Annotated in this window: 44 protein-coding genes and 1 pseudogene (1 of these 45 only partly in view); 16 read left to right on the top strand and 29 right to left on the bottom strand. The window is 53.3% G+C overall.

Translation table 11 applies throughout. The features are described 5' to 3' along the window. The first annotated feature begins 309 nt into the window (after positions 1-309). Together H627_RS0102640 and H627_RS16705 are read left to right on the top strand one after the other, a co-directional pair. The gene (locus tag H627_RS0102640) at positions 310-1,272 is read left to right on the top strand and encodes a metal ABC transporter substrate-binding protein (RefSeq protein WP_035439835.1); all 963 of its coding nucleotides are present in this window, start codon (positions 310-312) and stop codon (positions 1,270-1,272) included. Between the two features lie 124 nt (positions 1,273-1,396). Continuing rightward, on the top strand, positions 1,397-3,034 hold the full coding sequence (locus H627_RS16705) for an ABC transporter ATP-binding protein (protein WP_051225117.1): 1,638 nt from the start codon (positions 1,397-1,399) through the stop codon (positions 3,032-3,034). On the opposite strand, the gene H627_RS19020 is transcribed toward H627_RS16705, so the two are convergent. From H627_RS19020 to H627_RS19935, 11 genes are all read right to left on the bottom strand, one after another. Then, on the bottom strand, positions 3,031-3,891 hold the full coding sequence (locus H627_RS19020) for a glycosyl hydrolase family 28 protein (protein WP_081674570.1): 861 nt from the start codon (positions 3,889-3,891) through the stop codon (positions 3,031-3,033). The two genes, H627_RS16705 and H627_RS19020, sit on opposite strands and share 4 nt — an antisense overlap. Then, positions 3,842-4,246, bottom strand: a complete 405-nt coding sequence (locus H627_RS19015) for a hypothetical protein (protein ID WP_162143217.1) — start codon at positions 4,244-4,246, stop codon at positions 3,842-3,844. The genes H627_RS19020 and H627_RS19015 overlap by 50 nt, the downstream gene beginning before the upstream one ends. An 85-nt stretch (positions 4,247-4,331) precedes the next feature. Next, the gene (locus tag H627_RS0102625; protein WP_027827674.1) at positions 4,332-5,006 is read right to left on the bottom strand and encodes a YesL family protein; all 675 of its coding nucleotides are present in this window, start codon (positions 5,004-5,006) and stop codon (positions 4,332-4,334) included. Positions 5,007-5,044: 38 nt separating this feature from the next. Further along, positions 5,045-5,914, bottom strand: coding sequence for a carbohydrate ABC transporter permease (locus H627_RS0102620; protein ID WP_051225114.1), 870 nt, complete (start codon positions 5,912-5,914; stop codon positions 5,045-5,047). A gap of 2 nt (positions 5,915-5,916) precedes the next feature. Further along, positions 5,917-6,849 carry a carbohydrate ABC transporter permease gene (locus tag H627_RS0102615; protein WP_223849915.1) on the bottom strand — a complete coding sequence of 311 codons (933 nt, stop codon included), beginning with the start codon at positions 6,847-6,849 and terminating at the stop codon, positions 5,917-5,919. A gap of 87 nt (positions 6,850-6,936) precedes the next feature. Beyond that, positions 6,937-8,220 (bottom strand): ABC transporter substrate-binding protein, encoded by a 1,284-nt coding sequence (locus tag H627_RS0102610; RefSeq protein WP_035439833.1) that lies wholly within the window; start codon positions 8,218-8,220, stop codon positions 6,937-6,939. Positions 8,221-8,658: 438 nt separating this feature from the next. Further along, positions 8,659-9,204 carry a hypothetical protein gene (locus H627_RS0102605; protein ID WP_152319359.1) on the bottom strand — a complete coding sequence of 182 codons (546 nt, stop codon included), beginning with the start codon at positions 9,202-9,204 and terminating at the stop codon, positions 8,659-8,661. Further along, positions 9,161-9,499 (bottom strand): hypothetical protein, encoded by a 339-nt coding sequence (locus H627_RS0102600; RefSeq protein ID WP_056990055.1) that lies wholly within the window; start codon positions 9,497-9,499, stop codon positions 9,161-9,163. The genes H627_RS0102605 and H627_RS0102600 overlap by 44 nt, the downstream gene beginning before the upstream one ends. A 15-nt stretch (positions 9,500-9,514) precedes the next feature. Beyond that, a complete protein-coding gene (locus H627_RS0102595; protein WP_027827668.1) occupies positions 9,515-9,934 on the bottom strand; it encodes a hypothetical protein in 420 nt (139 codons plus the stop codon). A 104-nt stretch (positions 9,935-10,038) separates the two neighbouring features. Then, positions 10,039-10,455 (bottom strand): ABC transporter permease subunit, encoded by a 417-nt coding sequence (locus H627_RS19940; RefSeq protein ID WP_027827667.1) that lies wholly within the window; start codon positions 10,453-10,455, stop codon positions 10,039-10,041. A gap of 59 nt (positions 10,456-10,514) precedes the next feature. After that, positions 10,515-10,778, bottom strand: coding sequence for an ABC transporter permease family protein (locus tag H627_RS19935; RefSeq protein WP_152319360.1), 264 nt, complete (start codon positions 10,776-10,778; stop codon positions 10,515-10,517). A gap of 780 nt (positions 10,779-11,558) precedes the next feature. On the opposite strand from H627_RS19935, the gene H627_RS0102575 reads away from it, so the two are divergent. The 7 genes from H627_RS0102575 (at position 11,559) to H627_RS0102545 (ending at position 20,433) form a co-directional block, all read left to right on the top strand. Then, positions 11,559-13,916: a glycoside hydrolase family 2 gene (locus H627_RS0102575; RefSeq protein WP_027827665.1), complete on the top strand. Its 2,358-nt coding sequence runs from the start codon at positions 11,559-11,561 to the stop codon at positions 13,914-13,916. 29 nt (positions 13,917-13,945) lie between these two features. Next, positions 13,946-14,773 (top strand): hypothetical protein, encoded by an 828-nt coding sequence (locus H627_RS0102570; protein ID WP_027827664.1) that lies wholly within the window; start codon positions 13,946-13,948, stop codon positions 14,771-14,773. Positions 14,774-14,867: 94 nt separating this feature from the next. Further along, positions 14,868-15,713 (top strand): 5-dehydro-4-deoxy-D-glucuronate isomerase, encoded by an 846-nt coding sequence (gene kduI, locus H627_RS0102565; protein WP_027827663.1) that lies wholly within the window; start codon positions 14,868-14,870, stop codon positions 15,711-15,713. Positions 15,714-15,725: 12 nt separating this feature from the next. Then, on the top strand, positions 15,726-16,856 hold the full coding sequence (locus H627_RS0102560; RefSeq protein WP_027827662.1) for a glycoside hydrolase family 88 protein: 1,131 nt from the start codon (positions 15,726-15,728) through the stop codon (positions 16,854-16,856). Between the two features lie 13 nt (positions 16,857-16,869). After that, complete coding sequence (locus H627_RS0102555; RefSeq protein ID WP_027827661.1) at positions 16,870-18,000, top strand: DUF2264 domain-containing protein; 1,131 nt, start codon at positions 16,870-16,872, stop codon at positions 17,998-18,000. A 105-nt stretch (positions 18,001-18,105) separates the two neighbouring features. Continuing rightward, positions 18,106-19,188 carry an Mbeg1-like protein gene (locus tag H627_RS0102550; RefSeq protein ID WP_027827660.1) on the top strand — a complete coding sequence of 361 codons (1,083 nt, stop codon included), beginning with the start codon at positions 18,106-18,108 and terminating at the stop codon, positions 19,186-19,188. A gap of 165 nt (positions 19,189-19,353) precedes the next feature. Beyond that, the gene (locus tag H627_RS0102545; protein WP_027827659.1) at positions 19,354-20,433 is read left to right on the top strand and encodes a PTS sugar transporter subunit IIC; all 1,080 of its coding nucleotides are present in this window, start codon (positions 19,354-19,356) and stop codon (positions 20,431-20,433) included. A gap of 50 nt (positions 20,434-20,483) precedes the next feature. Here the strand turns inward: H627_RS0102545 and H627_RS0102540 are convergent, their stop codons facing one another. The 5 genes from H627_RS0102540 to H627_RS0102520 all read right to left on the bottom strand — a co-directional run bounded on the left by H627_RS0102540 (position 20,484) and on the right by H627_RS0102520 (position 24,993). Continuing rightward, on the bottom strand, positions 20,484-21,239 hold the full coding sequence (locus tag H627_RS0102540; RefSeq protein WP_051225113.1) for an ABC transporter ATP-binding protein: 756 nt from the start codon (positions 21,237-21,239) through the stop codon (positions 20,484-20,486). Beyond that, entirely contained in the window at positions 21,239-22,231 is a 993-nt protein-coding gene (locus tag H627_RS0102535) for a FecCD family ABC transporter permease (RefSeq protein WP_027827657.1), read from the bottom strand. The genes H627_RS0102540 and H627_RS0102535 overlap by 1 nt, the downstream gene beginning before the upstream one ends. Then, the gene (locus tag H627_RS0102530; RefSeq protein ID WP_027827656.1) at positions 22,215-23,120 is read right to left on the bottom strand and encodes an ABC transporter substrate-binding protein; all 906 of its coding nucleotides are present in this window, start codon (positions 23,118-23,120) and stop codon (positions 22,215-22,217) included. The genes H627_RS0102535 and H627_RS0102530 overlap by 17 nt, the downstream gene beginning before the upstream one ends. Next, on the bottom strand, positions 23,117-23,275 hold the full coding sequence (locus H627_RS20305) for a putative metal homeostasis protein (protein WP_162143216.1): 159 nt from the start codon (positions 23,273-23,275) through the stop codon (positions 23,117-23,119). Before H627_RS20305 ends, H627_RS0102530 begins: the two co-directional genes overlap by 4 nt. Before the next feature lie 248 nt (positions 23,276-23,523). Next, on the bottom strand, positions 23,524-24,993 hold the full coding sequence (locus tag H627_RS0102520; protein WP_027827655.1) for an alpha-L-fucosidase: 1,470 nt from the start codon (positions 24,991-24,993) through the stop codon (positions 23,524-23,526). A gap of 202 nt (positions 24,994-25,195) precedes the next feature. Between H627_RS0102520 and H627_RS16690 the strand changes: the two genes are divergently transcribed. Beyond that, positions 25,196-25,870 carry a family 43 glycosylhydrolase gene (locus H627_RS16690; RefSeq protein WP_051225112.1) on the top strand — a complete coding sequence of 225 codons (675 nt, stop codon included), beginning with the start codon at positions 25,196-25,198 and terminating at the stop codon, positions 25,868-25,870. Positions 25,871-25,909: 39 nt separating this feature from the next. Next, complete coding sequence (locus H627_RS19010; RefSeq protein ID WP_051225111.1) at positions 25,910-26,113, top strand: hypothetical protein; 204 nt, start codon at positions 25,910-25,912, stop codon at positions 26,111-26,113. A gap of 50 nt (positions 26,114-26,163) precedes the next feature. Here H627_RS19010 and H627_RS0102510 read toward each other — a convergent pair whose 3' ends face one another. The 4 genes from H627_RS0102510 to H627_RS0102495 all read right to left on the bottom strand — a co-directional run bounded on the left by H627_RS0102510 (position 26,164) and on the right by H627_RS0102495 (position 28,578). After that, positions 26,164-26,769, bottom strand: a complete 606-nt coding sequence (locus tag H627_RS0102510) for a type IV toxin-antitoxin system AbiEi family antitoxin domain-containing protein (protein WP_027827654.1) — start codon at positions 26,767-26,769, stop codon at positions 26,164-26,166. A 167-nt stretch (positions 26,770-26,936) separates the two neighbouring features. Continuing rightward, a complete protein-coding gene (locus H627_RS0102505; protein ID WP_027827653.1) occupies positions 26,937-27,788 on the bottom strand; it encodes an aldo/keto reductase in 852 nt (283 codons plus the stop codon). A 123-nt stretch (positions 27,789-27,911) separates the two neighbouring features. Next, positions 27,912-28,277, bottom strand: coding sequence for a type II toxin-antitoxin system PemK/MazF family toxin (locus H627_RS0102500; RefSeq protein ID WP_027827652.1), 366 nt, complete (start codon positions 28,275-28,277; stop codon positions 27,912-27,914). Further along, positions 28,252-28,578 carry an antitoxin of toxin-antitoxin stability system gene (locus H627_RS0102495; RefSeq protein ID WP_223849916.1) on the bottom strand — a complete coding sequence of 109 codons (327 nt, stop codon included), beginning with the start codon at positions 28,576-28,578 and terminating at the stop codon, positions 28,252-28,254. Before H627_RS0102495 ends, H627_RS0102500 begins: the two co-directional genes overlap by 26 nt. Before the next feature lie 180 nt (positions 28,579-28,758). Here H627_RS0102495 and H627_RS0102490 point away from each other — a divergent pair, with 180 nt between their 5' ends. Both H627_RS0102490 and H627_RS0102485 read left to right on the top strand, forming a co-directional pair. Further along, entirely contained in the window at positions 28,759-29,814 is a 1,056-nt protein-coding gene (locus tag H627_RS0102490) for an LLM class flavin-dependent oxidoreductase (RefSeq protein WP_027827650.1), read from the top strand. Further along, positions 29,811-30,491, top strand: a complete 681-nt coding sequence (locus tag H627_RS0102485; RefSeq protein ID WP_027827649.1) for an NADPH-dependent F420 reductase — start codon at positions 29,811-29,813, stop codon at positions 30,489-30,491. The genes H627_RS0102490 and H627_RS0102485 overlap by 4 nt, the downstream gene beginning before the upstream one ends. A 57-nt stretch (positions 30,492-30,548) precedes the next feature. On the opposite strand, the pseudogene H627_RS16685 reads toward H627_RS0102485, so the two are convergent. The 7 genes and pseudogenes from H627_RS16685 to H627_RS16675 all read right to left on the bottom strand — a co-directional run. Next, a pseudogene (locus tag H627_RS16685) lies at positions 30,549-31,229 on the bottom strand (MFS transporter); the annotation flags it as partial. Next, on the bottom strand, positions 31,220-31,384 hold the full coding sequence (locus H627_RS19930; protein WP_226999189.1) for a hypothetical protein: 165 nt from the start codon (positions 31,382-31,384) through the stop codon (positions 31,220-31,222). The pseudogene H627_RS16685 and the gene H627_RS19930, both read right to left, overlap by 10 nt. Then, positions 31,381-33,012, bottom strand: a complete 1,632-nt coding sequence (locus H627_RS0102470; protein ID WP_027827648.1) for a xylulokinase — start codon at positions 33,010-33,012, stop codon at positions 31,381-31,383. The genes H627_RS19930 and H627_RS0102470 overlap by 4 nt, the downstream gene beginning before the upstream one ends. Positions 33,013-33,131: 119 nt before the next feature. Then, positions 33,132-34,562: an L-arabinose isomerase gene (gene araA, locus H627_RS0102465; protein WP_027827647.1), complete on the bottom strand. Its 1,431-nt coding sequence runs from the start codon at positions 34,560-34,562 to the stop codon at positions 33,132-33,134. A 251-nt stretch (positions 34,563-34,813) separates the two neighbouring features. Next, positions 34,814-36,748 (bottom strand): right-handed parallel beta-helix repeat-containing protein, encoded by a 1,935-nt coding sequence (locus H627_RS0102460; RefSeq protein WP_027827646.1) that lies wholly within the window; start codon positions 36,746-36,748, stop codon positions 34,814-34,816. 264 nt (positions 36,749-37,012) lie between these two features. Beyond that, positions 37,013-37,456, bottom strand: a complete 444-nt coding sequence (locus H627_RS16680) for a hypothetical protein (RefSeq protein WP_152319361.1) — start codon at positions 37,454-37,456, stop codon at positions 37,013-37,015. Positions 37,457-37,531: 75 nt separating this feature from the next. After that, complete coding sequence (locus tag H627_RS16675; protein WP_027827645.1) at positions 37,532-38,047, bottom strand: ASCH domain-containing protein; 516 nt, start codon at positions 38,045-38,047, stop codon at positions 37,532-37,534. 133 nt (positions 38,048-38,180) lie between these two features. On the opposite strand from H627_RS16675, the gene H627_RS0102445 reads away from it, so the two are divergent. Then, positions 38,181-38,384: a hypothetical protein gene (locus tag H627_RS0102445; protein ID WP_027827644.1), complete on the top strand. Its 204-nt coding sequence runs from the start codon at positions 38,181-38,183 to the stop codon at positions 38,382-38,384. A gap of 53 nt (positions 38,385-38,437) precedes the next feature. Beyond that, positions 38,438-38,620 (top strand): hypothetical protein, encoded by a 183-nt coding sequence (locus H627_RS0102440; protein WP_027827643.1) that lies wholly within the window; start codon positions 38,438-38,440, stop codon positions 38,618-38,620. 56 nt (positions 38,621-38,676) lie between these two features. Here the strand turns inward: H627_RS0102440 and H627_RS16670 are convergent, their stop codons facing one another. Further along, positions 38,677-39,924, bottom strand: a complete 1,248-nt coding sequence (locus H627_RS16670; RefSeq protein ID WP_051225109.1) for an MFS transporter — start codon at positions 39,922-39,924, stop codon at positions 38,677-38,679. Positions 39,925-40,104: 180 nt separating this feature from the next. Between H627_RS16670 and H627_RS19925 the strand changes: the two genes are divergently transcribed. Beyond that, positions 40,105-40,272: a hypothetical protein gene (locus H627_RS19925; RefSeq protein WP_226999190.1), complete on the top strand. Its 168-nt coding sequence runs from the start codon at positions 40,105-40,107 to the stop codon at positions 40,270-40,272. Here the strand turns inward: H627_RS19925 and H627_RS0102425 are convergent. Next, positions 40,262-40,835 carry the final stretch of a YhgE/Pip domain-containing protein gene (locus H627_RS0102425; RefSeq protein ID WP_027827642.1) on the bottom strand. Its footprint extends 2,159 nt past the window's final position, so the window shows 574 of its 2,733 coding nt (coding positions 2,160-2,733); the start codon falls outside the window, past its right edge — the gene reads right to left on this strand; it ends in the stop codon at positions 40,262-40,264. The two genes, H627_RS19925 and H627_RS0102425, sit on opposite strands and share 11 nt — an antisense overlap.

The raw sequence follows: 40,835 nt of genomic DNA, 5'->3' as shown, positions 1-40,835 counted from the left end.
CAATCACTATGGGAAGTCTCTAAGGAGAAGATTCGTAAGATCCAAGATGTCTTAAACCACCGGTTAAGGAAGTGCCTTGGATACCGCAGCGCAATCGCGGCGCTCCAGGCCTCCCCCCTGGGCCTGGAGGAATCCCTGCCCACTACCTAAACCAATTCACATGGATGAGTCTTCACTGTTGCACTTAATTTGACAATTCGGGTTCCTTTAATATTCCCGTTGGTTCCTGCATCGTCATCTGCGGCACCGCCGTATTTGCCCTCAGTTTCCCGTTCTCCCCGAAACAGAATCTATTATGGAGGAAGAAAAATGTCCAAACTAAAAAAGCTGATTAGCTGGCTCGCGATCGGTCTGCTCGGCATCACGCTGGCCGCCTGTGGTCAGCAAAAGAGTACCCCGAACAAAAGCAGTGCTGTGCACGTCACCAATCGCCAAGTGCGGGTGGTGGCCACCGATACGATCATCGGCGACATCACCAAAAATATTGCGGGCAAGCATGCCCAAATTCACGTCATCGTTCCCACCGGCCAGGATCCCCACGAATACGATCCGCTCCCGGCGGACGTCCGCAGTACAAGCAAGGCAGATGTCATTTTCTACAATGGCGTCAATTTGGAAAATGCGCCCAATGCCTGGTTTACCAAACTGCAAAAGAATATCGGGCCAGCCGCCAGCAAAAAATCCCACGCCGTGAGCGACGGCATTGATGTGATTTATCTGCAAGGGAGAAATGAAACCGGTAAAGAAGATCCCCATGCCTGGCTGAATCTGGCCAACGGCATCATCTATGCCAAAAATATTGCCATTCAGTTGAGCGCGGTCGATCCTCAGCACAAAACAGATTATCAGCGCAATATGAAACGGTACACCGCCAAGCTTGCCCGGTTGGACGCTGCGGCTAAGACGAAATTCGCCAAGATTCCCGCGAATAAAAAATTGATCGTGACCAGCGAAGGCTGCTTCAAGTACTTCAGCAAAGCCTACAACATCCCGTCTGCTTATATTTGGGAAATCAACACGGAAGAAGAAGGCACCCCGGATCAGATTTCGTCTCTGGTGCGCAAGCTGCGACAAGTCAAACCCAAGTCCCTCTTCGTGGAGAGCAGCGTGAATGCCAAACCGATGCAGACCGTTTCGAAGGATACCGGCATTCCGATTCATTCCACTTTATTCACCGATTCGATTGCCGCGAAAGGCAAAACCGGGGATAGTTACTATGGGATGATGAAGTGGAACCTGGATAAAATTGCGGAAGGGTTGCGTGTGGATTAACACCAATCAAATAGTGGCCTGACACCAATCAGCAAATCAACTTGCAGATATGCAAGCTGTCAAGTCCCCCAATCACACACTCCTTATGCTAGAGGTACATCAAGCATAAGGAGTGTGTTTTATCATGACCCGCTACTTCAAACAATTCTGGCCCAGTAATCTGCTTTACTTGGGACTGACGACCATTACCTCAATCCAAACGATTCTTTCTGCTCTGCTTTCTGCTGCCCAACTGAACGCCCTCATCAAGTTCGACTTCCCGCTTTTCCTGCGTTGGGTGCTGTGGGATGTCGGCAACTTCATCATTTTGCTGGCCATGTATTACTGGCAGGCCATGCTGCGGGCGAAAACGACCCAGAAAATGGACAACGCGGTTCGGGATGATCTCACGAACCGGATCTGTGCCCTGCCCTACACGGCGTATCATGCCCGCCAAACAGATGACTACAGTTCCTGGCTGAGCAACGATATCAACCAGATCGAGACGCAAGGCTTTACCAACGTGTATTCGCTCGTCGATAGCGGCCTCATCGCGTTATTTTCGCTCATCACCTTGGTTACTATGCATTGGACTTTAGCCGCCGCGGCTTTGGGCTTTAGCGGATTGATGATCGTCGTCCCCGTCGTCATGCGCCGGCACATGGCGAAGGCCAGCCAGTTGGTCAGTCAAAAAAATGAGCACTTCATGCAAGTGGTGAATGACCATCTCAAGGGATTCGATACCCTGTTGGCCTTGAATCACCAGCCGTTGCTGCATGCCTTGATCCACGACGCGCAGCAGCCCTTAGCCGCCGCCAAAGTACATCAGACCAAGATCCAGGCCATCGCCAGTACGCTGGGCAATTTCACCAATATCACCGCCCAGATCAGCATCATCTTTATTACCGCCCTGCTGGCCTTCCAACATATCGTTTCCATTGGTTTGATTCAATCCACTGGCACCCTTTCCTTCCGCGTCTTCAGTATGCTGGCTAGCCTGTCTTCTCAGCTCACCTTGATCAGCGGCACGAATGCCCTGTTTACCAAATACGATCAGCTGCCCGCCCCGGCTGCTAAAGAAAGCCAAGTGCTGTCCACCGTGACCAGCGGTTTCGTCCTGCGGGATTTGACCATCACCTATGGTCAGACCAAAGCCGTGGCCGACTTGAATCAAGACTTTCGCCTTGGCGGCAAGTACGCCATCGTTGGCCCCAGCGGCAGCGGCAAATCGACCCTGTTCAACCTGCTGGCCGGCAAACTCACGGCTTATACCGGCTCGCTGACGCTGAATGGCCAAGAATATCGCACATTGAGCACCACAGCGATTCGCGACCAAGTACTTTATCTGGACCAAATCCCCTACATCTTTTCCGGCACGGTACGGGATAATCTCACTTTGGGTGATGACTATCCAGACGCGGCTTTGATCGCCGCCTTGCAGCGCGCGGATCTTTGGGACCAGGTCCGCCGCCTGCCCCAGGGCCTAGACAGCGGCGTGGGTGAAAATGGCCGGACGTTCTCCGGCGGCCAGCGGCAACGGCTAGCATTAGCCCGGGGCTTTCTGCGGCATAAACAAATCGTCCTGATGGATGAAGGCACGGCCAGTTTGGATAAAGACCAAGCGCTGAAAATCGAGGAAACACTGCTGGCCGATCCGAAATTGACGGTCTTGATGATCACGCACCAGTTGTATCCGGAAATCGAGCCGCAGCTGACCGGCGTCATTCGCATGATGCCCCGTCGTGAGCAACCGGAGCCTGCCCCAGTGGCGCACTTAGCCTAAACCAAAACGTCCAAATCAGACTGAGACACCAGCCTGGCTTGGACGTTTTGACATGATATTATGTTTACTTCTGATACTGGGTAAATAGCCGAGCTAAACAGCTGGATGACAGCTGCGGCAGGCCAGGTCTTTTTCTGCACAATTCGTATTTGACTCATGTAATCACCAACGTAAATATTTGCGGCGGAAAGATCAGCAACTTTTCCCCCATCTCGATAAATATCCTTGAACAGAATATCCCGTACCGGATGCGTGGAGTCATACCCAGCCACCAGGGAAACTTCTTCCCCCGGACCAGAGGTGATGTGAATATACTCAAAGGTAATATTTTCGATCAGCCGGCCTGGGGCCGGGTTGTAATCCTTGTTGTATTTCACCTCAACATCGAAAACGCGTCCGTGTTCGAGGGCATCAATGCGAATATTCTTGAACATCACATTGTGGATCGTATTCTTGTCCCCTGGATTCAACGCCATCACGCCCAGATAATTGGATTGAAATTCGTGCTGATCCAGGACGTCGATGTTTTCGAAACGGATATTTTCGATGACGTCGCCATCGTGGACCGCATCGCCGTGGGTACCCATATTCATCGGGTGCGCCACGTCTGCCCAGAGTACGCAATCCGTTACGGTCACATCATGGCTGTCGCCGTAATTGGTGAAGCGACTGCCATAGATAGCAATGCAGTCATCCGACGTCCGCAGGAAAGATCGGCGAATCGTGACATGACTGCAGCTCATCATGTCAAAGCCATCCGACCAGACTAAACAGCTGAAGGTCTTCACGTTATCAATCGTGATTCCGTCACTGCCGCCCATGGCAATCGTGTAGTGCAATGGAGACGTCGGTGGCATGGTCAATGGTCAACCCGTCGGCATAATAATACGGATCAAGATGGCCCTGATAAACGACTCCGCGGCCAAAAATATGCACATTGCGGGCTTGGCGAATCGCTAAACCGCCCATCAAGACGGCCCCAGGAGCCAGATACACCCGCGTATCACTGGGAATCTCCCAGATGTAACTACCGATGTAGTACACGCCTGGATCCACGTATACGAGTCGATTAACTGGTTGCGCCGCGATTTGATCATTAGCACTGTTGCCAATCGTATTGTGCAAAATCCCAGGCGCATCCCGCGCCGGTGCCTCTTCAATGCCCCCAGCAAATACGTACAGATTGTGGAACCGATCCTTATTGATCTCCACGCTGAAATTACCTGGTTGGTCTATTGTCAAGATTACTTTTTTGACCAGAAAAATACCCCGCCAGATTACTGCGGGGCAATACATATTACTTATTTTCCGGCCGATTATTAACGTAATCAACGACCGGTTGGAAGTTCACCTTGCACAGCAGTAAAGCTAGTGCCGGACCAAACAGTACGATATACACCGGAAACAGCTTCAGTAAAATGAAAGTCCCAACGATGATAATCAGGTTCATGTAATAACGGAACGACTTAACGACGCTCAGTTTCAACGTGAGAATTGCGGCATCCTTAACCGATAGCGGCCACGACACAAGGACAATAACTACATTGACTGTGAACGCCGCTGCCACAGCGAGCAAAACAACATTCAGCCACCACAGCAGTTCCATGCTGCCAATCTTCCCCGTCACAGAGAGGTTGAAGAGCATTAACCAGATCACACTGACTGGGATGGCTGACCATTTGAGGATGGTCAGACCTTTCTCCTTGAGGGCTCGGAAGAACGATTTCACCACACCATTATTTGTGTCGGCGTGCGCCAATGCGGACAAGCCAGCGTATAGCGCTGGCCCAGCGGGCAAGGTGCACACCACGTAGAGCAGTAGAGTCGCCACACTCAAGCGGAAACCAATCGCCGCTAAAATGAGCGGTGTATTCAGCACGAGCATCAACGCATTCACTTCAAATATCCAGATAATGTAATTGAGGTAACTTGAATAGTGGTAAAGCTTGTACATGAATTCTTGGTGATGCATGGCGATTACTCCTTACTTTTTTAACGCGCAGGACAAGATTATTTGCTCCCGCTGTTACCCAAGCCCAAGTTGAGATTGAACAGGTACTTCTGACCCCAGAAGTAGATGACGATCTGTGGGATGGACAAGCAGAAGGACAGGGCCATAACCAGCGAGGTATTGATCGTACCACTGGGGTTGGTCGCTGCGGACAAGTTGGCTGCCCCTAAGGCGAGCGTAAACTTGCTTGAATCTGACACATAAATCAACGGACCCATCAGATCGCCCCACGCCCAGTTGAACGTGAAAATTGCGATCGCCGCTAATGCCGGCATAACCAGGGGAAGCACGATTTTGCGGTAAATGCCGAAGTAATTCAGCCCATCCAATTCAGCAGCTTCGTATAGTTCGCCAGGAATAGCGGTCATGAATTGCCGCGTGAAGAAGATGTTGTACGCCGAGCCGAAGAACTGCGGAATAATCAGCGGCCACAATGTATTGTACAGGCCCAAGTTACGGAAGATGATGAATACAGGAATCAAAGTGATTTGACCAGGTAGCATCATGGTTGTCAGCAGTAACAGGAAGAAGCCATTCTTATGCTTGTACTGCATTTTAGCGAAACCGTAGGCCACGAAAGAACTGGACCACATCTGACCGATAATACTCAACACCACGACGAACAACGTGTTCAGGAACCAAGTCCCAATCGGATATTCACCGCCGAACATGTTGCCAAACAGTGTCCGGTAGTTCTGCCAATAAAATTCTTTAGGGAAGAAACTGAAGTTTTGAACAGCGTTGGTCTGTTTGCCGGCCAGAGAGATTGAAATCATATACATGAACGGGGCAAACAGGACGAAGCCAATCGCACACAGAACAACGTAAATAAACAGCTTGTGATACCACTTCATTTTTCGATCGAGCATGTTTATTTAACCTCCTGTTCATAGAATACCCACGCGCTGGATGACTTCAGTACGATAACCGACAGGATCAAGATGACGAAGAACAATACCCAAGCCATCGCTGACGCGTATCCCATCCGGTAATATGAAAAGGCGTTGGTATACAGATAAGGCACGATCATTTGACTGGCGTTATCCGGTCCACCTTTAGTCATCAAGTAAACCTGGGTGAAAGTTTGCAAGGACCCGATAATCCCGGTGATCAAGTTGAAGAAGATGACCGGCGAAATCTGGGGCAATGTAATATGCACGAACATCTGCATCCGTGTTGCTCCGTCCAGTGTCGCTGACTCGTACATGGCGTCATCGATACTATTGATGGAGGAGAGCAGCAAAACCATGGTCGCCCCAACGCCCCATACCGCCAAGAACACGAAGCTCAGCAGAACGATATTCTTATTCAGCAACCAGGACGGCCCTTGAATACCAATGAAGCTCAATGCTTTGTTCAGCAAACCGTTGGTGGCTAAAATATTGGTGAATAGGATGGTACTAGCTACCGCCGGCACAATCGCAGGCAGGTAATAAAGAGTACGGAAGAACCGCATGCCCTTCAAGTGGAAACTCAACAAGTACGCCATGCCTAAGGAAAGCAGCAGATTCAACGGTACACTGATGGCAGCGTACAAGAACGTGTTCTTCATTGAAGTTAAGAAAATCGGATCTTTGAATAAATTGACATAGTTCTGAATACCAATGAATTTCATCTGAGTCATCAAATCCCAGTTAGTAAAACTCATAAAGAACGAGAAAATCATCGGGCCTGCAGTCAGGCATAGAAAACCGATCAGCCAAGGTGATATGAAGAAGAAAAACCAGTTGCGGTTCATCCGCTCCCGCTTCTTGGCCATGGATGTGTTGCGCTCATCCATTGTCTTTCTTTCGGTTGCTTCCATGAGTAGTCACTCCTTCTACTAGATATGCGAAGAGATTGTCTCAGCTGCCGACAATCTCTCCCCATTTACTTCACGCTAGACAGACGCTTAGTACTTATTCACAATTGTCTGTAATTTAGATTGTAAAGACTTAAGCGTTGCTGCCGGAGTTTGGTGACCAAGAAGCATTTCCTTCAACTGATTGGACGTTTCCGTCATTGCTTCAGCGTACCACGGTCCTTTAAGCATGCCATCAATTTTGACCTTCCGCTGGTTTTCAGCAATGGCCTCCATATTGACCGTCTTGCCCATGATCTTTTGATTCTGGAATTCCTTAGAATCCAGCACCTGCAAGTTAGCCGGGCAGTCCATCAAGTTCTTGCCCAGAATCTGTTGGGCCTTGTAACTACCCATGTACTTAATAAACTTCCAAGCCGCATCTTGGTGAGCCTTGTCGGACTGCCGAGAAATCGTCAAGGCAGAACCAGTGGACCAAGTGTACTTGCCGGGCATCGGAGCAATGTCAAACTCCATACCCTTCAGCTTCATGCTGGGTTGAATTTGCCACATACCATCAAGAATCATGGCTACCTTACCGCCTTGGAACCGGTTAACTTTATCTTCAGAAACTTGGTAAGGAATGCTGGATTCCTTGAAGTTCTTGTTGTACTCTTCAAAAGTCTTCACGTTCTCGGGTGAATTGATCGTTGCTTTCTTTGTGGCAGCATTGATGACGGAGCCGCCATTGCTCATCATTGCGCCGCCCCAGCCAAGGACGTAGTCAGCGACCTGCGTACCGTATTGCTTCTTTTCTTTGCCAGTACCGTCAATGGTCAGCTTCTTGGCTGCTTTGTAAAAGTCTTCCATGGTCCACTTGTCGTTCGGATAGGCTAAGCCGGCCTTATCAAAAATCTTCTTGTTGTAGATAAGAATACCGGAACCGCCCCGGTCAGGCATACCGAAAAACTTGCCTTTCCACTTGTACAACGCAGACGCATTGCCATACGTCTTAACCATATCGAGATTGTCTTTCTTAATGTAAGGATCCAAATCAATAAATGCATTCTTAGAAGCAAAGCCAGTCCCGTTTTCGGCTACCTGGGCAACATCCGGTGCTTTGTTCCCGGCAATCATGGTCTGCAGCTTGGTATCGTAGTTGTCGCCAACTGTGATGGTCTTAACCTTGATCTTTGGGTTAGCCTTTTCGAAGGCCTCAATCCGCTTTTGATAGTCGCCCTTGTATGTGTCGGTACCGCCCCAGTGCATGAACTGAATGGTTACCTTGCCATTGGATTCCCCACTGGTATTGGACGAACCGCCTCCACATGCCGTTAGTGTTAATGCAGTAGCTGTGACCATTAAGGTCAGGCCAATCTTTTTCCAGCCCTTCATCACAAAACTCCTCCTCGAATTTTACTAAATTTTTGACGATTGCACGCAACTCATCGAAGTGATCTTGAGAGTTTTCCTTGTTTCCATCAATTGTCCGGACAACTAACGGTACTGTATTCTCAATACCGTACTTTCTGTTTGCGCTTACACCGTATATAATATACGAGACTATTGTAAAAGTAAACACTTCCACACACATATAATGCCAATTTGTCCGGAAAAGTTTTACTGGAAACCGTTTACTAAACGAGAAGACCGACATGACGACCTTCCCTCTATTTTTGTTCCGTACATCTTCTGGATTTAACTTTATTGGTCCTTTTTTGTTCTAGTCATCTGGCGCTGCCCCTCACTTTTCCGCGTCACTATAAAAACAGCATAGCATCGCATTGTTCTAGCGATCCTATGCTGTTTGCTACAAATACGTCATCTTTTACTTCACTTCGTCATCAGCGTGCGCTCTCCAAACACATGGATCTCCCCGTAATCAATCACCCCCGGATAAGCCGGATCCGTCGGCAAAACGGGTTCGTCAACTTGGAACTTCAAGTAGCGGTAAGCGGCCTGCTTGTCTTTACCCATTGGGAAGGTCTGCGGCATGGTCACGCAATCCGTCATGTGTTCCGTCAACTTCGTCCAGGCCTTTCCGTCCAAAAAGCCGTAAACATTGGTCCCCTGACTGCGGTGCGGGAAGCCGGTGCGGGCTTGGATCATGAACGAGGTCGGCCGCACGCGGAAGTCCGGGCCAAAGTCGAAGATCTGGGGTGCTTTGAAATCACCATTAGTTGACCCGGGATCGTCGTCCAGCAGGCGGGTGAGATTAATTGTTCGCTGCTGATCACCGACATAAGTGGTCACCATATCTGGAGAAGCGACATAATTCAGGCTGCCGTCGCTCAGGGTGGGATTGTTGAAGCGTCGTGCAATAAGCCGCCAAAGCTTACGGGAAGTCGGTTGAATAGGGCTCTTTGCCGACGGTGGCATGGACCTGATCGTAGGCTGCTTGGCGATCCTGGACAACGTTCAGCGTGAGTGTCTTGGTCACGATCGTAGTGCCGTCATCGGCTGCAATCACCGCCTCGTATACACTTACCTTAGCGGGTTGCCAATGCAGACTGCGGCCATCTGCCGCCAAAATCATTCCGGCTGGTTCCTGCCGAGTGGCATTGGTGATTGTCACCGACCAAGCGGTTTGCTCACCGACCAAAACGGTGCCGCCGGGCTGGTTAAAGTATTTCAGCGCGGCAAAGTCCACCGTGACGGCCGAATTACCAATCACGGCATAGAAATCGGTTTACGCTGAATGGACGGTTGAATCGGAATAGGCCAGGGTCACCCATTGGCCATGGGTATCGGGCAGTGCAATCGTCTGATACGCCGTGCCAGATTCATTGCTGACACTCACCAGCATCTTGGCGGTACCGTTAGATTGGATCCGCAATCCGTATTGGCCAGTTACCGATTTGACCAAACCGGCTAAGGCCAGCTGGTGGCCGCCGCGTACAATGATCTTGTCTTTGGGATAGCTTTGATCGTACGCCGTTTCATGAATCTGTTTCTGGTTAGCCGCCGCGCGCACGGCGATATAGTCGTTTTTCTTGACCGCCAGATGTTGATCGAGGACCTTCCCGAATTGGCTGCAGGCGGCGTCGCTGGTTGCGGCCTGGACTGCCGCTGGCCGGGCTTGATCATTTTGGGCCCTCTGCCACGGCATGGACAACCAATACTCCACGCTAATTTTAGTCGTTTTGTTGTCACTGTTGCTCCCCCCCAAAAAAAAATTTCGGAGGCCCGCGCCTTCGTAAAAGATGACATTGTTCAGATGCGTGGCCTACTGCACCACCGCCAAACCAGAAGTGAAGTATTTCTGGACAAATGGATGGAATACGACAACGGGGCCAATGGCGACCACAGCGGTGTCCATCTTGGCAGCGATATCCGGCAGATTGGCTGTGGAAATGGCACCCCTTGCCGAGTCGCTTCTTGAATGGTCTCGACGTTCTTCATGATCAGGAACTGCAATGGATACAGGTTCGGGTCAAAAATGTAAAGTAAAGCGCCGAACCAAGTATTCCAGTAACCCAACGCGGAGAACAGACCGATCGTGGCCAGCGCCGGTTTGGCGACGGGCAGGATGATCTTGAACAAAATGGTCATTTCTGGCGCGCCATCCATTTCCGCCGATTCGGAAAGCGACCGGGGAATGGAAGAAAAGAAGTTGCGCAGCAGGAACATGTTCCGGGGCTGATGACCCCGGGGATGATCAGTACCCAGATGGTGTTATCCATGTGCGGCTACTTGCTGATCAGCAGGCAGCTCGGCACCAAGCCGGCACCGAACAGCGTCGTGAAGTACACCAAAAAGTTGATGGTGTTCCCCAGCTTCAACCGGCCGGTGGACAGCGGATGGGCCATCATTGCACTCAGGATCAGGCTCAAGAGGGTGCCCACAACGGTGATAAAGATCGTCACCCCATAGGACATGAAGATCTGCTTGCCTTCAAACAATATTTGGTACGCCGCCAAGGATAAGCTATGGGGAATAAATGTGAATGCCATATTCCGTCAAACTGGCTTCGGACGAGAACGATGTGCCGATCATGAATAGGAACAAGATCAGACACAAGAGGGCGAAGCTGACACCAATGATCGTGGCAACGGCGATATCGCCTTTAGTTTGGTAATGGATGCGCTGAAATCAGGGGTGCTTCTTGCGCACGGCGCCGCGACCTGATTGGTCCTCCGATTCTGCGGTAATTTCTGCGGCTGTTTGTTTCATAATGAGCCACCTCCCGATGAAAAGATTGCGAGTTGCGATGCGAATTTCTTAGCAGCCACATGTATTGCAGTAATGCCCAGAAACAGCTGCAATAAGAATTAATACATTAGCTGATTCGGACAACCAACGATTCTTAGTGCGGTCCTACAATGATTCGTTCTCTCCTCCCCCTCAACCAACACTGCCAGATCAAAACCATTGTTCAACACATTAATTAGCCAGAATTTTAGCCGGACAAGTTGACACTATATTATTTTTGGGCAAAACAAATGCAGCTGGCTTAAAAGCATTTTCCAGATGGTTCCGTCTATTAACAGCTGTTGGCGCGATAATTGCTTATCATCGGTTTTAAGCTTTGGCACGATAATTGCTTAGCAGCATCTTATTATTCTCGCTTACATTTGGTACTATAATCTATAGTTTTCGTAAAGTGAGCCCTTTCAACAAAACTTCTCCGGTTAATTTACTAAAACATTTTCTGGAATTATCTGGACAACTTCCGTTAAATCTCGTACATTCTAGATAGTTGCTCTAGAAAGCGCAATCAATAGGAGGAAACCATGGAACAAATACAATTACGGACGTGGCGCTTCAGCCATACTGACGCCCAATCGACCTGGCAAAAAGACTTCGATGATACTGACTGGGAACGGGTCAGTGTGCCCCATGATTGGAGCGTTCATGAACCCTTTGATCGGCATAACGCCAGCGGCACCGGCTACTTAAACGGCGGCGTGGGCTGGTATCGGGGACATTTCTCCCTGACGGCGTTATCCCGCTCAGACCATGATACGGTGATCCTGAAATTTGCTGGGGCTTACCGCAATAGTGACGTCTGGGTCAATGGCTATCACTTGGGCGGCCGGCCTTCCGGGTATGCGGAGTTCAGCTTCGATATTACGGATCTCTTGGCGGATGCCCCGGATGATGATCTGGTCATCGCCGTCCGGCTGACGCGGCAGGAACTGGCTGATTCCCGCTGGTTCAATGGCACCGGGTTGAATCGGCCCGTTTATCTGGAAGTTCACCAAGCGCTGATGATCCCCGATTACGGGACAACTTTCACCACCCCGGCGGTCACTGCAGACCAGGCGACGGTGCAAATTCGTCATCAGGTCCGCAATCGTTTAGTAAATACGCACCTCGTGACCGTCACGGATACACTGACTCGCCTTGATACGGACCAGACAGTGTCATTGACCCATACAGAAACGATCAAAAGTAATGAAGAAAAAGTCGTCACCAGCAGTACCGTGCTGCCCCAACCGGCCCTGTGGTCGGTGGATCATCCCCATTTATATCGGTTGACGACCACGCTGACCAGTGACAGCAGTGATGTGCAAAGTACGTACACCCAAATTGTCGGGATCCGCAATGCCGCGTTTGACCCGAATACTGGCTTTCACTTGAACGGCCAGCCGCTGAAAATCAAAGGTGTGTGCCTCCATGAAGACGCTGGCGTGCTGGGCACGGCGGTACCGGCCTCCGTTTGGACACGCCGGCTGTTGGCGCTGAAGAAAATGGGGGCCAACGCGATCCGGATGAGTCACAACCCGCATACGCCAGCGCTATATGATTTGTGCGACCAGTTGGGCTTCTTGGTCTTCGACGAGGCCTTCGATGAATGGGAGAACCCGAAAAACAAGTGGTGGCAGGGGCACAACGTGTATCCGCCGAAGTTTGGCGGCTATGCCCACGACTTCCCCCACTGGCACGCGGCCGATCTGGCGAACATGGTCCAGCGGGACCGCAATCACCCGTCTATCATTGCCTGGAGCATCGGCAATGAAGTCGATTATCCCAACGATCCGTATGCCAATCCCTTGTTTAAAGAAATGACCGGCAACAATGATGCTAATAAACCGGCCGCCGAACGGGAATATAATCCGGATCGACCGGATACCCGACGGTTGAGCGTGATTGCGGCTGAATTGGCGAAGATCGTTAAAGCCAACGACGACACCCGGCCGGTAACCTTAGCCGCCGCCTTCCCGGAACTGTCCGCCCGCACTGGTCTGCTCAACGCACTGGATGTCGTCGGCTACAACTACAAGGAACACCTCTACGCTCAGGATCACGAACGCTTCCCGACGAAGCCCTTCATCGGCAGCGAGAACGGTCACGACTATGCCGCCTGGCGAGCGGTGACTGACCATGAGTATGTCGCCGGCCAGTTTCTGTGGACCGGTATCGACTATCTCGGCGAGGCCCAGGGCTGGCCGATCCACGGGTCTGGCGCGGGACTGCTCACGCTGGCCGGCTTTCCTAAGACACCTTATTATTTACGCCAAAGCTGGTGGGCAAAAACACCCGTATTAAAGATGGTCACCGTTCCCCAAGGTACGTTACACTATCCATGGGAACCGCTTTATCGGCGGTGGGACTATGTACCTGGTTCAGTCATTACCGTCCGCTTCTACACGAACTGCCAGCACTTGCAGCTGACCCTGGGGACTACCCCGCTGTCGGCGCCGGTTTACGATGCCAAACACGGCTATTACGAAACCACCATCGCCTACAAGAATGAGCCGCTGCTGGTCCGCGGGACGTATCAAGGCGCGCAAGTCACCGATACGCTGGTCCCCGTAGGTGCTCCTGCTCAGCTGCACGCGGCGGTATGGTCTGATCCCCTGGCCCCGCAAACCGCTGACGATGATGTTTACCAAATCGAAATCACGCTGCTCGACCAAGCCGGCCATCCCACTGAAGCGGAACAAATTATCCATGCTGCCGTGACCGGCGGCACACTGCTGGGGCTGGAGAACGGCAATCTCGCGGACACGACCGACTACAGCGCCGATTATCGCCGGACACTGGCGGGGCACTTGGTCATTTTTGTCCGCAGTACTGACCCCGCTCGCACCACGGTCACCTGTCAGACCAACGGCCTGGCTCCCGTCACGATGACGTTGCAATAGTATATAAGAAGAAAGGAATCTAGTTAAGTATGCTGCAATTGACGATTCTGAACGCCCAAGGCGCAATCCGCCAGGGTAAAAACGACTACGATGACGCGCCCAAGGACCTGCACAACACCGGCAGCGACAGTGTCTTTTTAGCCACCCAAGCCCTTACCTATGCAGATGGCGACATCATTCGCCTGCAAGTGGATCGCGTGCCCGGATACTACGTGGTGCAGTTTGACGAAACCTTGGCGCCCACCCTGGTTTATTTGACCACCCCGATTTGGGATTACCCAATCGATCTCAGTCAAAATGCCCAGGACGCCCGGCCCGAGGCGGCGTTTAAGACCCAGCGCCATTACCTCAGTGCCCGGCGTGCCTGGCCGGAGGAGACCGACACTTACCGGGATTGGGCTTTGAATCCCCACGACCAGCCGCAAGCCACCGGTATCTTCCCCCATGCCCACGCTAACGTGGAAACCCGCAACGACGCGACTTTCTTTGCTCAAAACGCCATTGACGGCGTCTGGGCCAGCAATCTCCACGGCGAATACCCCTACCTGTCCTGGGGTATCAACCAGGATCCCCACGCTGCTTTGACCGTGGAACTGGGCCGGCCGGTCATTCTCGATCGGGTCGGGGTCGTCTTGCGGGCCGATTTCCCCCACGACAGCTGGTGGGACACCGCCGTCCTTACTTTTTCTGATGGCCAAAACGAGGTCCTGACCCTGCGCAAGACCGGAGAACCGCAATACTTCGATTTTGCCGAACACACCGCCACCGCCGTCACGTTCCATGATCTGCATCGGGCGGACCCTGCGTCCCCATTTCCGGCGTTGACTGCCCTGCAATTCTTTGGCCGAAATGCATGAATCCGGTTGCTTTTCTGGCTAGTCATGCTATAGTCGGATTGTACGTATAAGAAATAGAGTTTCCTATTAAGAAATCTAAAGGAGCGGATTATTCATGAGTTTCAACATGGTTACCCAGTATGCCCACAGTCCAGAGGACATTCGCCACTACGACACCGATAAGCTGCGCGAGCAGTTCTTGATGCCGAAGTTATTCGAACCCGGCAACATTTTGCTCACTTACACTTACAACGACCGCATGATCTTTGGCGGCGTGACGCCGACGGATGAACCGTTGGAGATCAAGCTGGACAAAGGTCTGGGTGTCGACTTCTTCCTGCAGCGGCGGGAACTCGGCGTGATCAATATCGGCGGCGAAGGGACGATCACCATCGACGGCCAAACTGAAGAGATGGTCAAGCAGGATGGTTACTACGTCGGCATGGGCACCAAGCACGTAGTCTTTGCGTCGAAGGATGCCGCTAAGCCGGCTAAGTTCTACGTCGTATCAACGCCGGCCCATAAGACGTACCCGAACAAGAAGCTGCCGTTTGCCAACGCCCTGTCCAAGCCGATGGGCGATCAGGCCCACATGAACAAGCGGACGATCTACAAGTACATCGATGCCAGCCAAATGGATACCTGCCAACTGCAGATGGGTTACACCGTCTTGGAAGATGGGTCCGGCTGGAACACGATGCCAGCGCACACCCATGCCCGCCGGATGGAGACGTACATGTACTTCGACTTCTCTGATCCTGATGCTCGGGTCTTCCATATTCTGGGTACCCCGACTGAAACGAAGCATATTGTGTTGAGCCCGGAGCAGGCTGTGGTCAACCCCAGCTGGTCCATCCACTGCGGGATCGGCACGAGCAGCTATTCGTTCATCTGGGCGATGTGCGGCGAGAACCAGACTTATGACGACATGGATGCCATTCCCATGCAAGAACTCAAGTAGGAGATTTTTCCCATGACAGAAGAGACAAGCGCACCCGTCTGGGTCACGACCGCGATTGCTGAAATCATCGCCAAAATGCCCACCGTGGCCGCCCGTAATGCCGGGGCCATGCCCTACACCACTGACGACCAGGGCCGTTTTATCGATTTGAGTACGAAGGATCCCACGTGGTGGACTAACGGTTTCTGGGGCGGCTTAATGTGGCAGCTTTACCATGTCACCGGCACCCAGGTTTACCGGGACAACGCCGAAACTCTGGAACAGCAGCTGGACGCCAACTTGATGCAGGCAGACCGTTTGGACCACGACAATGGCTTCAAATGGCTGCCGACTGCGGTGGCAGACTATACGCTGACCGGTAACAAGGCCTCCCGCAACCGAGGTCTGCTGGCCGCCGAGAATTTGGCCGGCCGCTTCAATCCCCTTGGCAACTTCATCCGGGCCTGGAACGACAACGGTGACGGTCACATGGCCGGCCGGTTCATCATTGACTGCATGATGAATCTGCCCTTGCTGTATTGGGCCAGTCGGGAGACCCACGATCCCCGCTTCAAGTTTGTGGCGGAGAAGCACGCGCAAACAGCGGCACGGTATTTGCTTCGGGCCGACGGCAGCGTTAACCACATGGTGGATCTGGATCCAGAGACCGGCGCGTATATCGACGTCCCCGGCGGTCAAGGCTTGGGCGAAGGCTCCAGCTGGACCCGGGGCCAAGCGTGGGCGCTGTACGGTTTTGCCTTGAGTTACCGGCACACTGGCGACCCGGCGTTCTTAGCCAGCAGTCAGCAAGTGGCGAACTACGTCATCTCCCGGATCCCGGCAGATGGCCTGCTGCCGGTGGACTTTGCTCAGCCTGATGACTGGGAAGACACGTCCGCTGGCGCGATCTCGGCCTGCGGGCTGCTGGAATTGGCTCAGCATGTCGAAGATGCCGATGCGGCCGTCTATCGGGCGGCGGCGTTGCGTCTCCTCCAAGCGTTGACCGAGCAGCGGGCGCATTTTGAGACCAGCACGGACTTTCTGTTAGAGAAAGGTACGGCCGCCTATCATGATGCGACCCACGAATTCCCGATGATTTACGGCGACTATTTCTACCTGGAGGCTCTGTTGCGGGTCACTGGGCAGGCTCTGTTTATCTGGTAGGCTGGTGATTCGAATGACTGATGAACGAACATATTGGTTTGACACGATGCAGCGCATCGCATCGCCGGTGCTGCATAGTCTGGCGAACGAGACACTGCACAGCGATTTGCCAACGGAGACGCCACCATTGAAACCGTCGGCCCTGCTGGAGGCGTTCGGCCGCACCATTTGCGGCTTAGGCCCTTGGCTGGGCGCAACGGATATTCCAGAAAACGAAAAGGCCGTGCAAGCCGAGTTCCTCGATCTCTATTACCGCGGCCTAGCCAACGGCATGCGCCCTGAATCCCAAGATTACATGCCCATCGTCGGCGACCATCAACCGCTGGTGGATATGGCGTTCCTCGCGGACGGCATTCTGCGCGGCGGGGACCGGATGATCGACGATATGCCGGAGGATGTCCAGGATGATTTTCTGTACGCCCTGCAACTGACCGCCCAAATCAAGCCGTATGAATCCAACTGGGTGCTCTTCAGCGTGCTGGTGGAAATCATGCGCTGGAAGCTGGACGATCCAGCTTATTCCCAGCAAAAGATCGATACGCTGCTGCAAAAGATGATGCAGTGGTACCGCGGCGACGGGATCTACGGCGATGGTCAAAACGTCCACGTGGACTACTACAACAGTTATGTCATTCACCCGCTGCTGGTGGACGCGGTGACGTATTATTCAGACGCGTACACCCGGTCTATTCGGGACGTTGTCTACCAGCGTGCCGCGCGCTATGCGGCCACGCTGGAACGAGTGATTTCCCCCGAAGGTACATTCCCGGTACTGGGCCGGTCCATCACCTATCGCTTTGGCGCATTCCACGCCTTGGCCCAGGCGGCCTGGCAGCATAACCTGCCGGAAAACGTCGCGCCCAGCCAAGTGCGGGCAGCGCTGACCGCTGTGATCCAGCGGACCATCACCGCCACGGATATGTTCGATGCCAACGGCTGGCTGAATATCGGTTTTTACGGCAATCAGCCAACCATGGGCGAGGGCTACATCAATCACGGCAGTGTGTATCTGTGCAATACGGTGTTCCTGCCGCTGGGCTTGCCCGTCAGCGATCCGTTCTGGGCTGATCCAGCCAAGGACTGGACTGCGAAGGCTATTTACGGCAACGCACCAGTCCCGCGCGATGAACCAGTGAACTATTAATTCCGTTCCGCCAAGCCGCTTGAGACCGACCGTTGCGTCAGTCTTAAGCGGCTTGTTTTCTCTCCGCAATCGTGCCAAAATCGAAGATCAAAGGAGGTGTCAGTCGTGGCCAGTCATTATCTTGCCCATTATGTAGCGCAATATGGTGGCCAGCCATTTGCGCAGCAGCCGTTCAACGAAGTGGACGGTTTGATTTGTGCTGTGCTGTCGTACATGGATTTCAGCCGGCTGTATACAACGAAGTATCATCGGCTGGGCGACTTAGCGCTTGATCCGGCGATGCAGCGGCAGATGACGGCGCACACCTATGTCCCGGCGCATTACTTAGCGCTGCTGCGGCTGCTCACCGCCAGTCCCCGCTTCCGCGATGTTCAGTGGCACCAGTGCCGGGAACAGTTCGATGCCGCGGCCGCCCAGCAGTTTGCGGCAATGACGCTGGAACTTGCGCCGCAACAGTACTATATTGCCTTTCGCGGGACAAATTCGACGATCGCCGGCTGGAAGGAAGACTTAAACATGTCTTACCTGCCGGTCGTGCCCTCGCAGCGGGCCGCCACCCGTTATCTGCGCGATATTCAGGCCGCCTTCCCCGGCCAATATTATCTCGGCGGTCACTCCAAGGGCGGCAACTTAGCGGTTTACGCCGCCCTGAATAGTACGCCGGCGGCCCGGGAAGACATCGTCCGCATCTTCAATTTTGACGGACCGGGTTTCCTTCCTGATCCAGAGATGGAAGAGCGGTATGTACTGCTGGCACCGCGGATCACCAAATTGGTGCCCCAGGCCTCAATCTTTGGCATGCTGCTGGAACCGCACCAGGATTTCAGTGTGGTCGACAGCGATGGGTTCACCCTATGGCAGCATGATCCGTTCACCTGGCAGGTGCGCGGCCGGCATTTTGTCCGTCGCCCCAAGACGGATTTTCTGTCGCAGTACACCCAGGAAGCCGTCACCCAATGGCTGCAAAGCATCCCCCGGGAAGAACGGGGCACGGTGCTGGCGTCTCTGTATACTGTGGTGGATGCCACCCACGCCAGGACCACCCATGATTTGTTCACAGTACGGCACCTGCGGGTCATCCATCACGCCGTCCAAGCTGTACCGCCGGCAACCCGCCAGCAGTGGCGGCAGGCAGCAGAGAGTTTATGGCATGCCTTGCGGCCGGAATTCAAGAAGCCTGTTCATTAACATAATCAATTTTCAGTCTGAACCCCAGGGTTCAGGCTTTTTTTATCGGTCGATGGCAGAAAAGTTCCTTTTCATTGGACTTTTCAAATATTTTTCAAAAATAGTATTGCAGTTATCTAGATTCCCGAGTACAATTCTCATCAACACTTATTAGGAGGCGATTGGATGGAGGAATCAGCAGCAGCGAAACCGAAGACCATGGATTATGTATACCGGGTATCAGCCGGAGTGGCGAATGCCATTTTGGTGTGTTTGGGGATTGGCCTGTTGTTGCAGTCCATCGCCAATTTTACTCATTGGACCGCGTTGTACCAAATTGGGGCGATTGCCCAGGTCCTGCTCGGACCAGCCTTTGGTGTGGCGATCGCCGTCACATTAAAAGCTAATACGCTCGTTACTTTCAGTGCCATGATCAGTTCGACAATTGGGGCGAACGCGGCCTTTTTCACTCAATCTGCCACGAATGGCATCACCGCGACGGGACATGCCTTGCCCCAGGCCGCTGGCGGCATCGTATTGACCACCGGTCAGCCGATTTCGGCCGTTGCCGCGGGCTTAGTGGCCGTCTTGATTGGTAACTACTTAACCGGCAAGACCCCATTGGACATGATGCTGGTCCCCTTGGCGGCCACGTTCATCGGCACCGTGGTTGGCTTGGGCTTGGCCGCAGTCACTACCCCGGCCCTGGTCTGGTTATCGAAAGTCATTGCGAACTCGATGCAAGTCAATCCATTAGTCGGATCAATGCTGGTCTCTCTGGCCTGGTCCATTTTCTTAATGACCCCGGCATCATCGGCGGCACTGGCGGTAGCCATCATGCTCGACCCGATCTCTTCCGGGGCAGCGTTGATTGGTACCACCGCACAATTCGTCGGCTTTACGATCATGTCTTTCCGCAGAAACAATCTGGGCGCGAACATTGCCCAGGGCATCATCACGCCGAAAGTGCAGTTCGCCAATTTGCTAGCGAATCCGCGTTTGGCAATTCCGCCGATGGTGGCCGCGGTGGTGGCGGCCCCGATCGCGACGATGGTCTTTAACTTCCAGGCTACGTATAAATTAGCCGGCTTGGGGTTGAACTCCTTGATTGCGCCAATTGCCTTGGCTTCCCCCAACATGGGCATGTTCTGGGTCTATCTGCTCATGGGTGTGGCCGTACCAGCGGTCATTTCGCTGACTTTGTTCAAGTTGGAAGCGAAACTGGCGTGGGTATCTGAGGAACAATTGCATCTGGAAATCATTTAGGCCAAGCGGCCAAAAGAGGCGTCCCCGTGATTGATGGGGACGCCTCTTTACTAATGAAGTGCCAAAGTACCGCTGATGAGTTTGGCCTCAACCTGGAAAACATCACGGATCAAGGCCGGGGTCAAAACCGTCACTGTTTTCCCGCCGGCAACGATCCGCCCCGCTTGGACACAGTAGGTCCGATCAGCAAACTGCAGCACCTGATTCAAATCATGGAGGATCAAACCGACCGTCAGCCCTTGAGTCCGGCTCAATTGGCGTAATGTCTGCAGCAAACCGAGCTGATAATGGATATCCAGATATGTTGTCGGTTCATCCAGAAACAGCACAGCCGGTTTTTGAGCCAATGCCATGGCCAGCCAAACGCGCTGCTGCTGACCGCCAGACAAGGCGGTATACGACTGGTCAGCCAAATCGGTTAAGCCGGTATTGGCCAAAGCCTGCTCAACAGCGTGCTGGTCGGCCGTCGTCCAGGACGACCAGAGCCGATGAAAAGGTGTCCGGCCAAGCCGGACGATTTCTTCCACCGTCAGCAGCGGCTGGTCCTGGTTAGCCTGCTGGACCACGGCAATCCGCTGAGCTCGCTGTCTGGCTGGCAGATGCTGTAAAGGCCGGTTTTGCAACCAAACAGTGCCCTGTTGCGGCGTCAGTGTGCCAGTCAGGCAGCGCAGCAGAGTACTTTTGCCCGATCCATTCGGGCCAATCAACGCGGTGATTTGGCCCGGCGGCAGTGTCACCGTGGCTTGTTGAAGCGCTGGTTGAACCGCACCGGGATAGCGATAGGTGAGTTCTTTACCAGTCATCATCAAACTGTACCCCCTTTTCGCCGGATTAAAAGAAATAAGAAGAAAGGGCCGCCAAAAATCGCCATAATCGTACCGACGGGCAGTTCCACCGGCGCGACAATGGTTCGGGCGAGAGTGTCGCCAAAGGAAACAACCACGGCCCCTAGCAGGACAGTAAACGGCAACAGGCAGCGATGATTGCCGCCCACCAGCAAGCGGGCGATATGCGGCACGATCAACCCGACGAAGCCAATCAGCCCGACTTGGGCCACCGTGATAGCGGCCAGATACACCGCCACGCTTGATAACATTAACCGATACCGCCGTACCGGCAACCCCAGACTGGCGACGGCGTTATCATTCAGACTCAATACATTCAGCTGACGGCTGAGCAGCAAGACGGTCAGATAAGCCGGCACCCCATAGACCAGCAGCAGACCGCATTGCCCCCATGTTTTTCCGCTCAAGTCGCCGTTTAGCCAAGTGACCACCCCCTGCAGCCGATCGCTGAACAGCGTCGTCAGCACGGACTGGCCACCGCTGATCACTGTGTTCACTGCCACCCCGGCGAGAATCAGGACCACCGGCGACAAATTCCGCCGCCAAGAAAAGCCCACAATCAGCAAGAAGGCCGCCATTCCCCCCAGGAAGGCGACCAACGGTACTGCCGCCGTAGCGGCGGGCCACAGCAGCATGATCAAAGTGGCGCCAAATGCGGCACCGGCATTGATCCCCATGATTCCCGGATCAGCCAGCGGGTTCTTCAGCACGGTCTGGAGGAGCAGCCCGGCTAAAGCGAGGTTGATACCCGCCAGGAGCGATAAGCTCACCCGGGGGAGGCGAATCTGAGTGAAAACGGCGGCGTTCGGGGTGGCGGCCCCGCGCAGGATCGCCGCAATCTCTGGCAGCCGGATATGGACACTGCCCGAGCCAACGCTGAGGAGGACGCTGACCAGAAGCAGGAGGCCCAGCACCAAGGCCAGCAAAGATCGTTGTTTACTGTTGCGGACCATACAGCAACAAATCCTTTAAATTCGTCAACGTGGTGTCGGCGTGGATGTTGCCGGTCACCGGAAAAGTCTGATCAGCCAACGCATAGACGTGGTTTTGCTGGCGAGCTGCGGTGGTCTGCCAGATGGGCTTGGCCATTTCTTGCTTGAACGCCGCGGTCGCTGCCTGCTTATTGCCGTGGGCCAGCGTTAGGATATAATCTGGATTTTTAGCCACCACGGACTCCATACTAATCGGCATGTAAGGCGTCGGGGCGTGAACAAGATCGTCCGCGATATTGTGGACCCCGAGTTTGCCCAGCAAACTGCCCAGATAGGAGTTCTTCGTGGCGACCATGAAGTTTTCTCCGGTACCGAAAAGAATCACCACCTTCTTTCCTTTTAATTTCGCCGCTCCGGCCACGGCTTTGCCTTCATTTTGCCGCATCCGCTTGACGATGGCTTGGGCCCGGGCTTGGCGGCCAAACATCTTGCCCAGCCGCTCAATGTTGGTCATCACTTTGTCGTAACTCATATTATCTAAGTAAGTTGTCTTGATCTTCTGTTTAGCCAGGGCTTGCTGGGTCATATTCGCCATGGCGGCGTCGCCAATGAACAGATCCGGGTGCAGACTGACTACTTTCTCTAAATTAACATGCCGCGGCTGGCCTATGGTCGGCAGCTTTTTCAGACTGGCTGGCACGTTATCTTCCTGCGGCACCCCCACCATGGGGACGTGGAGAGCCGATAAATATTGGGCAATCGTGCCCGTGGACACGACGACCCGGCGATATTTGGTGGGCTGACTGGATTCAACGCTGACGTTGGCGCTCTTCGCTGCTTGGTGCGTACCGCAGGCCGCGAGACTGACAGCGGTTAGAGCGATACCCAGGAGACTGAGCCATTTTCTCATTTCTCTTCACTGCTCCCGTTGGCCATGGCGACGTAACGGGCGTGGCGTTTGACCCGTTTATACTCTTTCAGGATCTTCAAGGCGCGGGCCTTGGTTTTCTTATTCGGGCTGTGCATCCGCCGGCGAGCGCTGGCGGGATCGTTTTTCTCTGTCATGTATGAATACCTCCATCAATTAATGCATGCTGAAAGTATCCTACCGCATAAAAAACACCCATGAATGCAGGTATGCACATGTGCGCAAGCTTGCATTCATGGGTGATGTAATCAAAAAACGACCACCCGCGAGGATGATCGTCCACAACGGGTGATAGGACCGTTGTGGTGAATCTGTGTCTTTCTTCAGTCACCGTTAGTATATCAAAACCACAGCAAAAGTGTTGGCTGCCAGCAGTGCTGTTTTACTATTCAGAAATAATCTTGAACCCGCGCGGCACACCATCAGCAACCGTTTGCCCGGCAATATGCAGCCCCGCCTCGTCCCGGGTAAACGGCACGTCGCCAACGCCCAACTGTTCAACGTGTTTGATAATGCCGTTGTACCCTTCATCCTCATGGCCCGCCGGCATCGCGGCAAAGGTCTTTACCACGGCCTCTGTGCGCTCCCCCGGCGCCAATTGATAGGCGTAGATGGCCCCATCCTTGCTCGTGAACCGGAAATCTTCAGGCGTATACACCTGGGCTTTGCTATCCGAGAACGCTCCGCTGGCCGCTTGGGTCGGTCCCTCTGCTGACTTTTCCCAAGGGAAGGAACCATAGATGCCTGCGCCGTTGGCTTTCAGCCAAGCCCCAATCGCTGTCAGAATCTGCCGGTCTTTATCGGCGATGCTGCCGTCGGCTTTCGGGCCAAAGTTCAGCAGTAAATTACCGTTGTTGCTGACGGTATCGATCAAAGTGCACAGAATCTCCGGTGCTTCCTTGTAGTCCAAAGTCGTCGTGTACGACCACGAATTCCGCGCAATGGCCGTATCGGTCTGCCAATGGAACGGCTGCGCTGTATTGAAACCGCCCCGCTCCATTTCTTTGATACCGCTGCCCCAAGCCATGGCTTGGTTCTTGTAACAGATGGATACCTGCTTGCCCCATTCGGCCGCCCGGTCGTAATAGTAGGCCGCAAATTTTAACAGATACGGCTTGAAGGCTTCGTGCTGGATCCACCAATCAAAATACACCAGCTCGGGTTGATAATTATCCACCAGCTCACAGTTCCGCAACAGCCAATCTTCCAAGTATTCCTGGGTAGGATAAGGCTGACTGCGGGTATCAAAGTGGTCTTTCGGTTCCGGCATGGCAGGCCAGTAGAAATCACCGCGCTTCAACTCGCCATGGATATCGCTGGGGAATTCCCGGCCATGACTCATAAAGAACCAGTGCTCGGCCCGGTGATTGGATAGGGTGAAATGCAGCCCGCGGGCCAGTGTCGCCTGGCGCAACTCCCCAATCACATCGCGATGCGGCCCCATTTCAACACTGTTGTAGTGGGACAAGGTACTCTTGTACAGCTGGAAGCCGTCATGGTGCTCGGCCACTGGCATGTAGTACTGCGCCCCCGAGGCTTGAATCAGAGCCAGCCACTTGTCCGCATCGAATTCCTTGGCGGTGAATAGGGGAATGAAATCCTTATAACCAAACTTATCCTGGGGACCATATGTCGCCACGTGATGCTTAAACGGCGCGGATCCTTGGATATACATATTTCTGGAATACCACTCGCTGCCAAATTCGGGCACCGTAAAGACGCCCCAGTGGCTGAAAATACCGAACTTGGCGTGCGCCCACCAGGCAGGAACGGTGTTGGTGGCGAGTTCCGACCACGTGGGGTGAAACGGGCCCTGGGCGATGACCGCGTCAATTTCTTGCAGTGTATGTGCCATGGAATAAAAGTCTCCTTTTACTTGTGAATTCTATTGTATACAGGCATTTTCGCACATCTGCCTGTGCATTGTAAGCCCTTCACAAGGCATAATGACTGTTTCTTCAGATTCGCCTATTTTGTCTGCAAATTACGCCTTCAAGTGCCCACCTTTCTTCGGCACAATGGACACAGTGAACCAACTATCAAGGAGGACGAGAGAAATGCTGACTGAACAAACGAATGGTGCTGTCTGGACCGATGCCGCGGGTGCCCCGCTACATGCCCATGGCGGGACGATCATCAAGGTGGCGGATACGTATTACTGGTACGGTGAGGACCGGCGGGAAAATTATTACGTGAGCTGCTACCGCTCCACAGACCTGATCAATTGGGAATTCGTCCGGCACAGTCTGACCACCGAATCGCCCATGGCCAAGACCCGGGTCCGGGCCACGCTGAACCTGGGCAATTCGCAACACAAGGTGAACTTGGAACGGCCCAAAGTACTCTACAACCCGCAGACCAAACAATATGTGATGTGGCTGCATTACGAAAACGGCGTAGACTATCGGGAAGCATCCGCGGCAGTGGCTACGGCGGCCAATCCGGAAGATGAATTTACTTACCACGGGTCCTTCCAACCCTTCGGCTTCATGTCCCGGGATTGCACCCTGTTCCAAGATGAGGATGGCGCGGCCTACTTTATTTCTACGGCTCGGGATAACGCCGACATGCACATCTATCGGCTCAGCGATGACTATTTGAACGTCCAGCGCTTGGTCAATCGGTTGTGGAACGGCGAATACCGGGAGGCACCGGCACTGTTTAAGCAGAATGGCCGGTATTACATGCTGAGTTCGTTCTGTACCGGCTGGGCGCCGAATCAAGGGCAATAAGCGAGTGCTGACCGAATTGACGGCGACTGGACTAATCTGGTGACTATCGGCGACAAAACGACTTATGGCAGTCAGCCGACATTTATTCTGCCGGTGGGCGACCAGCTGTTGTACTGGGGCGATCGGTGGAATGCTGAAGATTATGATCAGTCGGGGTATGTTGTCTATCCGCTGTCCTTCCAGGATCAGCGGATGATCATGACCCCGACTAAGTCATTTGAACGCTCCAAGGAACATGTTTAAAGAATCATTGAAATGAGCCGCCCGGAAGTGAGTTAATCACTCCAGACGGCTCAACTTTTTTGCCACCCGGTAAGTACCTCCAGGGTGGCAATTAAGCCAGTATTGGGATAGAGGACCGTTGCAAGCCGGACAACTTCCGCCAGTCGGTGGTAATCCTGCCGGTACCGGCGGATAAACTCTTGTACTGTTTGTTGGCGCACTTCCACGTCAACGTTTTTATCTTCCCATGTCTCCAACACCGTTCGTTCAATTGAGTACACCCGCACCGGATTACCCGTCAGTGTGGGCGCATCTTCAATTCCTAGCTGGTACCGCTGCGAGATCTGATAACGCGGACGCACATGATGTCGGGCCAGACTGGGATTGTGATAGCCCCGGGGAAAGGTCATTTCGTAATACGCCGGCAGTTCATCTGACAAGTCGTAAAACTGTCGCGCAGTTGTACCCGATAACACCCCCAAGCTGAACCGCTGGCTCAGTAAGGTGAGGGCATCACTCTGGAACCCAGTGACGACAAACACGCCCCGTTCAGTGCGGCGTAAGCCGCCATGTCGTTCTGCCTTTTGCAGCATCGCCTGGGTTACACCAAAACGTTTGGCTGTGGCAAACGTGAACGTACTGTACTGGTTTGTGAGTCGACTCAACGGCTGGGCCATCCAATATCTCTCCTTTTCTTACTTATTATATACTGCAAATAGTTCCATATGCAGTATATAATAAGTAAAAAGTCATTGTCGAACTTGTTGCAGTCTCTTTCCTCTACCAATACATTACGCAAAAACCTGACGGCAGCGAACCACCGTCAGGTCTTTCTTTGTCTAACTTACAATTCTTCGTGGGTCCGCGGATCACCGTAACCAGTGACCTGCCGTTCCCCATCAAGTTCAGTGACAGCCTGCACCTCATCAGGAGTCAGACTGAAATCAAAAATATTCAAGTTTTGTGCCTGCCGTCCGGGATTGTGGGACAACGGCAAAGGCAGTACGCCCAGCTGGTGCTCCCAGCGCAGCATAATCTGGGCAGCGGACTTGTGGTATTTCTCTGCCAAATCCTGGAGCACCGAGGTTTCTTGAATCCGCTGCGTCTTCGGGCCCTTCCCGCCCAGCGGACTCCAGGCTTCAGTCACAATACCGTGGGCGCGATCATAGTCCCGCTGCTCCGGCTGGCTATGGTGCGGGTGCAGCTCGATTTGGTTCACCGCCGGCAACACACCGGTTTCTTTCTCCAACCGATCTAAGTATTCCGGGACAAAATTGCTGACACCGATTGACCGGATCAAGCCGAACTTCTGGGCATCGATCAACGCCCGCCAGGCATCCACGTACTGATCCCGCTCCGGATTCGGCCAGTGGATCAGGTACAGATCGAAATAGTCTAAGCCCGCTCGGTACAGCGATTCTTGAATGGCCGTGACGGCCTTGCCGTATTCGTGATAACGACCGGGAAGCTTAGAAGAAATGAACAAATCCGACCGGGGCACCGGACTCCGGCGGACCGCTGCGCCCACCGTGCCCTCGTTCTCGTAATTGTAGGCGGTATCGATCAGCCGGTAGCCTTGGTTAATCGCACTATCGATGGCCTGGACGCCTTGCGCACCGCGCATACCGGCGGTGCCGAAGCCGATCGCTGGCAATTGTAAACCGTCACGCAAAGTAATCGTAGGAATTTCAGACATGGAAAATACCTTCTTTCTATTAGCCGCTTCCTTAAAGTTAACACGCCATGATCTCTTTTGTCGTCTATTACTTAAAAAGAAAAACCAATCACGCTGCCGTTGCGTAATTGAGCCTCGTTGATGCTAATCCAAGATGTCTAACACAGTCTGTTTAACGGTGACATAATCCGCTGTTTGCAAAAAGCCAGCATATTCTGCCCGGCGTTTTTGGTAATCGTAAGTGAAAAACTGCAATGGATTAACGTACCCGTCAATGTCTTCTGTATTGACCGGGACAAAAAATCCGTTCTTGCGCAATTTGTTTTTCTTGGCATGCGTAATCGGCGCCACGACCACCAGGTTGGTCAGCTGGCTGTACCCTTTATTACTCAGCACCACCGCGGGCCGCCGATCTCGAATCTCATGCCCCACCGCCGGATCAAAATCGAGCCAAATGATGTCTTGCTGATCTGGAATGTAGGCGTCAGTCTTCTGGAATTTCGCGGCCAATGAGCGTTCCTCCGATTTCTTCGGTTTGCGTCAAATCATGGGTGTTGATGTATTCCTCATCGCGGAAAGGATTCTGATGTTTAGGTACAAAAACAATCACGCCATCCCGGCCTTGATAGACATCATATTCCGTTGCTTGCGGCTGAATCGTGTTTGGCACGGTGAGCGTATTGGAATTGCCGACCTTGCGAATTTTTACCGTCATCTGCTCATCTCCCTCTGTATACATCAAGTATACACCGAGAGAAAATTCATCGTCAACTTTTGCCACACCAGCGCGTCGCACTTTTTGTAACACCATCCGGTTTCCTCCAATTCTAATTGCGGATCCGACGAGGGCTATTTTCCCTCATCACCCATTACATTACGCAAAAAATACCTGCTCGGAAAAAACTGAGGGTTGCCATTCGCCACAAAATGCCATACTATATGATTATTCACTTACAAAAAGTAAGCAACCAGATATAGGAGGCCATACGCAATGGTAGATATCGATCACTTAGAATTCGGGTTGGAAACGTTCGGGGACATTGTCGCCAATGAAGATGGCAGTTTACAGACGGCCGCGCAGTCCATTCGGCAAATCGTCCGGGAAGGCCAGCTGGCCGATGAGCTCGGTTTGAGCGTCATGGGCGTCGGCGAACATCACCGGCCGGATTATAGCGTGTCCAGTCCGGAAACCGTCCTGGCCTCGATCGCGGCGGTAACCAAGAACATCAAGCTGGCGACAGCCGTGACGGTGCTCAGTTCCGACGATCCAGTGCGCGTTTATGAACGGTTCGCCACCCTGGATGCCTTATCCAACGGCCGCGCCCAGGTCATGCTGGGCCGCGGTTCGTTCACCGAATCCTTCCCATTGTTCGGCTACGATCTGACCGATTACGATGATCTGTTCAACGAAAAGCTAGGCTTGTACGACCTGTTGCGGAACGAAAAGCCGGTTACCTGGTCGGGCAAATTCCGTGCCTCACTGAAGGATCAAGATGTCTACCCGAAGACCGAACACGGCAAGCTGGAAACCTATATCGGTATTGGCGGTTCGCCGGAGTCGATCATCCGCGCCGTAAAAGTCGGTTACAAAGTGATCATTGCCATCATTGGTGGCCAGGCCAGCCGCTTCAAGCCGTATATTGATCTATATCATGCCGCGGCGCAGCAGCTGGGCAAGCCGGAGTTTCCGATCGCCGTCCACTCCCACGGGTTTATTGCAGATGATGAGGATGACGCCTTAGAAGTGGCCTACAAGAACATCAAGGCCAACTTCGACCGGATCGGCCTGACCCGCGGCTGGGCACCAATGAGCCGGGAACAATTCGACGGCGAAACCAAGGTCGGCTCATTCTACGTGGGCACCCCAGAAATCGTCGCGCAGCGCATGGCTCGGACGATTGACCAACTCGGCCTGGGCCGCTTCGATATCGTCTACGGTGCCGGCAACCAAACCGCCGCCCAGCGTGAACGAATGATTGAACTGTACGGCACAAAAGTCGTCCCCCGGGTGAAGGAAATCTTAGCAGAAACGGCGGCGGTGAAATAATGACGATTAAACGCGTGGGTATTTTAGGCGCCGGAAAAGTCGGCATCGTTCTCGCCGGACTCGCCTTGGATGCAGGCTATGAAGTGCGCATTTCCGGCTCCGGGGCGGTCGAAAAGATCGCCCTAACCATCAAGACCTTGGTTCCTGGCGCCATTGCTTCGGAGAACGCCGACGTCGTCGCCAACAGCGACATCATTATTCTCGCGATTCCCCTCAGCCGGTACAAGAACATCGATCCTAACTTACTCAAGGGCAAGCTGGTTATTGATGCCATGAACTACTGGTGGGAAACTGACGGCATTCGCGAAGAAGTCCTGGATCCATCAGCCACGTCCAGCGAACAGGTCCAGGCCTACTTCAAGAGCGCGACGATCGTCAAAACGTTCAACCACATGGGCTACCACAACTTGCAGGAAGAAGCTCGGCTCAAGGGCGACCCGAAACGCAAGGCCCTGTTCGTCACTGGTGATGACCGCGAGGCCGTCGATACCGTGGCCGCTTTCGTGGACAGCATGGGGTTTGACACCGTCGTCCATTACACGATCGCCGACGGCATCATGACCGAACCCGGCAGTCCCCTCTTCGGCGCCAGCCTGCGCCATGACGAATTGAAAGACATCATTGATCATTTCGATCAGACTGAATTTGGTAAGAAAATCGCAGCGCAGACCCATTAACGCAAACACCCCGGTCCATTCTCGTTTTTCCGAGAGTGGGCTGGGGTATTTTTCTGACTAGTTATTTTGCTCCGCACTCAGCTTCGCTTGCAACTCATTGACGATTTCCTGGTGCTTCTTCTCCGTCAGCTTGACCTTCGCTAAGTAAATGAACGCCGCCAGCACCAACAGGATCATCGGGGCAAAGAACATGAACCCTTTGAACTTCAGCAGCTGGTCCGGGTGAATATTGCTGGGTTTGGCCTTCCCGACCATCCCGGAATTGACGGCCGCCAGGATCACCATCCCGTTGGCCAGTGCCCCGGCCAGCTTATCGATCAGCGGCCGGACGGACAGTGTCACGGATTCATTGCGCGTTCCATTTTTCCATTGGCCATACTCCACACTGTCCGTGATCGTCATTAATGCGGCCAAGAAAATCATCGGATACGGGAAGAAGAAAACACCCACCGCGATATACACCAGGAACAGATTGCTTCCTGCTAGTAGGAAGGTCACGTAGCCGATCAGCATTAAGCAGATCCCGCCAACATAAATTGCCCGCCGCTTGACGGCCAATTCAATGCTGGGGAAGAGAACGACAGAGATAATGCCCAAGACGGTGGTGATAATGCCTACCATATAGAATTTATCGGTGCGGTCTAAAACGTATTGGAAATAATAGGCGAACAGTGAATTAGTGACAACATAGCTGAGGGCAAAAATAAAATACGACAAGCCTTGCCACATCAACTGATCTCACCGACGTCAGAGGTCAGGACGGGCTGCTGCTGGTGCAAATCATGCCAGTGCAAGCCGTCGGGACTTAGCGCAAAATAGATTTGTTCATCACTGGCGTGGTGTTCCGTACCGGTGAAATGAACGAACAAGTAACCGCCGTCGGTGTCGGTCATTCTGTCACCTGCTTGCTCGGCTGGTAATCCTGGATGTCGTCCCCCGCGGCCACCGCCACCGGCAGCGCCTTCTGGTAGACGGCAATATAGTCGTCGAAGCCTTGCACATTAGCCGCCACCGGATCCAGCGTCGTGCTCTCCGGCTGAGCGAAGACCTGGTGATCCAAGTAATCAGCCAACGACTCGTGGTCGGCGTTGTTTAGGCCATAAAGGGCCAGCACCGCCATGCCCCACGGGCCGCCTTCGCCGGCATTCGCCATCAGGGTAATCGGAATGTCCAACGCATCGGCCAAGACTTGCTGGGCAATCTTCGGGGTCCGGAAGATGCCGCCCTGGGCGATCATCGCGTCCGTGTGGATGTGTTCCTTCTTCGTCAGGATATCCATCCCAATCTTCAGCGGGGCAAAAGCCGAATACAGTTGGGCTTTAATGAAGTTGGCCAGGGTGAAGTTGGAGTTCGGCGTGCGCACGAACAGCGGCCGGCCCTCTTGGATATTGGTGATATTTTCACCCGAGACGTTGCTGAAGTTCAACACGCCGCCGCAGTCCGGATCACCCTTAGTAGATTCGTTAAAGAGGGTCTTGTACAGCTCATCGGCGCTCAAATGCTGGCCAGTCGCTTTAGCAAACTCAGCGAAAAGCCCCATCCAGGCATTGATGTCCGATGTACAGTTGTTGGTATGCACCATCGCCACCGGCGCACCATCCGGTGTCGTGACGATGTCAATATCCCGGTGCACTTGGCTCAATGGTTTGTCCAATACGACCATGGCAAAAGCGGACGTCCCGGCAGAAATATTCCCGGTCCGCTTGCGCACGGCGTTAGTCGCCGTCATGCCGGTTCCGGCATCGCCTTCCGGCGGCACCATCAACGCCCCCTCTTGCAAGGTACCGGTGGCATCCAGCAGCTTAGCACCGGCAGCCGTCAGCATCCCCGCCCGGTCACCGGCCAGCAGGACCTTCGGGAACAGGTGACGAATCTTGATATTATGGCCTAGCACGCCGGTATAGCTTTCAAATTGGGTGATCATCTTGGCGTTGTAATCATGGGTCTGTTCGTCGATTGGGAACATGCCAGAGGCGTCGCCGATGCCGATGACTTTTTCTCCAGATAATTGCCAGGTGACGTAACCAGCCAGCGTGGTCATGAAGTCCAATTGATCCACGTGCTTTTCTTGGTTCAAAATGGCCTGATACAGGTGGGCAATGCTCCAGCGCTCGGGAATGTTGAAGTTGAACAGCTTTGTCAGCTGATCCGCCGCTTCGCCGGTAATGTTGTTGCGCCAGGTGCGGAACGGTACCAGTTGCTGGCCGTTTTTGTCGAAAGCCAGATAGCCGTGCATCATGGCGCTGACCCCGATGGCCCCGATCTGGGTGACGGAAACACCGTACTCAGCGCGAATCTTGTTGGTCAATTCGGTATAAGCGGATTGCAGCCCCTGCCAAACTTCCTTCAACGGATAGGTCCAGATCCCGTCCACGAACTTATTCTCCCAGGTGAAGCTGCCCGCGGCGATCGTCTCAAAGTGGGAGTCGATCAGGACCGCCTTGATCCGGGTCGAGCCCAGCTCAATGCCTAAGACTGTCTGCCCGGCCTGAATCTCTTGCTTGATCGTTTCACTACTCATTTTAAAAATGCTCCTTTGCTCAATTTAAGAAAAAACCAGCCGACAATCCATACGGGTGGATTATCGGCCGGTTTAGATGGCGCAATTATTCCCGCAACTGCGGATTATTGTCGGCGCAACTACTTAATATCAGAATACTTCAAACCAAACATCGTGGCCAGGTCAGCCAATTGCGTGGTGCTCAAGGCTAAGGTCAGGATCGTGTGGTGACCGCCGCCGTCTTGGATCCATTGGGTCGCGCCTTCCTTAAGACCGGCCTTCGGTACCCAGAGCTGACGGGCAACCGGCAGATGGGGTGCCGGAACGTTCGGTTTCTTGGCGTCAACCGCGTACATGATCATCCGATATTCGTCACCGAAGTCAGAAATGGTCACGTCCACCGCGTCGCCTTCAGAACCGTCGAATACTAAGCGGGCCGGGTCTTCCTTGTCGCCAATACCCAAAGGATGTACTTCAACCCGCGGCTTGGTGCTGGCCAAAGTCGGGTCAACTTCCAGCATGTGCGAGCCCAAGATAACATTGTGGCCCGGGCGCAGATCCAAGGTGTAATCTTCCATGAAGGCAGTCTGCTTGTTGTGGGCAATGATCTTCAACAACCGGCCGAATGCCGCAGACTTCCAATCCCCTTCAGCACCAAACCCATAGCCTTCAATTTGAAGCAATTGCACAGCCAACCCCGGTAATTGCTTCAAGCCGTGCAGATCCTCGAAGTTCGTGGTGAACCCCGTGCAGCCGCGGGCATCCAAGAAGCGTTCGATTCCAATCTTTTCTTTCAATTGATAACGGACATGATCCTTGAAGAATTCCGGATCATTGTCGCCGGCACTCGGCACCAAATCGTACTTCTTCTCCAAGTCAGCGTATTCTTTATCAATGTCGGCTTCAGAAACCTTGTTGATTTCTTCAACCAAGTCGCCAACTGGCCAGTAGTCAACGGTCCAGCCAAATTGGATCTGGGCTTCAACCTTGTCGCCTTCAGTCACGGCGACGTTCCGCATGTTATCGCCAAAGCGGGCAATCTTGATCTTGAAACTTTCGTTGTAACCAACGGCAACGTCCATCCAGTCCGCAATCTCTTGTTGGACTTCCGGGTTCTTCCAGTAGCCGTAAACGACCTTGTTATGCTTGCGCAGGCGGGCATTGATAAAGCCGTATTCCCGGTCGCCATGGGCGGACTGGTTCAAGTTCATATAGTCCATATCGATGGTATCCCAAGGAATATCTTCCCGGAATTGCGTCGCCAGGTGCAGCAGCGGCTTTTGCAATAACTTCGTGCCTCGGATCCAGTTCTTGGCCGGTGAGAATGTGTGCATCCAAGTGATGACCCCGGCCACGTCGTCGCGGTAGTTGGCTTCCTTCATCGCAGAAGTGATGGTCTCGGCGTCAATGGCGACTTCCTTGAATTCAATCGGATAAGGCAGCTTGCCGCTATCGTTCAAGGCCTCGATGATGACCTCGGTATCCTTACGGACAGACTTCAAGTCGTCTTCACCATACAGGGCTTGGCTCCCGACGATGAACCAGAATTTGTAATTGGGTACTGTTAACAACATTGATTGACACTCCTTCATGGCAGAGGATGCATTGGCACTCGGCTCCGCTAAACTTAGTTGGTTAATTCGTATTTACAATGCAAAGTTTAAATTATTTGACCGGACAAGTCAACCGCTTACATGCATTTTCATCAGTATTTTTGACCGCACAAATTTGACATGAAGGATATTTTACTGCAAGTGGTACTTTGGTACAAGAGATGATTAAAGAAAGAGGCACCGGGATTGACCCAATGCCCCGCGATGGCCTAGTTTCTGGCCATGACCTTGATATGGTTAGGACCCGCTTGCAAAGCCTGGATAGGACCCGGAATCGGCTTGCCGGACAGCGCCGCACCGGTCAGATCACGGTCAATTGTCAGCGGTGTGCCGTCTGGATGCTCAAACGGTTCCTCCACAACTCGGGGCACGCCCAGTGCGGCAGTATCCAGTTGCTGGGTGGGCACCTGGGTGAAATTGGCCGGCAGCGTGATGGTCAGATACAAGCCGTCTGCTTCCTCGCTGATTTTGATCTGGGGATCAACCGCATCGCTCACGCTGTGCTGCTCTTCATCGTAGCCCTTAGCCCCATGCAGATACACATTGGCATCAATGTAGACTGGCTGCGCCAGTTGCGCATAGGTCTCAACGTCGCCGCCTTTCGCCTCGTACGCCTGAATAAATGCTGCCAGAGACGTGGGGTGGCCGTTATAGCCAGCGGTGCCGTATAACCGGTCGTCATTTCTGCCCGCGAAAACATTCTGATACCAGCGGTCGTCCCCGCCATAAATCGGCTGGGTGCCTAACACTTCAGTGGTGTGGGCAAAATGATACGGGGTCGCCCGGTCCAGCACTTTGTTGAGACCAATTGCGCCGCAGCAGAGATTGTTGACGTAGGCCCCACCCTCGGACATGTTGTCGAAGTTGTACCCCGACGCAAAGATATTGTTGTCGACCAGGTAAGGCCCATGGCTGACTTCCACCATGAGGTCCCGGTCGTTGTGGTCGTATACGTTGCGCGCCACCCGCGTGCCCTGGGTCTGCCAGTCTAGCCAAGTGCCCAGCGTACACTCATGGATATGATTGTCGTGGATCTGAACATCCAAGGCAGCATGGAACTTGATGCCGCCGATCTCATGGCCCCAGAATTCCCGCTTCATCGCGATGCGGGCAATGTCGTTGCCGTAAATATCCGAGAAGGCACAGCCCATGTGGCCGACAATGCCAGTCTGGCCGCAATCATGGATGTGGTTATGGCGCACGATGTGGGACCCCACGCGGGCCTTATCCCACCCGGCCGCTAAGCCTTTGAAGACGGCTTCCATCTGGTACTGATAGCCCGGTTTGCGCCGGGTTTTGGTGAAGTCGTTGTCGCCGGTACTGGCTTCTTTGCCCAGACTGATACCGGAACACTTGCTATCATGGATGTCATTATCTTCAATGATCCAGCCCTTGTTCCAGTGGGGCCCGATGATCCCCAATTGGTCAGCTGTCGGCGGTGCCCAGGGCGTTGCTGCCTGACAAATCTCAAAACCGCGGACCGTGATGTAATTGCGGCCAATCGCCTCCGGCGTGAAGCAGGACCGGCGGACATTGATCTCCACAATTTCTTGATTGGGATCAGCCGGGCCAAAGTTGGCGTAAATCGTCGTCGTCTCATTATCAACTTGAGCATACCAAACAAACACGGTGCCATCCGCATCTAGAATTTTCTCGTCCAAACCCCAATAAAGATGGAACGGGTTCTTTTCTCGGCGTTGCGGATGCGCCACTTCGTCTAAAGAATGCGCCTCAAATAGCGAATGGCCGTTCAGGTAGACGTCTCCCTCGTGGGCCGACCAGTCCTCTGGGTACACCAGCCAATCGCCGTCAACGGCGTGAGCAAAGGGATTATAGTCCCCAAAAAACGTATTAGGTACCGTCACGGCCCAGACTGCGCCGGCTTGTTTTTGCCAGCCTCTAACCACTTCTGAGCCTTTGATCGTGACGTGTTCGTCTGGGGCGGCGGCGTATGTGATGCGCTCGTTTTGATTCAGACCGCTGTGCCGCGGCTTGACCCACTCGCGGTAAGTACCGGCATGGACCAGCACGGTATCGCCAGCCACCGCGATGTCTGCTGCTTGCTGAATGGTGAGAAATGGGGCGGCGGCACTGCCGGGATTGGTACCTGCGCCAGTTTTGGCAACGTGATAAGTAACCGTCATAGAATGACCTCCAAGGTTGAATGATGGGTTGGTTGTTTATTCGTACTAACTCCAGCAATAGACTAGCACATCGTGAATCCGGTTGCAATCACTATTAGCAAGTATCATGTCTTATCCGAGCAATTTGATATTGGCTAAACGACTCCAGATTGCTGTAATTTTCTGTTCAAGAAGGCCGTCGGTGTAAAAAGATAAAACCCAGATGAACAGCAAAGCGGCCCAAATCGTGAATGATTTGGGCCGCTTTGCTGGTTCTACACTATACTATTTGCGTAAATAGTCCCGCACATATTGCCAAACATTCTGATTCAACCGCCAAGCCCGTGCACTGGGGTGTCGGGGATGCCAATTGGCCGGCACCTGGTCCGTTTCCCGAAAACTCACAGGTACGATCACTGGCATCCAAAGCTGTTTCTCACTTTCAATCCAAGTTGTTCGATCCTTAATATCCACTACGGTAGTACTGTAAACAGTAGTCCACCGATACACATCACGGGTCTGTTGCAGTGCCTCTTGCGCACTGCTCCGAAACGCATAGTCGGAAATATCCCAACTCTCAAACAGCCGCCGATAGGCATTGCTCTTGCCGGCCATGACCTCATCGAACACGCCGCACTTCAGCTCGCGCCGCAGCCGCCGATTCGTGGCGGCCTTCATTCCACGGTTAAAATCTTTCACACAGGGAAAATGTTTGTAACTTCGACTCATTCTAAGCACCCTTTCTTGGTACTTAGAAATCGTGCAGTCGTTTCATCGGCCTGGCTCCCTTCTCTGGCGGTACAGCTATTGCCGTTTGGCTTGCGCCCACACCGCCCCGACTTTTTCCCAACTCCGGGTCGTATTGTAGATTTTCTGGTACTTCAGCGGCATCTGGCTGAACCCAATAGCCGCCAGCGGGGCCAAGTAGTCGCGATAGAACGCCGAGTTCTCGCTGACTGATGCGCCGCGCTGATACTGCCAGAGATCTGCTGCCCATTCCGGGTGCTGGTGGATTTGAGCGTCTGCGACCTCGTAAAAATGCAGTTTGCCTTTCACCGGAAAAGGAGTCACCGCCGCATGCACTTTGACCGGCCAAGCATAGCTGCCATCGTCTTCCAATTGCGGTGTGCCGGTGATATCCACCACCGCTAGCGCATAGCCATTGGCCAAGCCCCAGCCGAAGTCCATCGCTGATGGCTGACTGGAACTGACCAATAGAAACTGCTGCACTGTGCCCGGCAACCACGTTCGATATTCGTATGGTTTATCGCCGGTTAGAATCTGCCAAGCATAGGGCTGTTTGATTGAAAGTGCATGCATGTTATCACCCGTCAATATCAGATAGCCTCATTGTACTTGATTATCCGAGCTTTCGTACAGTTCAAGGACCGTCTGCCATGCTATAATTTGGAAATAATAAGCCCTTTTCGGTTGATGAAAGAGGTTCCCCATCGTGAGTTATAAATTACCCGATTCCGCCACATTTCAGAAATGGCTAGATGGGCTAAGCGACGAAGAACGCGAGCAAATCCGACAAGAATTACGTCATGATTTGGCGGTTGCTAAAAAATTCGACGAGAATCAGAAGAAATGGTACGGCACTTCAAAAAGCCCAGATACCGACTCTGCACCAAATAAGAAGTCCGCGCGGCCTTAGCCTGTTTTGCCCTACCTCTTGCTGTAACATCGTCTTAAGGAGTTGCCCTTACTATGAGTTTCAATCTGGATCCCGATGAACTCGCTCATTTGATTGATTTATTGCCACCAAAAGACCTTTCCCGGATACGAAAGAATCTGCGTAAAGCCTTGGTACACGACCAAATCGACGACCACTTGCAACAAGTCCTAAATTATCATGACGACGATTCAGCACCGGCAAAACCGAAATCCTAAAACAGCCGTTACCGTAGACGCTTGCTCAACGTCCAGGATAACGGCTGTTCCTTTTTCTAACCCTTCTGCACTTTAGCGGCTGCCCCAGTCGGCACCTGCTTTACTGGCACCGCCTCCGCCGCTTGCTTATTCACCCGATTCAACCAAATTACCAGCAGCAGTGCGGCCAAGATATACACCGCCCCGCCAAACCCAGTGACCCGCATGCTCAAATGGTCCACGATCAACCCACCCGTGGCACTGCCCAGGGCAATGCCGAAGTTGGCAAAGATGGAATTCAGAGACGACGCCATGACAATGGCTTGGGGATAATCCCGTTCGGCCACGCCCAGAAAATGCATCTGAATCGGTGAATTGATCAGATACATCACGACGCCCATGAGCATCAGCGCGATCAAACCGGTCACCCGGTTCGTCAACGCCAGCGGCATCAGCAGCATCAACACCAATTCGGCGCCGAAAATCTTTGGCATCTTCAGCAGGCCGTCATTGTCAGCCAGCCGGCCGCTGAGCTGGTTGCTGATCAGGGACATCACCCCAAAGATGAACAGCAGGATCGTGACGACATTAGTTGTGAAGCCCAGGTTGCGGGACAGCAGCGGCCGCAGATAAGTGTATACCACATAGACCCCGGCAATGCTGACCATCGGCATCAGCATACCAATTTGGATCCGCCGATCCTTGAAGAGGGCCATGACGCCATCGGCACTTTGCCCCTGCCCGGCTGCTTGCGTCCGCCGCCGCTGGCGCAGATCCCGCGGCAGGGAGAAAGCAATCAGCGCCATCGTGAGCACGCTGACGACAACAATTGCCGCAAAGGACATCCGCCACCCGGCCGCCGTTGCGATCCAGGTACCCAGCGGCACGCCGAAGACCGAGGCAATACTGAATCCAGAGAAGACCCAGGAAATCAGCCAGGCTTTCTTACTTATTGGCGCAATGTAATTAGCAAACGTCAATGCGATGGAAATCAGCGGCCCAGACACGATGGCGGTGATGATTCGGGACACGACCAACACGGGGTACGTGAACGCCACCGCACTGAGCACGTTGCCGATGATGAAGATCCCCATCAAAAACAGCATAAACCGATACAGGGTATGCTGACCCACCGCCGACGTGACAAACGGCGTGCTGACCGCATAAACTAGCGCGAAAATCGTCACCAGATAACCCACCGTCGAGACCCCGACATGCAGCTCCGTACTGATGTCGTCCAACACACCCACGATGATGAACTCGCTGCACCCCAGGACGAACGCCAGCAGGATCAAGACAAAACTGCGTACTTTAAATGACGTCATAACTATCCTCCACATTCCCTTGTTGCGGTAACAATAGGGTATGGGAACGGTTACTGTCAATGCTGGATTTTAGCAGGCAGCGCTCGCTCGGAGCGGTTACTTTAAAGTGCGTTATTGCCTTCCGGTATGATCACCCTTACGCTTAAGCGGTAACAAATTACGGAAGGCCGGTTATCACTCATGGAATATCGACATTTAGGCAAACAAGGGCTGCGCGTCAGTGCATTAGCTCTGGGCAGTTGGATGACCAATCTGCACGGTCAAGAAAAACAAGACTTAGCCGCCTTCTCCCTGGCCTGGGCGCTGTCTCCGACATTGGGAGGCAGCACCTGTTTGCTTACTCAATAATTTGCGACTTGTGCACCATTTTATTCATCTTCACGATCCATGGACGGATCGGCTCCTTCAGCAAAATGCCCAGACTGAAGAACACCAACCCGAACGCGGTCAAGGCGGCCACGTCCAGCCACAGGTGAGACCAGTAAATCCCGCCGACCGTTTCCCGCAACAGATTCACGGCATAGGTAAACGGCAGCCACGGGTTGATTGCTTGGAAGAAATGGCTGGAGAGCACGACCGGGAAGTTCCCGCCGGCACCGGAGATGGACAGGACCAGAATGATGATCCCGATCCCCTTGCCGATATTGCCGAATAGGGAGACCAGCATGTACAGGATCGAGTCGAAGACCAGCGCGAGAAACATCGCAAACACCAGGTACAAGGGTTTATTCACCACGTAAGTATGGATCAAAAACAGATTGCCCAGCGCCGCGATCAGTCCTTGGAGCATGCCCAACCCGGCGAACGTCAGCCAGCGGGCGAGGTATTGCTGTTTCACGGTAACGCCGGCCAGTTCCGGGGGCAGATTGTATTCCATCTTGAGCAGTGCGCCCAGCAGCAAAGCCCCGACC

The organism is Schleiferilactobacillus harbinensis DSM 16991 (genome assembly GCF_000425885.1).
In the GTDB taxonomy this organism is placed as follows: Bacteria; Bacillota; Bacilli; order Lactobacillales; family Lactobacillaceae; genus Schleiferilactobacillus; species Schleiferilactobacillus harbinensis.
The sequence above is the reverse complement of the archived record's forward strand: the minus strand, read 5'-3'. Positions and strand labels throughout refer to the sequence as shown.

Bases quoted from the DNA above. Each gene is read 5' to 3' on its own strand.
- H627_RS0102640 (WP_035439835.1), top strand. From the start codon at position 310: ATGTCCAAACTAAAAAAGCTGATTAGCTGGCTCGCGATCGGTCTGCTC.
- H627_RS16705 (WP_051225117.1), top strand. From the start codon at position 1,397: ATGACCCGCTACTTCAAACAATTCTGGCCCAGTAATCTGCTTTACTTG.
- H627_RS19020 (WP_081674570.1), bottom strand. From the start codon at position 3,891: ATGCCACCGACGTCTCCATTGCACTACACGATTGCCATGGGCGGCAGT.
- H627_RS0102625 (WP_027827674.1), bottom strand. From the start codon at position 5,006: ATGCATCACCAAGAATTCATGTACAAGCTTTACCACTATTCAAGTTAC.
- H627_RS0102620 (WP_051225114.1), bottom strand. From the start codon at position 5,914: ATGCTCGATCGAAAAATGAAGTGGTATCACAAGCTGTTTATTTACGTT.
- H627_RS0102615 (WP_223849915.1), bottom strand. From the start codon at position 6,849: ATGGAAGCAACCGAAAGAAAGACAATGGATGAGCGCAACACATCCATG.
- H627_RS0102610 (WP_035439833.1), bottom strand. From the start codon at position 8,220: ATGAAGGGCTGGAAAAAGATTGGCCTGACCTTAATGGTCACAGCTACT.
- H627_RS0102605 (WP_152319359.1), bottom strand. From the start codon at position 9,204: ATGCCACCGTCGGCAAAGAGCCCTATTCAACCGACTTCCCGTAAGCTT.
- H627_RS0102595 (WP_027827668.1), bottom strand. From the start codon at position 9,934: ATGCCGTGGCAGAGGGCCCAAAATGATCAAGCCCGGCCAGCGGCAGTC.
- H627_RS19940 (WP_027827667.1), bottom strand. From the start codon at position 10,455: ATGTTCCTGCTGCGCAACTTCTTTTCTTCCATTCCCCGGTCGCTTTCC.
- H627_RS19935 (WP_152319360.1), bottom strand. From the start codon at position 10,778: ATGGCATTCACATTTATTCCCCATAGCTTATCCTTGGCGGCGTACCAA.
- H627_RS0102575 (WP_027827665.1), top strand. From the start codon at position 11,559: ATGGAACAAATACAATTACGGACGTGGCGCTTCAGCCATACTGACGCC.
- H627_RS0102570 (WP_027827664.1), top strand. From the start codon at position 13,946: ATGCTGCAATTGACGATTCTGAACGCCCAAGGCGCAATCCGCCAGGGT.
- kduI (WP_027827663.1), top strand. From the start codon at position 14,868: ATGAGTTTCAACATGGTTACCCAGTATGCCCACAGTCCAGAGGACATT.
- H627_RS0102560 (WP_027827662.1), top strand. From the start codon at position 15,726: ATGACAGAAGAGACAAGCGCACCCGTCTGGGTCACGACCGCGATTGCT.
- H627_RS0102555 (WP_027827661.1), top strand. From the start codon at position 16,870: ATGACTGATGAACGAACATATTGGTTTGACACGATGCAGCGCATCGCA.
- H627_RS0102545 (WP_027827659.1), top strand. From the start codon at position 19,354: ATGGAGGAATCAGCAGCAGCGAAACCGAAGACCATGGATTATGTATAC.
- H627_RS0102540 (WP_051225113.1), bottom strand. From the start codon at position 21,239: ATGATGACTGGTAAAGAACTCACCTATCGCTATCCCGGTGCGGTTCAA.
- H627_RS0102535 (WP_027827657.1), bottom strand. From the start codon at position 22,231: ATGGTCCGCAACAGTAAACAACGATCTTTGCTGGCCTTGGTGCTGGGC.
- H627_RS0102530 (WP_027827656.1), bottom strand. From the start codon at position 23,120: ATGAGAAAATGGCTCAGTCTCCTGGGTATCGCTCTAACCGCTGTCAGT.
- H627_RS20305 (WP_162143216.1), bottom strand. From the start codon at position 23,275: ATGACAGAGAAAAACGATCCCGCCAGCGCTCGCCGGCGGATGCACAGC.
- H627_RS0102520 (WP_027827655.1), bottom strand. From the start codon at position 24,993: ATGGCACATACACTGCAAGAAATTGACGCGGTCATCGCCCAGGGCCCG.
- H627_RS16690 (WP_051225112.1), top strand. From the start codon at position 25,196: ATGCTGACTGAACAAACGAATGGTGCTGTCTGGACCGATGCCGCGGGT.
- H627_RS0102510 (WP_027827654.1), bottom strand. From the start codon at position 26,769: ATGGCCCAGCCGTTGAGTCGACTCACAAACCAGTACAGTACGTTCACG.
- H627_RS0102505 (WP_027827653.1), bottom strand. From the start codon at position 27,788: ATGTCTGAAATTCCTACGATTACTTTGCGTGACGGTTTACAATTGCCA.
- H627_RS0102495 (WP_223849916.1), bottom strand. From the start codon at position 28,578: ATGGTGTTACAAAAAGTGCGACGCGCTGGTGTGGCAAAAGTTGACGAT.
- H627_RS0102490 (WP_027827650.1), top strand. From the start codon at position 28,759: ATGGTAGATATCGATCACTTAGAATTCGGGTTGGAAACGTTCGGGGAC.
- H627_RS19930 (WP_226999189.1), bottom strand. From the start codon at position 31,384: ATGACCGACACCGACGGCGGTTACTTGTTCGTTCATTTCACCGGTACG.
- H627_RS0102470 (WP_027827648.1), bottom strand. From the start codon at position 33,012: ATGAGTAGTGAAACGATCAAGCAAGAGATTCAGGCCGGGCAGACAGTC.
- H627_RS0102460 (WP_027827646.1), bottom strand. From the start codon at position 36,748: ATGACGGTTACTTATCACGTTGCCAAAACTGGCGCAGGTACCAATCCC.
- H627_RS16680 (WP_152319361.1), bottom strand. From the start codon at position 37,456: ATGAGTCGAAGTTACAAACATTTTCCCTGTGTGAAAGATTTTAACCGT.
- H627_RS16675 (WP_027827645.1), bottom strand. From the start codon at position 38,047: ATGCATGCACTTTCAATCAAACAGCCCTATGCTTGGCAGATTCTAACC.
- H627_RS0102440 (WP_027827643.1), top strand. From the start codon at position 38,438: ATGAGTTTCAATCTGGATCCCGATGAACTCGCTCATTTGATTGATTTA.
- H627_RS16670 (WP_051225109.1), bottom strand. From the start codon at position 39,924: ATGACGTCATTTAAAGTACGCAGTTTTGTCTTGATCCTGCTGGCGTTC.
- H627_RS19925 (WP_226999190.1), top strand. From the start codon at position 40,105: ATGGAATATCGACATTTAGGCAAACAAGGGCTGCGCGTCAGTGCATTA.